This window comes from Photorhabdus sp. RM96S, assembly GCF_042879335.1.
GTDB classification, from domain to species: domain Bacteria; phylum Pseudomonadota; class Gammaproteobacteria; order Enterobacterales; family Enterobacteriaceae; genus Photorhabdus; species Photorhabdus kayaii.
In genome coordinates, this window is record NZ_JBHFKT010000004.1 from 57,672 (window position 1) to 115,342 (window position 57,671).

General features: G+C 41.8%; 50 protein-coding genes and 2 pseudogenes (2 of these 52 cut by a window edge). 16 read left to right on the forward strand and 36 right to left on the reverse strand.

Annotated elements, in window-relative coordinates; translation table 11 throughout:
• A protein-coding gene (locus ACGF49_RS03465; RefSeq protein ID WP_228903254.1) for a 2OG-Fe(II) oxygenase family protein crosses the window boundary here: on the forward strand, nucleotides 1–781 show its 3' portion. 155 nt of this gene lie to the left of the window's left edge; 781 of the gene's 936 nt are visible here — the last part of the coding sequence; its start codon lies off the left edge, out of view; its stop codon occupies nucleotides 779–781.
• A 384-nt stretch (nucleotides 782–1,165) separates the two neighbouring features.
• Here the strand turns inward: ACGF49_RS03465 and ACGF49_RS03470 are convergent, their stop codons facing one another.
• The 3 genes from ACGF49_RS03470 to ACGF49_RS03480 all read right to left on the reverse strand — a co-directional run bounded on the left by ACGF49_RS03470 (nucleotide 1,166) and on the right by ACGF49_RS03480 (nucleotide 3,944).
• A complete protein-coding gene (locus ACGF49_RS03470) occupies nucleotides 1,166–1,654 on the reverse strand; it encodes an MFS transporter (protein WP_334223584.1) in 489 nt (162 codons plus the stop codon).
• Nucleotides 1,655–1,761: 107 nt separating this feature from the next.
• On the reverse strand, nucleotides 1,762–2,406 hold the full coding sequence (locus ACGF49_RS03475; RefSeq protein ID WP_387489668.1) for a hypothetical protein: 645 nt from the start codon (nucleotides 2,404–2,406) through the stop codon (nucleotides 1,762–1,764).
• A 152-nt stretch (nucleotides 2,407–2,558) separates the two neighbouring features.
• On the reverse strand, nucleotides 2,559–3,944 hold the full coding sequence (locus ACGF49_RS03480; RefSeq protein WP_271866708.1) for a DASS family sodium-coupled anion symporter: 1,386 nt from the start codon (nucleotides 3,942–3,944) through the stop codon (nucleotides 2,559–2,561).
• Between the two features lie 1,160 nt (nucleotides 3,945–5,104).
• Here ACGF49_RS03480 and ACGF49_RS03485 point away from each other — a divergent pair.
• The 3 genes from ACGF49_RS03485 to ACGF49_RS03495 all read left to right on the forward strand — a co-directional run bounded on the left by ACGF49_RS03485 (nucleotide 5,105) and on the right by ACGF49_RS03495 (nucleotide 7,741).
• Nucleotides 5,105–5,827, forward strand: a complete 723-nt coding sequence (locus ACGF49_RS03485) for a helix-turn-helix transcriptional regulator (RefSeq protein ID WP_113042256.1) — start codon at nucleotides 5,105–5,107, stop codon at nucleotides 5,825–5,827.
• 160 nt (nucleotides 5,828–5,987) lie between these two features.
• Nucleotides 5,988–6,710, forward strand: a complete 723-nt coding sequence (locus tag ACGF49_RS03490; protein ID WP_262977733.1) for a PAS and helix-turn-helix domain-containing protein — start codon at nucleotides 5,988–5,990, stop codon at nucleotides 6,708–6,710.
• 308 nt (nucleotides 6,711–7,018) lie between these two features.
• A complete protein-coding gene (locus ACGF49_RS03495; protein ID WP_113042260.1) occupies nucleotides 7,019–7,741 on the forward strand; it encodes a PAS and helix-turn-helix domain-containing protein in 723 nt (240 codons plus the stop codon).
• Between the two features lie 320 nt (nucleotides 7,742–8,061).
• Here ACGF49_RS03495 and ACGF49_RS03500 read toward each other — a convergent pair whose 3' ends face one another.
• From ACGF49_RS03500 to ACGF49_RS03510, 3 genes are all read right to left on the reverse strand, one after another.
• Nucleotides 8,062–8,271, reverse strand: a complete 210-nt coding sequence (locus ACGF49_RS03500) for a helix-turn-helix transcriptional regulator (protein WP_125026268.1) — start codon at nucleotides 8,269–8,271, stop codon at nucleotides 8,062–8,064.
• 562 nt (nucleotides 8,272–8,833) lie between these two features.
• Nucleotides 8,834–10,027, reverse strand: coding sequence for an MFS transporter (locus ACGF49_RS03505; protein ID WP_011145281.1), 1,194 nt, complete (start codon nucleotides 10,025–10,027; stop codon nucleotides 8,834–8,836).
• Between the two features lie 22 nt (nucleotides 10,028–10,049).
• A complete protein-coding gene (locus tag ACGF49_RS03510; protein WP_113042261.1) occupies nucleotides 10,050–11,231 on the reverse strand; it encodes a cysteine desulfurase family protein in 1,182 nt (393 codons plus the stop codon).
• Nucleotides 11,232–11,259: 28 nt separating this feature from the next.
• Between ACGF49_RS03510 and ACGF49_RS03515 the strand changes: the two genes are divergently transcribed.
• Complete coding sequence (locus ACGF49_RS03515; protein WP_158536555.1) at nucleotides 11,260–11,400, forward strand: hypothetical protein; 141 nt, start codon at nucleotides 11,260–11,262, stop codon at nucleotides 11,398–11,400.
• 21 nt (nucleotides 11,401–11,421) lie between these two features.
• Here ACGF49_RS03515 and ACGF49_RS03520 read toward each other — a convergent pair whose 3' ends face one another.
• The 5 genes from ACGF49_RS03520 to pyrG all read right to left on the reverse strand — a co-directional run bounded on the left by ACGF49_RS03520 (nucleotide 11,422) and on the right by pyrG (nucleotide 16,618).
• Nucleotides 11,422–12,129 (reverse strand): hypothetical protein, encoded by a 708-nt coding sequence (locus tag ACGF49_RS03520; protein WP_041380620.1) that lies wholly within the window; start codon nucleotides 12,127–12,129, stop codon nucleotides 11,422–11,424.
• 801 nt (nucleotides 12,130–12,930) lie between these two features.
• On the reverse strand, nucleotides 12,931–13,200 hold the full coding sequence (locus tag ACGF49_RS03525) for a type II toxin-antitoxin system YafQ family toxin (protein ID WP_113026615.1): 270 nt from the start codon (nucleotides 13,198–13,200) through the stop codon (nucleotides 12,931–12,933).
• A gap of 2 nt (nucleotides 13,201–13,202) precedes the next feature.
• Nucleotides 13,203–13,460: a type II toxin-antitoxin system RelB/DinJ family antitoxin gene (locus ACGF49_RS03530; RefSeq protein WP_113042263.1), complete on the reverse strand. Its 258-nt coding sequence runs from the start codon at nucleotides 13,458–13,460 to the stop codon at nucleotides 13,203–13,205.
• A 146-nt stretch (nucleotides 13,461–13,606) separates the two neighbouring features.
• Nucleotides 13,607–14,908, reverse strand: coding sequence for a phosphopyruvate hydratase (gene eno, locus ACGF49_RS03535; protein WP_112876847.1), 1,302 nt, complete (start codon nucleotides 14,906–14,908; stop codon nucleotides 13,607–13,609).
• A gap of 72 nt (nucleotides 14,909–14,980) precedes the next feature.
• Entirely contained in the window at nucleotides 14,981–16,618 is a 1,638-nt protein-coding gene (gene pyrG / locus ACGF49_RS03540; RefSeq protein WP_113042264.1) for a glutamine hydrolyzing CTP synthase, read from the reverse strand.
• Between the two features lie 333 nt (nucleotides 16,619–16,951).
• Between pyrG and ACGF49_RS03545 the strand changes: the two genes are divergently transcribed.
• From ACGF49_RS03545 to ACGF49_RS03555, 3 genes are read left to right on the forward strand one after another with little or no spacing between them, the layout of a single operon-like run.
• Entirely contained in the window at nucleotides 16,952–17,299 is a 348-nt protein-coding gene (locus tag ACGF49_RS03545) for a hypothetical protein (protein WP_113042265.1), read from the forward strand.
• Nucleotide 17,300: 1 nt separating this feature from the next.
• The gene (locus ACGF49_RS03550) at nucleotides 17,301–17,903 is read left to right on the forward strand and encodes a restriction endonuclease fold toxin 5 domain-containing protein (RefSeq protein WP_113042266.1); all 603 of its coding nucleotides are present in this window, start codon (nucleotides 17,301–17,303) and stop codon (nucleotides 17,901–17,903) included.
• 13 nt (nucleotides 17,904–17,916) lie between these two features.
• Nucleotides 17,917–18,639 (forward strand): immunity 52 family protein, encoded by a 723-nt coding sequence (locus ACGF49_RS03555; RefSeq protein WP_262977734.1) that lies wholly within the window; start codon nucleotides 17,917–17,919, stop codon nucleotides 18,637–18,639.
• A gap of 28 nt (nucleotides 18,640–18,667) precedes the next feature.
• Here the strand turns inward: ACGF49_RS03555 and ACGF49_RS03560 are convergent, their stop codons facing one another.
• The 5 genes from ACGF49_RS03560 to rlmD are packed head-to-tail and all read right to left on the reverse strand — an operon-like array spanning nucleotide 18,668 to nucleotide 23,331.
• Nucleotides 18,668–18,793, reverse strand: a complete 126-nt coding sequence (locus tag ACGF49_RS03560) for a hypothetical protein (RefSeq protein WP_262405144.1) — start codon at nucleotides 18,791–18,793, stop codon at nucleotides 18,668–18,670.
• 14 nt (nucleotides 18,794–18,807) lie between these two features.
• A complete protein-coding gene (mazG, locus tag ACGF49_RS03565; protein ID WP_228900732.1) occupies nucleotides 18,808–19,557 on the reverse strand; it encodes a nucleoside triphosphate pyrophosphohydrolase in 750 nt (249 codons plus the stop codon).
• On the reverse strand, nucleotides 19,463–19,708 hold the full coding sequence (locus ACGF49_RS03570; RefSeq protein WP_228900718.1) for a hypothetical protein: 246 nt from the start codon (nucleotides 19,706–19,708) through the stop codon (nucleotides 19,463–19,465). Before ACGF49_RS03570 ends, mazG begins: the two co-directional genes overlap by 95 nt.
• Nucleotides 19,709–19,741: 33 nt before the next feature.
• Nucleotides 19,742–21,973: a GTP diphosphokinase gene (gene relA / locus ACGF49_RS03575; RefSeq protein WP_113042269.1), complete on the reverse strand. Its 2,232-nt coding sequence runs from the start codon at nucleotides 21,971–21,973 to the stop codon at nucleotides 19,742–19,744.
• Between the two features lie 41 nt (nucleotides 21,974–22,014).
• Nucleotides 22,015–23,331, reverse strand: coding sequence for a 23S rRNA (uracil(1939)-C(5))-methyltransferase RlmD (rlmD, locus tag ACGF49_RS03580; RefSeq protein WP_387489679.1), 1,317 nt, complete (start codon nucleotides 23,329–23,331; stop codon nucleotides 22,015–22,017).
• A 53-nt stretch (nucleotides 23,332–23,384) separates the two neighbouring features.
• Here rlmD and ACGF49_RS03585 point away from each other — a divergent pair, with 53 nt between their 5' ends.
• Entirely contained in the window at nucleotides 23,385–25,736 is a 2,352-nt protein-coding gene (locus ACGF49_RS03585; RefSeq protein ID WP_113042271.1) for an ATP-binding protein, read from the forward strand.
• Here the strand turns inward: ACGF49_RS03585 and dgt are convergent.
• A complete protein-coding gene (gene dgt, locus ACGF49_RS03590) occupies nucleotides 25,720–27,246 on the reverse strand; it encodes a dGTPase (protein ID WP_113042272.1) in 1,527 nt (508 codons plus the stop codon). The two genes, ACGF49_RS03585 and dgt, sit on opposite strands and share 17 nt — an antisense overlap.
• Nucleotides 27,247–27,372: 126 nt before the next feature.
• On the opposite strand from dgt, the gene mtnN reads away from it, so the two are divergent.
• On the forward strand, nucleotides 27,373–28,074 hold the full coding sequence (mtnN, locus tag ACGF49_RS03595; RefSeq protein WP_228900707.1) for a 5'-methylthioadenosine/S-adenosylhomocysteine nucleosidase: 702 nt from the start codon (nucleotides 27,373–27,375) through the stop codon (nucleotides 28,072–28,074).
• On the opposite strand, the gene ACGF49_RS03600 is transcribed toward mtnN, so the two are convergent.
• On the reverse strand, nucleotides 28,037–28,258 hold the full coding sequence (locus ACGF49_RS03600) for a hypothetical protein (protein ID WP_158536556.1): 222 nt from the start codon (nucleotides 28,256–28,258) through the stop codon (nucleotides 28,037–28,039). The two genes, mtnN and ACGF49_RS03600, sit on opposite strands and share 38 nt — an antisense overlap.
• A 27-nt stretch (nucleotides 28,259–28,285) precedes the next feature.
• Here ACGF49_RS03600 and btuF point away from each other — a divergent pair, with 27 nt between their 5' ends.
• Complete coding sequence (gene btuF, locus ACGF49_RS03605; RefSeq protein WP_387489685.1) at nucleotides 28,286–29,113, forward strand: vitamin B12 ABC transporter substrate-binding protein BtuF; 828 nt, start codon at nucleotides 28,286–28,288, stop codon at nucleotides 29,111–29,113.
• Between the two features lie 86 nt (nucleotides 29,114–29,199).
• On the opposite strand, the gene erpA is transcribed toward btuF, so the two are convergent.
• Nucleotides 29,200–29,544 carry an iron-sulfur cluster insertion protein ErpA gene (erpA, locus tag ACGF49_RS03610; RefSeq protein ID WP_228900730.1) on the reverse strand — a complete coding sequence of 115 codons (345 nt, stop codon included), beginning with the start codon at nucleotides 29,542–29,544 and terminating at the stop codon, nucleotides 29,200–29,202.
• A 341-nt stretch (nucleotides 29,545–29,885) separates the two neighbouring features.
• On the opposite strand from erpA, the gene ACGF49_RS03615 reads away from it, so the two are divergent.
• Both ACGF49_RS03615 and hemL read left to right on the forward strand, forming a co-directional pair.
• Nucleotides 29,886–30,671 carry a DUF1460 domain-containing protein gene (locus ACGF49_RS03615; protein WP_113042275.1) on the forward strand — a complete coding sequence of 262 codons (786 nt, stop codon included), beginning with the start codon at nucleotides 29,886–29,888 and terminating at the stop codon, nucleotides 30,669–30,671.
• A 50-nt stretch (nucleotides 30,672–30,721) separates the two neighbouring features.
• Entirely contained in the window at nucleotides 30,722–32,005 is a 1,284-nt protein-coding gene (hemL, locus tag ACGF49_RS03620) for a glutamate-1-semialdehyde 2,1-aminomutase (RefSeq protein ID WP_271866722.1), read from the forward strand.
• Nucleotides 32,006–32,045: 40 nt separating this feature from the next.
• Here the strand turns inward: hemL and ACGF49_RS03625 are convergent, their stop codons facing one another.
• The 15 genes and pseudogenes from ACGF49_RS03625 to ACGF49_RS03695 all read right to left on the reverse strand — a co-directional run bounded on the left by ACGF49_RS03625 (nucleotide 32,046) and on the right by ACGF49_RS03695 (nucleotide 52,692).
• Entirely contained in the window at nucleotides 32,046–32,306 is a 261-nt protein-coding gene (locus ACGF49_RS03625) for an antitoxin (RefSeq protein WP_113042277.1), read from the reverse strand.
• Nucleotides 32,307–32,447: 141 nt separating this feature from the next.
• Nucleotides 32,448–37,310, reverse strand: coding sequence for a non-ribosomal peptide synthetase (locus tag ACGF49_RS03630; RefSeq protein WP_113042278.1), 4,863 nt, complete (start codon nucleotides 37,308–37,310; stop codon nucleotides 32,448–32,450).
• The gene (locus ACGF49_RS03635) at nucleotides 37,307–42,016 is read right to left on the reverse strand and encodes a non-ribosomal peptide synthetase (protein WP_113042279.1); all 4,710 of its coding nucleotides are present in this window, start codon (nucleotides 42,014–42,016) and stop codon (nucleotides 37,307–37,309) included. Before ACGF49_RS03635 ends, ACGF49_RS03630 begins: the two co-directional genes overlap by 4 nt.
• Nucleotides 42,013–45,519 (reverse strand): amino acid adenylation domain-containing protein, encoded by a 3,507-nt coding sequence (locus ACGF49_RS03640; RefSeq protein ID WP_387489691.1) that lies wholly within the window; start codon nucleotides 45,517–45,519, stop codon nucleotides 42,013–42,015. Before ACGF49_RS03640 ends, ACGF49_RS03635 begins: the two co-directional genes overlap by 4 nt.
• A gap of 285 nt (nucleotides 45,520–45,804) precedes the next feature.
• Nucleotides 45,805–46,122: pseudogene (locus ACGF49_RS03645) on the reverse strand (hypothetical protein); the annotation flags it as partial.
• A gap of 208 nt (nucleotides 46,123–46,330) precedes the next feature.
• Complete coding sequence (locus tag ACGF49_RS03650; RefSeq protein ID WP_240002839.1) at nucleotides 46,331–46,663, reverse strand: helix-turn-helix domain-containing protein; 333 nt, start codon at nucleotides 46,661–46,663, stop codon at nucleotides 46,331–46,333.
• A gap of 361 nt (nucleotides 46,664–47,024) precedes the next feature.
• Nucleotides 47,025–47,246, reverse strand: coding sequence for a DUF6392 family protein (locus ACGF49_RS03655; protein ID WP_262977736.1), 222 nt, complete (start codon nucleotides 47,244–47,246; stop codon nucleotides 47,025–47,027).
• A 105-nt stretch (nucleotides 47,247–47,351) separates the two neighbouring features.
• Complete coding sequence (locus ACGF49_RS03660; protein WP_262977737.1) at nucleotides 47,352–47,810, reverse strand: DUF6392 family protein; 459 nt, start codon at nucleotides 47,808–47,810, stop codon at nucleotides 47,352–47,354.
• Nucleotides 47,811–47,823: 13 nt separating this feature from the next.
• Nucleotides 47,824–48,276 carry a DUF6392 family protein gene (locus ACGF49_RS03665; RefSeq protein WP_262977738.1) on the reverse strand — a complete coding sequence of 151 codons (453 nt, stop codon included), beginning with the start codon at nucleotides 48,274–48,276 and terminating at the stop codon, nucleotides 47,824–47,826.
• A 101-nt stretch (nucleotides 48,277–48,377) separates the two neighbouring features.
• Nucleotides 48,378–48,614: a DUF6392 family protein gene (locus ACGF49_RS03670; protein WP_315901976.1), complete on the reverse strand. Its 237-nt coding sequence runs from the start codon at nucleotides 48,612–48,614 to the stop codon at nucleotides 48,378–48,380.
• A 173-nt stretch (nucleotides 48,615–48,787) separates the two neighbouring features.
• Nucleotides 48,788–49,258: a DUF6392 family protein gene (locus tag ACGF49_RS03675; RefSeq protein WP_065822769.1), complete on the reverse strand. Its 471-nt coding sequence runs from the start codon at nucleotides 49,256–49,258 to the stop codon at nucleotides 48,788–48,790.
• 294 nt (nucleotides 49,259–49,552) lie between these two features.
• A complete protein-coding gene (locus ACGF49_RS03680; protein WP_387489698.1) occupies nucleotides 49,553–49,843 on the reverse strand; it encodes a hypothetical protein in 291 nt (96 codons plus the stop codon).
• A 175-nt stretch (nucleotides 49,844–50,018) separates the two neighbouring features.
• Nucleotides 50,019–50,486, reverse strand: a complete 468-nt coding sequence (locus ACGF49_RS03685) for a DUF6392 family protein (RefSeq protein WP_262977740.1) — start codon at nucleotides 50,484–50,486, stop codon at nucleotides 50,019–50,021.
• Between the two features lie 65 nt (nucleotides 50,487–50,551).
• Complete coding sequence (locus ACGF49_RS03690; protein ID WP_262977741.1) at nucleotides 50,552–51,019, reverse strand: DUF6392 family protein; 468 nt, start codon at nucleotides 51,017–51,019, stop codon at nucleotides 50,552–50,554.
• Complete coding sequence (locus ACGF49_RS03695; RefSeq protein WP_387489701.1) at nucleotides 51,019–52,692, reverse strand: S-type pyocin domain-containing protein; 1,674 nt, start codon at nucleotides 52,690–52,692, stop codon at nucleotides 51,019–51,021. The genes ACGF49_RS03690 and ACGF49_RS03695 overlap by 1 nt, the downstream gene beginning before the upstream one ends.
• Before the next feature lie 238 nt (nucleotides 52,693–52,930).
• On the opposite strand from ACGF49_RS03695, the gene ACGF49_RS03700 reads away from it, so the two are divergent.
• Complete coding sequence (locus tag ACGF49_RS03700; protein ID WP_387489704.1) at nucleotides 52,931–53,098, forward strand: hypothetical protein; 168 nt, start codon at nucleotides 52,931–52,933, stop codon at nucleotides 53,096–53,098.
• Nucleotides 53,099–53,173: 75 nt separating this feature from the next.
• On the opposite strand, the gene mrcB is transcribed toward ACGF49_RS03700, so the two are convergent.
• The gene (mrcB, locus tag ACGF49_RS03705; protein WP_113042289.1) at nucleotides 53,174–55,633 is read right to left on the reverse strand and encodes a bifunctional glycosyl transferase/transpeptidase; all 2,460 of its coding nucleotides are present in this window, start codon (nucleotides 55,631–55,633) and stop codon (nucleotides 53,174–53,176) included.
• 93 nt (nucleotides 55,634–55,726) lie between these two features.
• Nucleotides 55,727–56,194: pseudogene (locus ACGF49_RS03710) on the reverse strand (ATP-dependent helicase C-terminal domain-containing protein); the annotation flags it as partial.
• A gap of 122 nt (nucleotides 56,195–56,316) precedes the next feature.
• Here ACGF49_RS03710 and sfsA point away from each other — a divergent pair.
• Nucleotides 56,317–57,024, forward strand: coding sequence for a DNA/RNA nuclease SfsA (gene sfsA, locus ACGF49_RS03715; RefSeq protein ID WP_113042292.1), 708 nt, complete (start codon nucleotides 56,317–56,319; stop codon nucleotides 57,022–57,024).
• Between the two features lie 195 nt (nucleotides 57,025–57,219).
• Nucleotides 57,220–57,671 carry the 5' portion of an RNA polymerase-binding protein DksA gene (gene dksA / locus ACGF49_RS03720; RefSeq protein WP_011145244.1) on the forward strand. 4 nt of this gene lie beyond the right edge of the window, so the window shows 452 of its 456 coding nt (coding positions 1–452); the start codon lies at nucleotides 57,220–57,222; its stop codon lies beyond the right edge, outside the window.

A 57,671-nucleotide genomic window follows, 5' to 3' on the forward strand; every position in this document is an offset into this window, starting at 1 on the left:
CCTCCGGGATGGTTTTTTCCTTCTGAAAGCACCACCATATATGGATTTTGAATATGGTGATCGATTTGCATACCACTTCTTTGAACCCGCCACAGAAGGTGACCTTCGACCCTATACGGGATTCAAATCATATACTTTTTCCAACGAATACGAAGGTTATTTCAACAGAGAACATGATCAATGGGAACAGTTCCGCCTCGAACGGGAACACTGGAACCTCATGCCATCAGAGGTCGCCACACTGGGTCACCATATGGCACACGTCGGTATATGTGTACTACGTTCCGTGTTAACTTATATTGGCATTCCTCGTCGTGACTGGGAACTCATTACTAATGGTATTTCAGAAGGGCTAAGAAACCAGATGTTATCGTTTAACCACTTCCGATCAGAGAAAGCCACCCGAGGCTCTAAATTTCATCGGGATTCAGGATGGGTGACAGTTTTAAGATCAACTGAACGTGGCCTTCTTGCCTATATAAATGATGAGCTTTTAGCTATTGATCCTGTTCCAGGATACCTAATAATTAACTTTGGTAGTTCGATCGAAGTGCTGACAGAAAATTTAACCCCGAATGTTCGAGCCAATATACATGGCGTTGCTCGCACAGAAAGAAATGGGCAACGCGATAGAATGTCGTATGTCATGTTTTTAGTTAGCGATCTGGCTGGTAATGTCTACAAATATGGTCCCAGCGGCCCCATCAAAGTTCAATCCGTTAAAGAGTTTGTTATCCAGGAAGCGAGTCGAACATACGATGATGATAATGACACTTTGTAGATATTCTTACTGCCTATCTCAATAGGGCTATTTTATTTGCCCTTCTTTGCCATAAAGAGCGAACCTGGGCAGTGCTCAAAATCCTCACGTACTACGTGTACGCTCCGGTTTTTCCGCGCTGTCCGTGTTCACTGTTCATTGATAAGAATGGCCTGCAACAATTACGCCTATTGAGATAGGCTCTTAGCACAATAAATCAAGGTTATAACGCAGATCTGAGCTGACAGATACCTTATTATCAGTATCTGTCATATCGATTCAAAGCTAATTCAGATAAAATTTTTTGAAATAATTTAATAATAATTGCTATTGTCGGAATTAGACTTTCTAAAATTGTGTTTTTTGTTCACTGGGTTCCCACAATAATCAAAGGGTAAAACTGTGTCATGACGTGGATTTACGATTTATTAAAATAACCACAATTATAGTTGAAAAAACACCTATAAATGTTGTGAAAAAAACGATGCTTATGGAAAAAAGATAAGATATAGTGGAACCTATCAAAGGGCCAATAAACATGGAAAAACCAACAGAAATTGACGTTAAGCCAAATATTTTAGCCGAGTTATCATTAGTTGCGAATTTCTGCATAAAAATGGTAACAATAATATTATTCATAGACGATCCTATTCCTATTATTGCCATTGCTAAAAATATAAAAAATAAATTGATTTTATCAGGAAATAAATTGTTAAATTGATTTGTTATTCCTATTAAAAGATACCCTGTTCCCCACAAAAAGAATGAAAATAACATAATATTTAAAGATATGTTAATCCTATACTTTCCAAATACTAAACCAATTAAAACACCTGAAACACCAGAAAGACACATAGCAAAACTATAATAGCTGCCATTTAATCCCTGCTCCATAAAGCTAAGAGCTATTAAGCTATCTGATAGATAGCCAAAACAAGTTATACCCGTTATCTTTCAAGTTGCCTCTTTGTTGGCTGCACTCGTTCACCCCGGTCACATAGTTACCTATGCTCCCGGGGATTCACTCCCTTGCCGTCGCGATGCATCTTGAAATCCATAGGGTATAAAGTGGAAATAACAATAAATGAAAACAATATTTTATTGTCTTTCATTATATTAAAGTAATTAATTAGTGATATCTTGTTTTTTTTGCGATTAACATTGATCAACGGTTCTGAAACAAAAATATATAAGACTGCTGAAATAAAATAAAGGATTGATATTAAAATAAGAATCTGTTTTGTTGAGTAATAAATGAGAACAAAACCTAAAAATAACGGGGCCAACATTTTATATATTTGAAATAAAACCTGCCAATAACTAAAGTTTTTTTCAAATTGATTGGTTGATATGTTTTTTAATATTTTAAAATTAGAAGGTCCTAAAAATAAACGAAGGATGTTTTTAATAAAAGAATAAAGAATATATATATTAATGTCATCAATATTGTATTGAAAAGTGGTAATAACACCGCAAAGTACCGTCGTTTTGGCAATACGAGCAGGCCCTAATAAAGGTATGGTTCTGGCCTTTGCAGAAACATTCAATAATCTGGGGATTTTGTGCTTAGTGCCATTAGCCACTATCGGGTTAGTCGCAGGAAGTTCAAGCACAGCAATGGCCGTGCTATTCGTCGGATTGGTCATCGGTCTTACATTGACAATATTAGATTGCTGGCTGACGCGCTCGGCAAATCCTTCTCTATGAATCTTCGCCCTCTGGCTTTATTTCCCCACCATATATTTGATGGGGATATTGAATAGTTATTGTATCCAGAGGGACATGAGTAAATTTTCAGTTACAGCCAGAATAACCAAGCAAACAGAGAGATGATAGCGATACTGGCAATATTTAGCACCATACCCACTCTGACCATTTCAGTCTGTTTAATATGACCGGAGCTGAAAACAATCGCATTAGGTGGTGTGGCAACCGGCAACATAAAAGCACAGGATGCCCCAAATCCGATAATAAGCGTCAGCGTCATTACCGGCATCCCCAACGCTTCCGCAACGGTTGCGAATATCGGTACTAGCAAAGCAGCGCTGGCTGTATTACTGGTAAATTCAGTCAGGAAGATAATAAACGCAGCTACCGCAACAATAATCACAAACCAGTGGCTTGCGCCAAAAGTCGCGGCCATACCATTCGCCATGATTTCACTAGCACCTGAGTTTTTCAAAATAGCGCTTAAAGTCAGACCACCGCCAAACAGTATCAACACACCCCACTCGGTATTATTCTGAATCTGCGACCAACTCGCCACCCCCGTTATACCAATCAGAACAGCAGCACTGACAGCAATAATGGTATCCAGATCTTTCACTCCCCCTAAGGCAGAACTGATAACCGAGCTAAATATCCAGCAAAATACGGTTAATAGGAAGATCAGCATGGTCATCAGACGCTTGCCAGTCCAATCCAGTTTTTCCAGCTTCATGTCGAATTTATGATTCAAATTCGGGCGTAGCATCAGATACATAACACCCACCATCATTGGCAGCAGAATAACCACCAACGGAACCCCAAACTTCATCCAATTGAAGAAATCGATACCCAGTTGCGCCGCTGCAATCGCGTTTGGCGGGCTTCCCACCAAAGTACCTAAGCCACCGATACTTGCACTATAAGCTACACCCAACAGCACAAATACAAACGTATGGCGTTCAGAACGTGCATCCAGATTAGACAAAATACCCAAGACTAATGGCAGCATCATCGCGGCAGTCGCTGTGTTACTGATCCACATGGAAAGGCCCGCCGTCACACCAAACAACAACATCACCGCTACAGACAAACGTCCACGGGCAATCATCAGCAGACGGTTAGCAATCAGTCTGTCCAATCCTTGGATGTGGAGTGCAGTTGCCAGAGCAAAGCCACCAAAAAACAGGAAGATGATGGGATTAGCAAAAGATTTCAGCGCATCTCCCGTATTCATCAATCCCATACCAACGGCCAGAATTGGAATACATAATGCAGTAATAGTGACGTGAATAGCTTCGGTAAGCCACAGCACGCCAACAAATACCATTAGTGCTAAACCTGCATTAGCTTTTTCACCAAACGGTAACGTATTAAGTAGAATAAATAGTAATGCGATATCAGCAGCCAGAATAATTAAGCCTTTTTTATTCGAAAAATTTGGCCTTATAGCTGTGGTTAAAGATTCAGAAACATCCATGGTGACTCCATTAGCGCCGGTGATATCTGATCCACCATTGCTACAATTGTTAAAAAAATACAAGGCGTGTGAATATAAGAAGTCTTCTCTGGGAAGCAAATGCAGTTCTTTAAATTTTGGGATCTAAAGCGCGATAACTAGCCGATTAAATCATAACAGATGGCATTTTATACAAATTTTTGTTGTTACATCACATTATTACATCTTTATAGGTATAGGAAATTGCTATGTTTTATGAAAGTTTTTTGGGCACAAAAACAGGAGAACTTTCCCTCTTCCAAGCTATTGACAAACCCATTTAAAAAACTAGGGGGATGTTTTCGTATCAACGATGATTAAAAATCTGGCGAATTAATTTACCAGAAAGGTTATAGATTTGACGGGTATTTAAACATTAACAATGCTATTTTTTTCATTTTTCACCGATAGCTTTATGATGGTAGGTTTTAAATTGTTATTAAAAGCTACTATTTAAATTTCTGGTTTTAATCGTACAAAGTTTTAACCGTTTTTTAAAACCCAATGGTCTTTTTCGTTTCCTGAATAATATTTAATTTAACCGTTTTCATTAAACTAACACTTAGTTTTTCCTTCTTATATTTTTAGATTTAAAACTAAAGAGGGTAACAGGTATGCTAATGATTTTAAAACACCCCTCATTCCTTTAATCATTTCTAATGTGATTAAATAAAATTTTTTATTCCTTTTTTCGCAGCTAATCGGGTTAACCCTGTTAAATGTTTTGACTTCTGTTATTAGATTAATGCTGTCTATACCCGTTATCTTTCAAATGGCACTAAAAGCGATCATCCACATTATTTAACCTAAGAGAATAGGACCACGAGCTATAAAATTATTTTACTGCTCGGTTATAAACAAGAGCGAAAATCAATACACACGTCAGATTTTCACACTTAATTAAACCAATTACATGAACAGCGAATTTTTTCACATTCCATATTGTAATTCTTCATTAAAAAAATAATTACTCATTGCGTCGTAAAAGTGATAACCTTACATCGAAGTTTTTACAGTTTTACAGTTTTACAGTTTTACAGTTTTACAGTTTTACAGTTTTACAGTTTTACAGTTTTACAGTTTTACAGTTTTACAGTTTTACAGTTTTACAGTTTTACAGTTTAATCATGATGGGTGAAATTATGAAAGATAAAACTATGAGTTTCTCTGTGAATAAAGATCTGGATGTTCATTCAAAAAGCTTTGATGCCTTCATCTCATATATGGAAAACAGCAACGATTTTTGGGCTATAAAAGACAACGAACATCGATTCGTCTATGCCAATGATACTATGCTTTATTACAGCGGTCTTCCTAAGGGTTTTAGCATAGAAGGGAGGCTTGTTAGTGAGTGTCCAGCTCCGTGGTCTGAGCTTGAAGATATTGTACATGCTAGTGATGGCAATGTAATGACGACTCAAAAGACTATTCCGGTATTAAACACCTTCACTTACGGCGGGAGAGAAAAAATAATCCAACCATTTTTGGTCGATGTTACACCACTAATGAAGGATGGAGAATGTATTGGGGTTGTGGGGCACGGTAGAAAACTTGAAATTTATTCCATGTATCATTTTGAAAACAACAGGCATCCTGAATCATTATCATTTGGCAACCCAACTGAGATTTTTACAGATAGAGAATTCGATATAGTATTTTTTGCTTTGCAATCATTAAGCGCTAAAGATATAGCGAGAAAATTAAGTATTACCTATAGAACGGTACAAAGCAGGCTACATGTCATTTACCAGAAAATAGGGATAAATTCATTAAGCCAGTTAAAAGAATATTGCAGGGGTAAAGGATATAATAACTATGCTCCTACCCGATTTATTAACCCTAATCCCTTTATACCTCTGGCATAACAATGAACCACATCGTTATTATCACTATGCCATTAGGGTTCTGCCAAGCAGAACCTTATGCTCCTGCCAAAACTCACTCAGCAGCGCGAAGGGTGATTTTACGGGATACCTCACATGGAGGTTATCACAGTTTTACAGTTCAATTATAATAGGTGAAATTATGAAAGATAACACTATGAGTTTCTCTGTAAACAAAGATTTGGATGTTCATTCAAAAAGCTTTGACGCCTTCATTTCATACATGGAAAACAGCAACGACTTTTGGATCATAAAAGACAACGAATCTCGATTCGTCTATGCGAATGATATTATGCTTTATTACAGCGGCCTCCCTAAGGGTTTTAACATAGAAGGCAAGCTTGATAGTGAATGTCCAGCACCGTGGGCTGAGTTTGAAGATGTTATACAAGCTAATGATAAAAACGTAATGACGAGTCAAAAAACCATTCCGGTACTAAACACTTTCACTTATGGCGGAAGACAAAAAATAATCCAGCCATTCATGCTCAATGTGACCCCCTTAATAAAGGATGGAAAATGTATTGGAGTTGTCGGTCACGGTAAAAAACTTGAAATTTATTCCATGTATCACTTTGAAAACAACATTCACCCTGACTCATTAACTTTTGGCAAACCAACTGATTTATTTACCGACAGAGAGTTCGATATAGTATTTTTTGCATTGCAATCGCTAAGCGCTAAAGACATAGCTAGAAAATTAGGTATCACCTATAGAACGGTACAAAGTAGGTTACAATTTATTTACCAAAAAATAGGGATAAATTCATTAAGCCAGTTAAAAGAATATTGCAGGGGTAAGGGATATGATAACTACGCTCCTACCCGATTTATTAACCCTAATCCCTATATACCTCTAGTATAACAATGAACCACACCGTTATCGTCATTATGCTATTAGGGTTCTGCTTGGCAGAACCTTAAGCCTTGTTTCTCTCACATTCCATCCAGCATATTGCAATTATTCATTAAGAACATAATTACTAATAAAAATTTTACACAATATAGAATATTAGCATATTGAAGGTGATTATAGAAACTGCTCCTCTGTAAAATCATCCGCACCAAATAGGTGCCAAAAACTCATAAATATAATTATCCATTGTGTCGCAAAAGTGATAACCTTACATGGAAATTATTCCAGTTTTACCGTTTAATCATATAGGTGAAATTATGAAAGATAACACTATGAGTTTCTCTGTAAATAAAGATCTGGATGTTCATTCAAAAAGCTTTGATGCTTTCATATCATATATGGAAAACAGCAACGATTTTTGGATCATAAAAGATAGCGAATCTCGATTCGTTTATGCTAATGATGTTACACATTATTACTGCAACCTACCCAAAGGTTTTAATATGGAAGGTAGGCTTGATATTGAATGTCCAGGACCGTGGGTTGATTTTGTAGATGTTATACAAGCTAATGATAGAAACGTAATGACGAGTCAAAAAACCATTCCGGTACTAAACACTTTCACTTATGGCGGAAGACAAAAAATAATCCAACCACTACTAGTCAATATTACTCCTCTAATGAAGGACGGAAAATGCATTGGCATTGTTGGGCACGGTAAAAAACTTGAAATTTATTCCATGTACCATTTTGAAAACAACAGGCACCCTGACTCATTAACTTTTGGCAAACCAACTGATTTATTTACCGACAGAGAGTTCGATATAGTATTTTTTGCATTACAATCACTAAGCGCTAAAGATATTGCCAGAAAATTAAGTATTACCTATAGAACGGTACAAAGCAGGCTACATATCATTTATCAGAAAATAGGGATAAATTCATTAAGCCAGTTAAAAGAATATTGCAGGGGTAAGGGGTATGATAACTATGCTCCTACCCGATTTATTAACACGAATCCCTATATAACTCTGGCATAACAATGAACCACTCCGTCACTGTTCCATTAGGGTTCTGCCAAGCAGAATCCTACCCACTTCCAAAAAAATTTTTGGTTTACCCGCTTTTGTAATATTACGCCTATCTGGCGATCCGTGAAATCAACAGAAATATAGAGAGGAATGTCAGCACAGTACAAAAGATTAAATAATTTATACAGAAAAATTAATTATGACAAACATCAAGGCAGGGAGTTAATCACTCCATTTTAATCATACCTGAAACTTTCCACAAAACACTAGAAAAGTTTCAGGTACTTAATCTCTTCTCATTGACTTTTTTTCGAGAAGTTTATTTTAATTCATTTTGAATATCTGCTTGGCCATATTTCAAAAGGCTCACAATTTAGAGCGGTAGCAATGAGTTTCTCACCTTTAGGCCACGGACGATGCAAAGCATTTGATAAAGTGGATGATGCAAGCCCCGCATCCCTTGAAACAGCAGCTAACGACGTTCCCCGTTTTTTAAGCCCTGCAATAATATCAGCCGGGTGCCAGTCGTTTTTTACAATCATTCCTTATTCTCCTTTCAGTTTGGTTATTCAAGGTGCTATATTCATACTTTCTTCAAATTTATATTTTTATACCCGTTATCTTTCAAGTTGCCTCTTTGTTGGCTGCACTCGCTCACCCCGGTCACATAGTTATCTATGCTCCCGGGGATTCGCTCCCTTGCCGTCGCGATGTATCTTGAAATCCATAGGGTATATATTGTTACAGCTTTTCCCCTGAGTCCGCACTGGTGCGGAATACTAAAAAATAACTGTACTAAAACGTTAAATCCCGCTAAGTACAGCCAAATATTCTCCGAATAAGAAAATATTATATCTAACGATTAAAAGTCATAAATGAATTTTAATCGTTAATAAATGTTCTTTTATGAATACTCGAATATTTAAAAAGTTTAGTTATTTTGGGAAATGTTGGAAGCTGCATTAAATACATTAATGAATGCCCTAAAAAAGCGCTTCAATTACGAGGAATAACACCCATTAAATACTTTATGTCCATCGAAAAGTTACTTGTGCAACGGCAAATCAGCCAGTCGATAATTATCGACTGGCTGAATGACTGTTAACGTGCTTCATTCTGTGCCGTTAACCTATCCTTAATGCGGCAAAACCATCTCCCTCCCAATAACGCCACCCCAAGTTCAAGAGAAGCTATTGCAGCTAGAGTGAGGATAAACAAGGTCTTGCCCGCACCCACTAATATCCATCCACCTATTGCAGGAAATCCAAATATCCCCACAAAGTAGGCGACAACGAACCAAGTGAGGGCAGCGTGACGATTCTCAAGCGCAGAATCGTTTACTGCCCATGTTTGAATAACGGGATACACCAATCCATAGCCTATTCCCGTTAACATGGCCGCCAAAACCTGGAACATGGGGTTAACTGGTATGCCTAACAGGGCCAGAATGCCCATGATTAAGAATAACATCAGCGCGATGACCAATGGGATACGGGGCATCATCGATAAACGCCGGGCTAACAAAAGCCGCGACACAACCACAGTCGCTGCATGTACAGCAAAGAATGTACTTGCATTTGCTTGAGTCCCTTCAACCAACGAACTTTGGAACGACATCATTCCAGAGAATACGCAGCCTCCCAGACCTACCATCACAATAGGACGGATCGCACTGCTGGCAGCAATCTTGGTTATTTTTCTCACCCAAGGTCTCAGTGATAACTCCCGTTGACCATGCGGTTCCCTGATCCCAAAGGTCGCCAGAAGTAGTGAGGCGAGGATGCCAATGACGCCAACAAAGAGAAACGTTGTTTGTATGGGCACTCCTGCCTGTTCAACCGCGGCGGCGAGGAGGATGGGACTGCCGCAAATTCCAGCCATTTGAAACGCGCTGAAACGGGTAAACCAGTGGCCCCTGTCAGCATCAGTGACACGCTCTGACAACGCCATAGGCCCACTGATATAGAACATTCCCCAACCAAGTCCAATCAAAAATGCTGCGATACGCGGGATGTAACTCAGTTCACCGCTGAAACCCCCTAAAAGAAAATAACCACAAGACATCGCCAGCGCCGCGAGGGCTGCAAGGCGTGATGCTTCCAGTTGCCCGGCAAACCATCCAACCAAAGGAACGCCAATCAAAGTGCCGACCAAGGCCACGCTAAGGGTCGTCCCAGTGTCAATGTCACTCCCCCCTTGTGAGCGAAAATACGCGGAAATAAGAAAGGTGGCACCATATCCCCCCGCAGTGAACAGGGTTCCGAACAGGAGAAAAAGTGCCGACATTGTTCGCATAAGTCAAACTCCATCTTAATTATTACAGGACGCCGAATGGCTTTGGCACCATCGACCTCAGTTTATTCACCGCTTTTTCCAGACGGAGACAAACATAGCGTATCTCGTCTTCATTATTAAATCTTCCTAACCCGAAGCGCACACTGGCTTGAGCCTGTGCATCACTGACGCCTATTGCCTTCAGTACATGTGACGGTGCCCTGTTAGCGGATGTGCATGCAGACCCAGAGGACAACGCAACTTCGGAAAGCTCCAGCAAAAGCGAATCAGCATCCAAACCGTTGAAGGAGACATTTAACAGACCGGGAAGGCATTCGGTAAGATGACCGTTTATCCGAACGTCAACCACATTCTCGATAATATACGAGCGAAGTAAATCCCGTAAATAACGTAACCTCATCGACTCATCAGGCAAGTTTTTAACCGACAGTTCGACGGCCCGCCCGAAGCCTACTATCCCCGGGACGTTAAGAGTTCCAGAGCGTAAGCCTCGCTCATGTCCCCCACCAACGATGAGAGGAGCGAGTGTTATATTCTTATTACGTGAATCGATATAAAGTGCACCGACCCCCTTTGGTCCATATATTTTGTGCGCAGAAAATGAGGCAAGGCTGATATTCATGCGCTGTACATCAAATTTTATTTTGCCGAGCGCTTGCGTGGCATCGGTATGAAGAGGAATGTCATGTTCCTTACAGATCGCGCCTATCTCTTCAATTTTTTGTATTGAACCAATCTCGTTGTTGGCGGCCATAATCGAAACGAGATAGGTATCATCTCTTATTGCACGAGATATTAAATCTGGGGATACGATGCCGTCGCTTTGCGGCGGTAAGTAGGTCACCTCCGTTCCCATTGCTTCGAGCCTACTACAACAATCAAGGACAGCCTTATGCTCAATTGTCGATGTGATGACATGCCCCCTTTTGCCCCGATGTTGAAGGCCCGCGATTGCAAGATTGTTCGACTCGGTGGAACCCGACGTGAATATAATATCGGAATGACTCGTCGCATTTATCGATGTTGATATCAATTTTCTTGCATTATCAACAGCTTCCATAGCTTTCCACCCAAATGCATGGTGATTACTGGCAGCATTTCCATAAGCGCTGGTAAAATAGGGCATCATAGTTTGAAGCACGTCGGGATCTAATGGCGTTGTAGCATTGTTATCCAAATATATCGGCCGGGTTAAGTTGTACATAATTTATTTCCCCCACTAACAAACGAAGATGAAATTATTTTTTTATTATCTTGACTATATCTATACCCTATGGATTTCAAGATGCATCGCGGCGGCAAGGAAACGAATCCCCGGGAGCATAGAGAACTATGTAACCAGAGTGAATGCAGCCAACAAAGAGGCAACCTGAAAGATAACGGGTATATATCTGCTAGGCAGTAATTACATCACCTTGACTCACCTCCCCCTCTTCATTAACAAGATTAAGACGAATGGCGGTTGAAACACCGAGCATATGACTGAGTTGCAGCCCACGCACATAGGCCAAAGCTCTCGACCAAGCGCAATCCTCAAAGAACACCTCCAGAATAGTATCTGAGCCTTTGTGATCACCGGCAGCTTTCTCAAAGTACTCCTTCGTAATTGCTGCACAGGTGAGTTTCTGAGTCGGCTCTTCGTAAGCAGCATCTGATGTCGGTGGTTTGCCGTCAGCGAGGTTTTTGGACACCATCCGCCGTGTGATGATTTCGGGTATTTCTCCAGAGGCTAGGATGTGGACAAGGTGCTGCCTGGCTGAATCTTCGTGAATAACACGTATCTCACTGAGCGGAATCTGATATTTTTCTGCTACGGGCAAGAAGATATTCCTGATCGAGGCGTGGAGATGACTCAGACGAGGGTTCCGTTTTTGAGAATTAGTGAGATTATTTATCAGGAACTGGAGGCGGAATATCCCATGATGATCGAACGCCACGGATATCCTCGGTAATTGACCACATTCATCTTGGCTTCGTTTGGCGAACATCAGAGCAGCCTCAAAGGCTTTCAACTGAGCCTCGACAACTATCTCGCTATCCTTATTGAGATAAACTCGTGAATTCCCTGCCAATATGCTTACGTTAGTTTCTCGCTGATTCATTTTCATCAATATCCTTTTCCAAGATGGATCGTACGTATAAGGATGACCGCAAAAATCCATTAATTTTTAGATCGGGGAAGTTCTATAAAGAGTGGTCAATATAACGAATGGAAAATAAGGCGATCTTTATAATTTCACGTACGTTAAATATCTTTTTCTCTTGCGACCCCGGTTATGAAATAAATATGTCTGATATCAAGCAAAAGTATAATTGCCATAAAAAAGCTGAGTTCTGAGTTCTGAGTTCTGAGTTCTGAGTTCTGACTAAAGGTTAGCGTGTCTTTTCTATTAAAAAATAGATCTTCGTCTTGTTTAAATGTTTTTTTCTTTTTAACCTTGCAGTCGAGGCTCTGAGCCCGACCATCGGACATCATTTAGCTCTCAGCTTACCGGGTAATTCTGTCACACCAATACAAGGCTCTAATTGCCAAGTATGGATATGTCCGAACTGTTGTTGAGACAGCTAACTAAAATCCGTTATATCAAGGTAAATCTTCTCAGCAACATTAAAGGGGGGATTCTCGCTATTAAGCCATCGGCGAAAAGTTTCATATGTGAAAACATGGCTGCACCGACCGACTGCCTCAGGAAAACTCAAAAATTGACGTTGTAGAAGTTATCAGGCTATTACCCTTATGAAGGAGGGTTTTAGCCTTTCATTTGGAAGAATAAAATTATTTCAGGTTTGTCATGCTCAAACATCAACCTATTACACACAGCTCAACTTAATTCTTTCTCTTCGAATCACAGCTAGCTCTCCGCTCAACAAACATATTTAAAAATCCATCAGTTATCCTCTTACTATCCGAATAAATCAGCATGGCTACCAACTCGATACAAGATCAATTCAGTGTCCGTACGTCGATAAATCAGTAGTAAATCCGGTGCTTCATGACATTCCAAATAACCAATATAGTTACCGCTCAGACGGTGTTCTTTGTACTTCGGTGGTAATGGCTGGCCGGTTTGCAAAAGCGCAAGAGTTTTCATAATGATTTCTTGCGCTTTTTTATTGTTAACGTACTTTTTGGCATCCCTTTTAAATCGGCTCTGATAAACGAAAATCAGCACTGTTACCAACCTAAATCACTTTTTAATTCATCAAGCGTGTTGGAACGGTGAACACCTATCCCGTTCTCTAGATCATGAATTGCCTGTAACGTCTCGCTATTCGGTTGCAGCAACCCATCCGGTAGCCGACCTTCTGCGGCTAATCGATTAATAACCATACGTATAACGGTAGATAAATCGAGCCCAAGTGCTTTGGCATTTGCCATTGCCGCCGCTTTGCAGGCTGGTGACACCCTGGCTCTGACAACAGTATCAGTCATAGTAAATGCTCCCCTGTGTGTTTGATTAGAACACCGTAGCCTTTTTGTAGCCACACGTCAAAAGATTATAAATATGACTTGGTAGCCAATTATCTGAGGAGGGTTTTACCCCTCCTGTTTAATTCTAATACTTAATTAATTACCTATTAAGCCTGACCTTTTACTTCTTTCAGGCCATAGAAAGGAGCGCGGTTACCCAAAGCTTCTTCAATACGGATCAACTGATTGTATTTAGCAACGCGATCAGAGCGACTCATAGAACCGGTTTTGATTTGACCTGCCGCGGTACCTACTGCCAGATCAGCAATAGTCGCATCTTCAGTTTCACCAGAACGATGAGAAATTACCGCCGTGTAACCTGCGTCTTTTGCCATTTTAATCGCTGCCAGTGTTTCAGTGAGAGAACCAATCTGGTTGAATTTAATCAAAATGGAGTTAGCAATGCCTTTCTCAATACCTTCTTTCAGGATCTTAGTATTGGTAACAAACAGGTCATCACCAACCAACTGGATTTTTTCGCCCAGCACTTTTGTCTGGTAAGCGAAGCCTTCCCAGTCAGATTCATTCAAGCCATCTTCAATAGAAACAATCGGATATTTTCTGGTCAAATCTTCGAGGTAATGAGTGAACTCTTGAGAAGTGAAAGTTTTACCTTCACCTTTCAGTTCGTAATTACCGGTTTCTGGGTTGTAGAATTCAGAAGCAGCACAATCCATAGCCAAAGTGACATCTTTGCCCAGAACATAACCCGCTTGTTCTACCGCTTCTTTAATAGCAGCCAGTGCAGCCGCGTTAGATTCCAGGTTAGGCGCATAGCCCCCTTCGTCACCAACCGCAGTACTCATGCCTTTTGCTTTCAGAACTTTAGCCAAGTTATGGAAAACTTCAGAACCGATACGAACCGCCTCTTTCAGCGTTTTTGCTCCAATCGGTTGAATCATAAATTCCTGGATATCAACGTTGTTATCCGCGTGCTCACCACCATTGATGATGTTCATCATCGGCAACGGCATAGAAAATTTACCCGGAGTGCCATTCAATTCAGCAATGTGCTCGTACAACGGCATGCCTTTCGCTGCTGCTGCGGCTTTAGCGTTAGCCAGAGAAACCGCCAGAATCGCATTAGCACCAAATTGAGATTTATTTTCAGTACCATCCAGGTCGATCATGATCCTGTCGATGTTAGCCTGATCTTTAGCATCCTGACCGATAACTGCCTGTGCAATCGAGCCATTTACTGCATCAACAGCTTTCAGTACACCTTTACCCATAAAACGGGATTTGTCACCGTCACGCAGTTCCAACGCTTCACGGGAACCGGTAGATGCACCAGAGGGTGCAGCCGCTAAACCCACAAACCCCCCTTCCAGATGCACTTCTGCTTCTACGGTTGGGTTACCACGGGAGTCAATGATTTCACGACCGATCACTTTAACGATTTTGGACATTAGGTTTTCCTCAGTACAAGTTACATTTCAGGTAAGTGACGGAACACGTCATACCGCCACTCACTGCACATCTTATTTGAGCTGGCCTTTCTGATATTTACCGGCGGCTTTAATAAAACCAGCAAATAACGGATGACCATCACGAGGAGTGGAAGTAAATTCTGGGTGGAACTGACAAGCCACGAACCAAGGATGCTCTGGAATCTCAATAATTTCTACGAGCTTATTGTCCACTGAACGACCCGCTACCCGCAGACCCGCATCTTCAATACGTTTCAACAATAAGTTATTCACTTCATAACGATGCCGATGACGTTCAACAATCGTATCTGCCCCATACAAGGTGCGCACTAAACTCTCTTTTGTCAGGTGGCATGGCTGACCACCCACACGCATCGTTCCACCAAGATCACTCTCTTCGCTACGCACTTCTAAATTACCGTCTTCATCTCGCCATTCAGTGATCAGACCAATAACCGGAAACCGGCAATCAGGTTCAAATTCTGTTGAGCTGGCTTTTTCCAAACCCGCAACATGACGAGAAAACTCAATCAATGCTACCTGCATGCCGAGACAGATCCCCAGATAAGGAATTTTGTTCTCACGCGCATAACGGGCTGTCATGATTTTGCCTTCCACACCACGACCACCAAAACCACCAGGCACCAGAATCGCATCCAACCCCTTCAATAATTCAACGCCACGGGTTTCAACATCTTGGGAATCAATTAGCTTGATATTCACCGTTAGACGATTTTTCAATCCACCGTGCTTCAATGCCTCAATCACGGATTTGTACGCATCGGGCAGTTCAACGTATTTACCCACCATCCCAATAGTGACTTCACCGGAAGGGTTAGCTTCTTCGTAAATGACTTGTTCCCATTCTGACAAATTTGCTTCCGGGCAATCGAGGCTGAATCGTTTACAAATATAATCATCTAAGCCTTGAGATTTCAATAGCCCTGGGATTTTATAAATGGAATCAACGTCTTTTAGGGAGATAACCGCTTTCTCCGGCACATTACAGAAAAGAGCAATTTTTGCCCGCTCATTAGCCGGAATGACGCGATCTGAACGACAAATCAGAATATCCGGTTGAATACCGATAGAAAGCAGCTCTTTTACCGAGTGCTGAGTCGGCTTAGTTTTGACTTCGCCAGCCGCTGCCAGATAAGGCACCAGTGTCAGATGTAGATATAAAGTGTGTTCACGACCAACTTCTACTGCCATTTGACGAATGGCTTCGAGGAATGGCAAGGATTCGATATCACCGACAGTACCACCAACTTCCACCAGTACCACGTCATGACCTTCACCACCACTGATGATGCGATCCTTAATTTCATTGGTGATGTGAGGAATGACTTGAACCGTCGCGCCAAGATAGTCGCCACGGCGCTCTTTACGCAAAACTTCGGAATAAACCCGACCCGTGGTGAAGTTATTGCGACGAGTCATTTTAGTGCGGATGAAACGCTCATAGTGACCTAAATCGAGATCAGTTTCAGCACCGTCTTCGGTAACGAAAACCTCCCCGTGTTGGATTGGGCTCATCGTACCTGGATCGACATTGATGTACGGGTCCAGTTTCATAATCGTGACATTGAGTCCACGGGCTTCGAGTATAGCCGCCAAAGAGGCTGCGGCAATGCCTTTACCCAGAGAGGATACGACCCCGCCGGTCACAAAAATATAATTAGTTTTCATGCTGAACCTGAAAGTTTAGGTTTAAAAGATGATGGATATAACCAAGACGGGAAAGCAGTATACCCGAACCTTAAATGCGCTACAAATAATCTGCGCATAAATAAGGTTATTTTCCCCTTCACCGCATTCTCAATGTAGACATGAAGTACATACACAAACTTCATTTTTCATGAAGCCAATCGTTATTGGCTCTTTTCAACGTCGAATGATTTTATTGCCTTAATTGATTAAAAAACAGTATGATTGCTTCCATTGAGATCATTTCGTCTGAATTTAACACAGATAGAAGACCCAATATAGATAATAGTAGCTTATGAGTTAAGGGGTGATGCCATGATTATACTGACTCAGGAACAATTCGATAAAATTATTGATATAGAGGACAATACTTATATTGAAAAAATCAGGCAATGCATTTTGTCAGAACATGCCGATTTGGTTGTGCATGAGGATGAGAAAAATTTGCATAAGCGACTTAAAGAAGCCTATCGGTATTTAATCGAAGACCTGGGCTTTAAAGATAAAAAGCTGATTAAATCATACCTTTATTTAACAGCATTTAATCGTGACTTCCACGGTGTACCAGAAATCAAAAATGCCCTTGAAGCAGGGGAAAACCCGGAACAACAATACAAAGATATCTTGAGAATAATAGATAACTTGTTGAAAAGGAGCAATTAACATGCCTTTACCTCTGGTAGTTCCGGTCGCCCTGACTGCGGCTGAATATGCAGCATCAGCCCTTACGGGCATATTAGTTGGCGTTGGTGTTGGCCTCGGTGTTGAGGAGATGACAAAAGAGGATGAAAAAGAGGAATCGCTAGCCCAAACAGATGAAATCAGTACAGCAAGGGAAGAATGCAAGGTGTGTCCAGCCACTGAGAAAGTAAGTTCTAGCTGGGAGAGTACCAGTTCATATTCGCAGGTTACCCTAGATTATCAACTCCAGATAGCTAAAACCGTTTACAAACCGGACGCCAAACTTATACAAGTTTGGGAATGCTTAGGCGTGAGTTTTGATGGTTGGCGCCCGGAATGGTGCCTGTTTCTGGAATCCAAAGCTAAGTATGATCAGTTTTTTAGGAATGGAGAACCGATGGGATGGTGGACAGGAAGTGAGCCTATGAAAGATCAAGGAAGGCGACAACAAGCCGTGTGTACTTCATTGAACGGCATTCCAAGTTCTCACTGGCATTTTATGGAGCCAGTTAGCGCTGCTTACTATTTACAGGAATTTTCTAGTTATCCCAATATTAAAGTATTTCATACTCCCTTATTTAGATAATCTGAGGTAATACATGGCTATTTTATCGCTAAAAATAAAACTATATTTTGACTGGAAAGAACCCTTGACTCCCCAAGTAGTACTTGCTGATTTATATAAAATAACACAACGGATTGACCTATTCTTCGGGCGTCATAAAACTTGGTATTTAACAGGTCATACTCGTAAAGAAGCATTGGAACACCTTGTTTTTGAAGAACAACACCCGACGGAGAAAGCGGCTCAAGAGTTTGAAAAAAGTTATAAAAAAAATTTCCCTTTTATAGGAAAACAAATCTGGGATGGTGAAGTTGATGATCTTGCCTGTTCCCTATTTTATGAGAACTATCGTATTGATAGACTAGGGCAAACTGAAATAACAATAAGACTCAATATTGACGAAAAAGAGTTTCAGTTTTCACGGTTGATTGATTTTATTACCTTTTTAGTTCTCAGCCATAATGCTCCCTACATTATGGTGGAAACTAACGGCTATACCTTGAAACGAAATCAGGTATTTCCCGACAGGTTAAGTGCAGGCTGGATGATTTATTTACCCTTCGTTATAGACCGCTCATTGTTACCAATGGCAGATGAAATCTTGCCTATTGCCAATGATAAAGAGCAATTGGGCACATTAATCATCACCAAAAAAGGCATTTTTGACGGTGAAAATCAGGACGATATTGATAAAGCCAATGATGTTGAAATTCAGTTGTTAAATCTGGGATTACTGCCATTAATGACTGAAGTTTAACGGCGACGAGATAATTTTCTATTCTTCATCATTCTTTTGATATCTCTTCGTGAATCAGCGCCACTTTCCATTTCCGCTTTTTTCGTGCTGATAACAGCCCCCTTGGGCTGTTTGCCATCCCTTTACTCAAAAAAATAAAAATTCCAGCTTTCATGCTACTCTTTCCGATTACTGTTTCTTAACCTGTTGCCATATTTGTTCCATTTCTTCCAATGTTGCCGCTTCCAAGGTATGGCCTTGGTTCAGGATCTGCTTTTCTACTTCTCTAAATCGGTTCTCAAACTTATTGCATGCTTTTTGCAATGCAATTTCCGGTTTGTATCCGAGATGGCGCGATAAATTCACAACGGCAAACAACAAATCGCCAATTTCCTCTTCCAGATGTTGTTGATCAACCACCGCCTGATAAGCTTCATCCATTACTTCGTCGATCTCTTCATAAACTTTGTCCAGCACCGGCCCCAAGGTATTCCAATCAAAACCGACCGCAGCACAACGTTTCTGTATTTTATACGCTTTCATCAATGCAGGCAGACCTGCCGGAATGTCATCAAGGATCGAATGCAAATCTTTTTGTGCTCTTTCCTGCGCCTTATGTTTTTCCCAACCACTGATAGCCACATCACCGCTGATATCCTGCTGCTGACCAAAAATATGTGGATGGCGACGTTCCAGCTTATCGCTAATTGCATTGCTGATATCATCAAAATCAAACAACTGTTGCTCTTTGCCCATTTCAGCATAGAACACTACCTGGAATAACAGATCGCCCAATTCTTCTTTTAGATCAGAAAAATCACCCCGTTCAATGGCGTCAATGACTTCATAAGTCTCTTCTAATGTATAAGGCGCGATAGTTTTGAATGTCTGTTGCTTGTCCCAAGGACATCCCTGTTGAGGATGGCGCAATTGCGCCATAATCCCCAGTAACCGTTCTATACCCGTCATCTTTCAAGTTGCCTCTTGGTTGGCTGCACTCGCTCACCCCAGTCACATAGTTCGCTATGCTCCCGGGGATTCTCTCCCTTGCCGTCGCGATGCAGCTTGAAATCCATAGGGTATATAGCAAATGATTTCATTTTTTATCCAAATTTTCCTGCTGTCAGTTGCCATGAAGACGTTTAGCTTCAATAATATCCGGTAACTGATTGATTTTCGCCAAAATCCGCCCCAGTACTTGCAGGTTATAAATCTCAATACTCATGTCAATAGTAGCAATCTGCTGTTTTATATCACTACGGCTACTCACCCCAAGTACGTTCACCTTCTCATTAGCCAAAATCGTGGTGATATCACGCAACAATCCACTGCGATCATTCGCAACAACACGCACAACCAGTGAGTAACCGCTGGAATAGCTCTCTCCCCAAACCGCATCCACTACCCTTTCCGGCGCATTTGCCTGCAACTCGGCCAGTTGTTCACAATCAACCCAGTGGATAGAGATCCCTCGGCCACGAGTGATAAAGCCGACAATCTCATCGCCGGGAATGGGCTGGCAGCAACGGGCAATGTGATGCATCAAATTACCCACACCTTCTACCACAATCCGCCCATCATCTTTAGCAGAACTACGCTGTGGATGTGATTTACTCTCTAAATTGCGAAGCGCTTCCCGATCTGCATCCTCTGCGGTGGTTTTCTTAAGTTTGCTTTGTAAGAAATTGACCAACTGGTTAATACGGATATCACCAACCCCAATGCCCGCCAGTACTTCATCAAGTGTATGGACGTTATAACGCGCAATGAGCAACTTTTCCGCTTCTTTTAGGCTGAGATCCAGATGTGCCAGTTCATTATCCAGCATCTGACGACCCGCGATAATGTTTTTATCCCGATCCTGTTTGCGGAACCAGTTATGGATTTTCGCCCGACCACGGCTTGTGGTGACATATCCCAAGTTTGGATTTAACCAATCACGACTTGGGTTCGGGTGTTTCTGCGTGATGATTTCAATCTGATCGCCCATTTCCAACTGATAGCTGAACGGCACAATGCGACCACTAATTTTCGCGCCAATACAACGATGCCCCACATCGCTGTGAATATGGTAGGCAAAATCCAGTGGCGTAGAACCGGCCGGGAGATCAATAACATCCCCTTTCGGTGTAAATACATATACCCGATCATCAAACACCTGGCTGCGAACTTCATCTAGCACCTCATCAGAATCAGCCATCTCTTCCTGCCATGCGATCAGTTTACGCAGCCATGCAATACGCCCTTCATATCCAGCACGATTGCCCGCTATTGCCCCTTCTTTATATTTCCAGTGGGCAGCAATTCCTAATTCTGCATCTTCATGCATCTGGCGGGTACGGATCTGAATTTCCAATGTCTTACCGCCCGGCCCAAGGACTACGGTATGAATGGATTGATAGCCATTAGGCTTCGGATTAGCAACATAATCATCGAATTCATCCGGCAAATGACGATAGTGAGTATGTACTATCCCCAGAGCCGCGTAACAATCCTGTAAACGTTCAACCACAATCCGCACAGCCCGAACATCAAACAGCTCATCAAATGCCAGTGATTTTTTCTGCATTTTGCGCCAGATGCTGTAGATATGTTTAGGGCGCCCGTATATCTCAGTCGTGACGCCCTCTTTGAGCATATGTTTACGTAATGTATTGACAAAGTGATCAATATACTGCTCACGATCAATGCGCCGCTCATGCAGTAATTTCGCAATTTTTTTATATTCATCAGGATGGAGATAACGGAAGCAGTAATCCTCAAGTTCCCATTTAAGTTGACCAATGCCCAGACGGTTAGCAAGCGGCGCATAAATATTGGAACACTCTTTCGCAGCCAGTACGCGCTCATCTTCAGTCGCCTCTTTAACTTCCCGCAAATGGGCAATCCGCTCTGCCAATTTGATAATGACACAACGAAAATCTTCCACCATTGCCAGTAGCATCCGGCGCACATTATCAACCTGTACAGAGCAGATTGAATCGTGATGAGTGGCTTTTAACTGGCGAATGGCATCCATTTCCATCACGCCTTTCACCAGATTGGTAATCGTGCTGCCAAACGCTTCGGTGACAGTTTCAGCACCGAGTAATTTTGCATCCATTAACGGGAACAGTAACGCCGCACGCATACTGTCGTTATCCATACTTAACGTGGAGAGAATCTCAACCATTTCTACGCCACGCCATAATAGAAGTTCTGAATCAGGATGATTTTGCGCTTTTTCGTGACAATAACGCCAGGTTTCGGCTAATTTCTCACCAATTTGAAGATTCGCTATATTTAAACTCGCGATCCACCGGTTTACTGCAAACTCTCCCGCAGGGGTTAAATGAGCACTTCTTACCGCAACCATAATCTCTCCCGACGACTTCATAACTTTCATCTAGCCATGATCTAACGGCTAAATAGCACCATTGACTCCAAATGGCTTGTATGTGGAAACATGTCCAGCATCCGCACACTGATAATATGATAGCCAGCCTCAAGCAGAATCTTACTGTCCCGTGCCAATGTTGTTGGATTACAAGAGACGTAGACCACTTTTTCAGGGGCCAGCTTGACAATGTGTGACATGACTATTGTCGCACCAGCACGCGCCGGATCTAATAGGACTTTATTAAACCCCAACTTTGCCCAAGGTTGATGACGTATGTCAGCTTCCAAATTTTCATGGCAGAAAGATAGGTTATCCAAATTATTTAATCTGGCATTATATTGCCCATTAGCTACCAGTGTGGCAACCCCTTCGACGCCAACCACCGACTGCACTATTTGACCAATAGGTAAAGTGAAATTCCCCATTCCACAGAACAGATCAAGCACGTTGTCGTTCGGTTGTAAATCGAGCCACTCTATCGCCTGAGCAACCATTTGTTGATTCACCTGATCGTTAACCTGAATAAAATCGCTTGGACTGAAAACCAGTTTCAATCCACCTACCTGATACCAGGGTTCCGGCGGTTCATTCAGCGACTCAAGTGAAGTTTCATCCGCCGCCAGATAGACCGCGACATTATGTTGCACGGAAAATGTGCATAGTTTCTCTTTATCTTCCCATTTCAAGGGATCAAGATGGCGCAATATTATCAATGGACCATTATCTGCCAGCACCAATTCCACATGCCCCAACCGTTTAACCGCTTTCAAATTATTCAGACACTGAGATAATGGCCGCAATAACTGTTCCAATTCAGGCCGCAAAACAGGGCATTCTTTTATAGCAACTAATTCATTGGATTGATTTTGACGAAATCCCATCACCAGTTGGCGCTGTTTTATTTGATAATGTAAACCAAGCCTTGCCCGGCGCCGATAACCATATTCAGGGCCAAGAATCACCGGCTTAGCAGAAACCGTTACACCCGTTTCCCGCCTGATCAGGTGTTCGAGAACGTTGGCTTTACTTTCACGTTGTAAATCGGGTGCAACATGTTGTTGCTGACAACCGCCACATACTCCAAAATGAGGACAACGGGGATTCACACGATATGGACTGTCAGATAAACGCTTAACCAACTTTGCTTTTGCAAACTGTCGCTTCTCTTCCGTTAGTTGTACCTGTGCCTGTTCACCGGGCAATAACCCGGCGATAAAAATAGTTTTACCCTGATGGCGAGCTACGCCCTGCCCCTGGGCATCGAGATTATCAGCAGTAACTGTGATGATATGCCGATTTACTGTTCGGCGATTGGGGGAATAAAATTGCACCATGATTCTTACGGACTATGAATTATTAAGTTCTTATTTTCCCATAATGGACGATTATGACCAAATATAGCTTACGCATCCGCATGATGAGCCTGATCCTAGTTCCAATTTTACTGGTTGGCATGTTTTTCAGTATCTCATTTCTCTGTTATCACTATCGTGAACTGGAAAACCAAATTGTTCGATCTGGGATCAGTATTATTGAACCCCTGTCCATCGCCAGTGAAATTGGCATCAACCTGCATAACCGTGAACGTGTCAATTCATTGATCACCCGGCTTCACCGCAGAAATTCTGAGATAGTTCGGGCGATTGCCATTTTTAACGATGATAATCAGCTATTTGATAGCTCAAACTATAAATACAATTCAGCTCAACTACAGATCTCGCCAGATATGCCTCTTCCAACCACCTTGACAAAAATGGAGGTTAAAAACAGTATTATTTTACGTATGCCCATTATTTCAGAACACCATTTATCCCAGAATCAGCAGCATTCTGACTCCCCATCTTTACATCCGATTGGTTATATCGCCATTGATCTTGATTTACGGTCAGCTCACTTACAGCAATATAAAGAAATCGTTATTTTTATATTACTATTACTCATTTGCCTTGGTTGGGCATCGCTGTTCGCCTACCATTTGGTGCATAAGATCACAAAACCTATCAGCGATATCGTCAGTACTGTCGATAGAATTCGCCAGGGGCAGTTAAACAGCCGTGTCAGTGGGAAATATTTTGGTGAATTAGATACGCTGAAAAACGGCATTAACGCAATGGCAAAATCGCTTTCCCGCTATAAAGAAGATATGCAAAATGATATTGATCAGGCCACGTCGGATCTGCGGGAAACAATGGAGCAATTCGAAATTCAGAACGTTGAACTGGCAATAGCGAAAAAACGCGCACAGGAAGCAGCCAGAATAAAAACGGAATTTCTGGCAAATATGTCTCATGAATTACGCACACCACTTAATGGCGTCATTGGCTTTACCCGCCAAACACTGAAAACACCTTTAACAATACAGCAAACTGAATATCTGTATATTATCGAGCGCTCCGCTAATCATCTACTGAATATTATCAATGACATATTGGATTTTTCGCGGCTTGAAGCGGATAAATTGGTATTAGAAAACGTTCCATTTCTTTTACAGGATATGATTGATGAGGTCATGGTGTTACTGACACTCAGCGCCAAGAGTAAGAATATTCAGCTCACTCACCACATTGATCCCCAAATTCCCAGACTGGTCATAGGCGACCCTATGCGCCTCCAGCAAATACTCACCAATATTATCGGTAACGCGATTAAATTCACTGACCAAGGTTCTGTGGAGATAAAGATCAATCTGCTACAACAGCAACACCATAAAATCAATTTAGAGATTATTGTCAGTGATACAGGCATCGGTATCAGCCCTGAGCAGCAACCTCATCTATTTCAGGCTTTTCACCAAGCAGATGCCAGTATTTCTCGCCGTTATGGCGGTACCGGCCTCGGTCTGGTCATTACAAGGAAACTGATCCGAGAAATGGGCGGAAATATTAGTTTTACCAGCGAGCCAGAAAAAGGTTCTGTTTTCCATTTTGATTTATGGCTAGGGAAAGATGATTTCATTCTGACCGACTCAGAGGTACCACAAAAAGCACTTATCCACCTCCCTCGTTTACCCATGACAGTCATGGCCGTTGACGATAATCCAGCTAACCTCAAACTAATAGGTTCATTACTAGAAGAAATCGTGGAAAAAACCGTGCTATGTAACAGTGGAGAAGAAGCTTTGCAGTCAGCAACCTCTCACCATTTTGATCTTATTTTGATGGATATTCATATGCCAGGTATGGATGGCATCTGTACTTCCAACCGCATCCACCAGCTACCGCAACACCGCAGTACACCGATCATTGCGGTTACAGCTTATACCTGCCGACCAAAGAGCGATACAGATCAATCTCCATTTGAGGATTTCCTGACCAAACCTCTCGATGAAGATCGTCTGAGAGCAGTGTTAGATCGCTACGTTAAGACGACAGAATCACAACATATTAACTGGTCATTAGCGTTACAACAGGCCACCGGAAAAGAACAGTTGGCTGTAGATATGCTACAAATGTTGGTAGATTTACTGCCAACAATTAAAACAATCACAGAAAAAGTTTTGTCAGGGGAAACGGAGGAAGATTATCAGCAGCAGATCCATAAACTACACGGTAGCTGCTGTTATAGTGGCGTGCCACAACTTAAAGCTCTCTGCCAATTAATTGAACAACAATTACAACAAGGCGTTCAATTAACCGATATAGAACCTGAATTGTTGGAACTGACAGATGAAATTGATCATGTCCTTAGCGCCGCAAAAAAAATATTGAGTCGCGGCGAGAATCTTAACTACACACAATAAACTTACGATACTCTTCATAAGCATAATTATCTGTCATGCCACTGATGTAATCCTGAATAAGACGAGCGCGATAATAGAATTCGAGCAGGTCTTTTTCAGCTTGGTCAGTGGCAACAATTTTCTCTACTGCTTCACCATAAGCGAGACGATGCTTGGTGGAAAGTTTGTGTAGCAGCCGAGTTTCCATAAAATAATCTTTGTGGAAATTGTTCTGGTTCAGTTCCACAAAATCCTGACGGGGCATTTTCAATAACGGGCAATAAAAATCTAATAACCCATTAATGACTCGGTATCCCTGCAACTCTAATTTTTCAATCTCTGGATGATTAAATACTCTCTTACAAGCAATGTTTTTCAACGTCCTAAGCAACCGATGCTCCTCGCTCTTATCTTCAAGTAGTGCTTGATTAAATGAGCCCTCAAAAACAGCCGGCAGATGATCAATAAAACGACGAGCAGTATAAGGAACAAGTTTGCCGGTAATATAAACCCGCAAATACATAAAAAATTGATCCTGCTGGCTTCGACGTAATTCGTTACCGTGAGTTCCCTTGTACGCCTTTCTGACCGTTAAGTCGAATAGATCCCCGGCCCGATGACCGCCATTTTCTTGCCACTCCTGTTCCAAATATCCCATCAGTGTATCGACGCTGAAAATCTTTTTTTCAACAGCATCATCCAAATCAGCAATGCAATAAGAGATATCATCTGCTGCTTCCATAATATAAGTCAGTGGGAAGCGACAGAACTCACCCATTTTAAGCTCACGACGTAATTCGCGAACAAAATGCTCCTCCGACCAATAAAAACCTGGCTTTTTCATCAAATAATTAAATTGATTTGGTGTTTCTTCAAGACGAAAAGCAGGGCAAGTATATTTTAGAATACAACCAACCTGAGCATAAGTCAGATTGAGTTTTAATAAGCTATGCACCATACGGATAGCCTGAGCATTCCCTTCAAACTGACATAAATCTTTACGCAACTGGCGACGAAAGAGATCTTTTTTCACATCACCACATAAACGCAATTCGAAGATTTCGCATCGATCTTCTCGCTTAATATTTTCCAGGGAAAAATTAAGATCGAGCTTTTTGGCAAACCAATCTTTAATTGCCGCTTCACCAAAATGACCAAATGGTGGATTACCAATATCATGCATTAAACAAGCCATTTCAATCAAACTTTCAAATGATAATAGCCGTTTATCCAACCCGTAATCGGCCAGCAAATTACGCGTTTTCAATTCATTAATAATCGTTTTCGAAATATAGCGCCCAACCTGTTGCACTTCCAATGAATGCGTCAAGCGACTGCGGACAGCGGCATTATTTTCCAGCGGAAAAACCTGTGTTTTTTGCTGTAAACGACGAATAGCCGCTGAATTCATAATTCGCCCACGATCACTTTCAAACTGGCGAATAACCTGCTCTTCATCATTAGAATCAACATGATACTGACGGTATTTACGCTGATAGTTAAGCTTCTGACTAAAGTCTATCCCGGACATTTATCCTCCGACTTGTGAGATAGCACTGTTTTACATCACAGATTATCTGATTGTTCCGTATTAGATGTTAAACTCAAACACGGAATGATTTTATATGATTAATTAATCAACAGCGAGTATGACATCATGAAAGTAGGCGTGATAGGTGCTATGGAGCAAGAAGTGACTTTATTGCGCGATCAAATTGAAGATCGCCAAACATTGTCACGAGGTGGCTGCGAAATCTATACCGGTAAACTCAACGGCGTGGAGATTGCACTGTTAAAATCCGGTATTGGTAAAGTTTCTGCTGCAATTGGTACAACTTTACTGCTTGAACATTGTCAGCCTGATGTAATTATTAACACCGGATCAGCGGGTGGCCTTGATCCGAAACTGCAAATCGGTGATATCGTGGTATCCCGCGAAGTTCGCTATCATGATGCTGATGTTACCGCTTTTGGTTATGAGCCCGGCCAGATGGCGCAATGCCCCCCAGCTTTCGTGGCGGATGACCAGCTAATTGATCTGGCAGAAAAATGTATTCATTCACTGAATCTGAACGCAGTACGTGGGCTAATTTGCAGCGGTGATGCATTTATTAACGGTGCAGAACCACTAGCGCGTATCCGGGAAACTTTCCCACAAGTGACGGCGGTAGAAATGGAAGCCGCAGCAATAGGGCATGTCTGCCATCAATACAACACCCCATTTGTAGTGGTACGTGCTATCTCTGATGTGGCGGATAAAGAATCTCATATCAGCTTTGATGAATTTCTTGCCGTGGCGGCTCGCCAATCTACATTAATGGTCAACGCAATGCTGACAACTCTGAATAAAGACAAATAATATACCCGTTATCTTTCAAGTTGCCTCTTTGTTGGCTGCACTCACTCACCCCGGTCACATAGTTACCTATGCTCCCGGGGATTCGCTCCCTTGCCGTCGCGATGCATCTTGAAATCCATAGGGTATATATTACTGAAAGAATCACGCCCTGATAAATATTTTCGGGCGTGTTTGCGGGCGACATATTTAATGTTTTAAAGAGCACCCTTCAATGAAATGGATAAAAAGCACGGGTTCAATTAGATTATCGCTTTTACTGTTTCTCAGTAGTTTCAGCTATTCTCTGTATGCAGCTCCCTTACGGGTAATCAGTTTATCTCCATCAACGACAGAATTAGCCTATGCCGCCGGGCTAGGTGACAATCTGATTGCCGCCAGCGCCTACTCTGATTATCCCCCTCAAGCCCGTAAACTTGAGCAAGTAGCTAACTGGCAAGGCATCAATCTGGAACGCATTATTACCCTTAAACCTGAGCTGATTCTGGCATGGCGTGGCGGTAATCCCCAACGTCCACTGGAACAACTTGCTACTTTTGGCATTAAAATCTTTTATTCCGATCCCACCACCACCGAACAGATAGCGCAGGATTTAGAACGACTCGCTGAATATAGTCCTCACCCAGAACAAGCAAAAAAATCCGCGACTGAACTTCGTCAACGATTTGCCAATTTGCAACAAAAATATGCCACTACAACCCCCAAACCGGCCTTTTTACAATTCGGCACTTATCCTCTGTTCACTGCTTCAGGACATACACTGCAAAGTGAAGTGCTTTCTATCTGTGGCGGCAGAAATATTTTTGCCAACAGCCCTGTTCCCTGGCCTCAAGTCAGTCGTGAACAAGTACTCATCAGGAAACCTGAAATAATTGTTATCAGTGGTGGACAAGAACAGGTCAAATTAATTGAAAATTTCTGGCATCCACAATTGCGTGCCAAAGTCATTACATTACATGAAGATTGGTTTCACCGCGCGGGACCGCGCATCATTCTGGCAGCCGAACAGCTATGCCAGCAATTGAATGACAAGGATTCTTGATAAAGCAAAATCGTTTAATAGGATTGCAAGAGGATTCCCGAAGATGGGTCATAATATTCAGACCCATTACGGGAAATCGCCTGGAATCAGATACTGAAAGAAGAACCACAACCACAAGTTGTCTTAGCATTAGGGTTCGTGACGATAAAACGTGAACCTTCCAAACCTTCGGTATAATCAACACAACCGCCAACCAAATATTGTAGGCTCATCGGATCAACAACCAACTCCACACCTTGTTTCTCAATGGTCATATCACCTTCATTTATTTGATCATCAAAGGTAAAACCATACTGAAAGCCACTGCATCCACCACCGGTGATATAAACCCGTAAACGCAAGTTTGGGTTTTCTTCATCCGAAACCAAAATTTTCACTTTGTTAGCTGCGGCATCCGTAAACTGCAAAGGTAATGCGATATTATCGCTCATCATTTTTACTCCAGACTGGAACTCGGCAAAAATATTCAGAAGACAACAAAAATTTGCCGATCATTAATAACTCGGATTATCCAATACCTGATTGGTTCATTCAAGTATTGTCATTTTGACAACACACGAACCGCCAAAAAATTATCACACATTTGTTTACCATCACTGCTACCTTAGCGACAAACGCTGGCTTTTTACGATAGCTTCAAAGATCAGTAAACCGTCACGTGTAGTTAAACCCTCCGTCAATCAATTAACAATTAAGAAAGAAAAAATATTGATTTATCATCATAATTAGTTACTTTATTGAATATTTTTCAAAGTAGCCATATGGAGTTCCTATGCGAAAAATGTTGCCACTGATGCTTGCTGTCACCTTGACAGGTTGTGCCGCTCATAGCAAACAAGCCGATATTGACAGCTATAGCTCGAAAAAAATTAATGAAATTATAGAAAACCAAGTAAAACCGGGAAACAAAGATAATCCCGGAGAAATAATAAAAAACGTCTCTTATCAATTACTGGGCACACCTTATGCCGCAAATAAACTTATTGGCTCCCCTACTGAACCTGAAAAATTAGTTATAGACTTCAACGGGCTAGACTGTTTTACTTTCCTTGATTATGTAGAATCGCTAAGAAAATCCAACGACCAAAGTGATTTTGTAAAAAATCTCATCCAGACAAGATATATCGACGGAAAGATTAGCTTTTTACAAAGAAAACACTTCTTTACAGATTGGTCAATCAGAGAAAAATTAAATGCCAAAGATGTAACGGATGAAATAAGTTCTTCTTACATAAAAATCACAAAAAGCCTGAATAAAAAGGCTGATGGTAGCGAATATATCCCCGGACTGGGTGTTACCAAAAGAGATATCAAATATATTCCAGGCGATAAAGTCAACGATGCCGTTATTAAAAACCTAAAAACGGGTGATTATATAGGAATATATACCCATCTTGCCGGATTGGATGTCACACATACAGGGATTTTTATTATGACAGATCATGGCCCAATGCTGAGGAATGCATCCTCACTTGCTGCGAATAAAAAAGTTGTCGATTCACCATTTCTTGATTACGTGAAGAATAAACCCGGAATTATCGTTCTAAGAGCATTATAATCCGAGGGGCAAGCGACAACCCCACTTAAAAATAGATTCAGGAGCCTTTCATGAGCCAATCCGACATCCTCTATTCTCAGGCAAAGCAACTTATTCCCGGTGGCGTCAACTCTCCGGTACGTGCATTTAATGGTGTTGGCGGTACTCCGTTGTTTATCAAACATGCTGATGGCGCTTATCTCTATGATGTTGATGGTAAAGCCTATATCGATTATGTCGGTTCCTGGGGGCCAATGGTACTGGGACATAACCACAGCACTATCCGTAATGCTGTCATCAAAGCCGCAGAACAAGGATTGAGTTTTGGCGCACCAACTGCCGCCGAAGTAGAAATGGCACAGTTGGTGACTGAACTGGTGCCATCAATGGATATGGTGCGCATGGTTAACTCAGGCACAGAGGCGACCATGAGTGCTATCCGTCTGGCCCGTGGCTATACCCATCGCGATAAGATCATCAAATTCGAAGGTTGCTATCACGGCCATGCTGATTGCTTGCTGGTGAAAGCCGGTTCTGGCGCATTGACCATCGGCCAACCAAATTCGCCAGGCGTTCCGGTTGATTTCGTCAAACATACGCTGACCTGTACCTATAACGATTTGAGTTCAGTTCGAGAAGCGTTTGAACAATATCCCGAAGAGATCGCCTGTATTATCGTCGAACCGGTTGCGGGCAATATGAACTGCGTACCGCCACAACCAGAATTTCTACCCGGTTTGCGCGCGCTGTGTGATGAGTTCGGTGCTCTGTTGATTATTGATGAAGTGATGACAGGTTTCCGCGTCGCCCTCTCCGGCGCACAATCTCATTACGGTGTCGAACCCGATATAACTTGCCTTGGCAAAATCATTGGCGGCGGTATGCCCGTTGGCGCTTTCGGTGGACGCTATGAAGTGATGGAGAAATTAGCGCCAATTGGCCCCGTTTATCAGGCGGGAACTTTATCCGGCAACCCGATTGCAATGGCTGCCGGCCTTGCTTGTCTGAAAGAAGTTTCTCAACCCGGTGTACATCAACGCTTGACCGAGCTAACAGATAATCTGGCTGCCGGCCTGACGGAAGCAGCAAAAGCGGCCAGTATTCCTCTGGTGGTTAACCATGTCGGCGGTATGTTCGGCATTTTCTTTACCGATGCAGAAACCGTCACTTGCTATCAGGATGTGATGAATTGCGATATTGAGCGTTTTAAACATTTCTTCCACCTGATGCTTGATGAAGGAATTTATTTAGCACCTTCTGCATTTGAAGCGGGTTTTATGTCTATTGCTCATACTGATGAAGATATTCAGCGTACTGTTAATGCAGCCGCTCGCTGCTTTGCCAAGCTAAAATAATTTCTTTTTTTCAAATAATAGCGCCGTATTTTTACGGCGCTTATTCTTTCCATCCTTCGAATGGATCACAGGATTGTTCTTGCTGACACCACTCTTCTTTATTCAGAAAATCATCAGCAACAGTTGTTCCCTTCAATGCCGCAAAAAATCCGGTCCAATCGTGTGGCTTACAGGACAGTATTACATCTCCTGTTTCAGGATCTTTTCGAATAAAAACTTTATTAGAGTCAAACCAATAAGCTGCTGGCAAGCATACCGCTTGACTCTTCCCATCCATAAATAATTTAGCTTTATGGCTCATACAACCTCCTGATATTGATTGGAATACCCCAGAGCTTATCACAAATATTAATACATAAATCAAAAGAGATTTGATAATCATGAAACAGATGTCACGATTGGCTTCATCCCTGAGGCCAATCTCTTCATATCTTAGAAAAAGTCACCCATAAAACTGACTAATACTCTCTTTTTCTTGGCCGGATACGATGACATTTAACAACCGTTCATAATATGTAGCCATCCTATCAATGACTGATTCTGTATACAGTTCAGGATTGTAATTGAGTTCACAACTGATATTTTGTGGCATGTATAAGAAATTCATCCCAAGTGATTCAAAAGGAATTATTTCGGTCTCTATCACTTCCACATCAAGATTTGGCAGTGATAATTTTTCATCTTTAGACATGTCGATAAAATCATAGAAACTTTGTGCATCCAAATAGTTAAACAGAACGTTAAATATATTATCTCTCGCCTTTTCTCCCACCGCGTCAATTACGACAGACATGTGGATATTAGAATTCTCTATGGCGCGATGAATAGACTGACTAACCTGCTTAATGATTCCTTGTAGGCTCATTTCCTTACTGATATTTGATTTTACTATCAAGTCACCCAAGAATAATCCTATTGTTTGATGGCTTTCTATGCGAGTTCGGTCAGCTTTTGGTGAGGTAACAATATGTTGTGATTCACCAGAGTGCATAAAAAGACAAGTGTGGAACAAAGCCATAAATAACATATAAGGTGTGATCTTCTGGGTTTCACAATATTGCAAAACAGCTTTATCCAGCGAATCTGGTATTTTGATATGACGGGCGTGAGACCGATATTTTGAAGCCAGATGTTTTCTGAAAGAAACAGGAAAATCGCGTTCTGGATTAACATCATAAAATTGTTGTTGCCAGAATTTAATTTGTTTTTTAGCTGCCTCAGTCGCATGGATTTCTTGCAAGTCATAAACATAACCAGAATATTGCATGGCAACGGGTAGCAATGTGTTTTCTTGCCCCTGTGAATAAGCCGTATATAACTGTTTAAATTCATTCATAATGATATTGACAGACCACCCATCGGAGATAATATGGTGTACGTCAATAAATAATACCGTGATTGTTTCCGAAACAGGCAGTAGGAATGTCTTGATTAGCGGGCCATTATAAACATCAAAAGGTGTTCTTAATTTCTCTTCCCAGAGCTTATTAATTTCAATAATGATTTGTTCTCTCTCGATTCCTCTTGGTAACGCTTCAATAACTTGAAGATTAATTTTAATACTGTTATCAGGCTGCATGAAAATTTGCCCATTTTCTTTATAAAACTTAAAACGCAAACTTTCATGTCGCGCTAAAATGGTATTTAAACTTTTTTCCAACGCACTGTGATTCAATTCTCCTTCCATCAGCAAAGTAATGGGTACGTGGAAACTGTCCTCCAACAATGCTTCTTGAATAAAATACCAATACATTTTCTGACAATAAGAAATAGGCATTTTTCCATCAAATGTATTGTGATCAGATATATTGTGTGTTGTCTTCGGTGCGGATATTTCATGCTTATGACTGTGACGAATTACACTGGCAATCTGAGCAATGGTTGGATTTGCAAATAACTCATGCATACTGAAATTATTGGTCAAAGTATTTCTTATGGAAGCGGTTATTTTAACTGCCAAGAGTGAGTGACCACCGAGTGAGAAGAAATTATCATAAATACCAATTAGATTGATTTTTAGATGTTCTTGCCATAACTGACAAAGTTTTTCCTCGATTTCATCTCTCGGTGCAATATAAGCCTGACGACGTAAGTCATTTTCATCTGGAATGGGTAACGCTTTTTTATCCACTTTATTATTCAAATTCAGTGGAATACGTTCCAATGGGATATAGAGACTGGGCACCATATAGTCAGGTAGTTGTTTTTTCAAGGCGGATTCCAGTAGCTCTGCAAGTTCTCCACTAATAGCAGGAAGTAGCAGGTAATCAGCTAAATGCGTTTGGCTGTAATCTGCATTAAAAGCGGCTGCTTTCTCCGCCAGCCAATTCGTACTCGGGCAAACATAAGCAATGAGTTTCCTATCCTCACTGTCATAACCATCAGCGATCACGGCAGCATTACTTAAAATCTCCTGCCCCGCCAACACCGATTCGATTTCCCCCAATTCAATACGATGGCTGCGAATTTTAACCTGCGAATCCAGGCGGCCAATGAATTCCAACTCACCTTCTGGCGTCCAGCGTACTAAATCACCAGTACAGTAAAGTCGGTCTGCCGGGTCGGTACTGAAGGGATCTCGGATAAATTGTTTTTCCGTGATATCCGGTGCATTCCGGTAACCGCGTGCCAGTTGAATGCCACCGATATGCAGTTCCCCGACAGCCCCAAGAGGCACCAGATTACCGTCGGAATTCAGGATACGCATCACAGTATTAGGCAACGGTTTTCCAATCGTCACTCGCTTATCTGCTGTTAATAAGGCGGAGGTCACAATCGAAGTACATTCTGTTGGGCCATAAACGTTAAACAGCTTTCTGCCCTGCGACCACTGCGCGGCAATATGCGGCGCCACAGCCTCCCCTGCCAGCAACAAGGTTGAAATTGTGCGCCATTTGTTAAAATCCAAGTGAGGTAACAGCGCCGGCGGGAGTACAGCGTGGGTAATGTGGTGTTTTTCAACCATCTCATCCAGCCATTCAGGCGAACGGCGGTGTGTTTCTGAAATCAAATACAATGTGGCGCCATAGGCCAAGGTCATTGCCATTTCCAACACTGCGGCGTCGAAGCTCCAGGAAGCAAACTGCAACCCGCGAATATCAGCATCCGCACCAAATAACGCGGCTTGTGCTTGCGCCAGATTCACCCAACCCTTGTGCTCCAGCATCGCTCCTTTTGGTCGGCCAGTAGAACCAGAGGTATAAATGACATAGGCCAGATGATTTTCTGTCAGGGGCACTGAACGATGAACGATATTGCCAGTGGGCAGGTTCTGCACATGTGACTGTACCGTTTCAGCATCCAGACAGATAACGCGTTGCTGGCTGATAGGCAATTTATCAACCAGCGGTGTTTCGGTCAGGATAAATTCAGCGCCGCTATGCTCCAACATGTATTGCAGGCGGGCTTGCGGATAACTGGCATCCAAAGGCACATAAGCTCCACCCGCTTTGAGGATGCTCAGCAGTGCAATCACCGTTTGCAATGACCGGGGAAGGCAAATTGCAACCAGAATATCTGGCTGGATACCCTGCTCAATCAAGTAATGCGCCAACTGATTGGCCTGAGCATTAACAGCCTGATAACTTAAAGACTCTTCACCAAAAACCAACGCGGTTTTTTCAGGATTCAGTGCCACCTGTTCTTCAAACAACTCATGAAAGCAGCGCCCTTGTGGGTAATGGTTCTGTGGCCCATTTAATTCATGCAGTAAGGTATGCTGTTCAGCTTCTGTCAATAATGGGAGTTCATGAATGGAGGGTTCTTTATTTACTGAATCATCTGTCATCACCTCAACAATGCCAGAAAGCAAGGTTTCGTAATTGGCGATAAATCTTTCAATGGTACTGCTATAAAACAGACTCGTATTTGAAATCCATATTATAGATAATTCGCCCGTCTGTTCTTCCTCAAAAACATGGATTTCCAAATCAAACCGAGTCGTTCTAAGTAAATTATCCTCGGATTCAATAATATTATCCTGTTCCAGTATTGTGTCACGTTGGTTATTCTGTACTGCAAACATGATTTGGAAGATGGGGTTATGGTTTGGGTTCCGTTCCGGACTGAGCTTTTCTACCAACATCTCAAACGGCAAATCTTGATGTTCGTAAGCATCCAGAATGGTACGGCTGTTTTGTTTTAATAATTCACTGAACGTCGGCTGACCGGATAAATCTGTTCTGATAACCAATGAATTAACAAAAAAACCGATCAGCGGTTCAATATCAGGATGTTGTCTGCCGGCAATTACTGTTCCAACCAGAATATCTTTCTCATTACTATAGCGGCTCAGCAATACAGTAAAAGCCGTTTCCAGAAACATGAATAAGGTAACGTTATGCTTAGCACACAGTCCTCTAATTGCTTGGGTTAACCGCGAGGAAATATGTTGTGTATGAAAACACCCTTCGATATTTTGTTTCTCTGGCCGTGGATTATCCAGCGGCACACGGTGGACTGGTGAAATTCCGGCTAACTGCTTCTGCCAATATATCAGCTGTTTTTTCAGCATATCACCTTGCAGCCAGCCCTGTTGCCACTGGGCATAATCGGCATATTGAATTTTCAGCGGCGGTAGCAGATTTGTCTCACCCTGACAATAAGCTTTGTATAACGTGAAAAATTCATGGAGAAATATTGCCATCGACCAGCCATCGAAGGCGATATGATGTATCGTATAAATAATAAGGTAATCATTTTCTGCCAATTTTATTAACCTAATGCGCAGCATCAAATCTGTATTAAGGTTAAAAATCAGATTCTCTTCTTCCTTACTGAGTTGTTTTACCTGATCGTTTTTTTCAGTTTCAGGTAACGCAGATAAATCATGATGTGTAATAGGTAAATCGAAATCCGTGGCAATAAATTGCCGCGGCTCGTTATTGATGATTTTAAAATGGGTACGCAAGACTTCATGGCGTTCAAGTAATGCCTTAACGGCTGCCTCAAACGCCTTTATGTTAATGGATTCCCGCAGCCTGAAATCCCCCATACAGTTATACTTGGGGCTGCCTCCATCCAGCTGATCAATAAACCATAAACGCTGTTGAGCAAATGAAAGCGGATAATGTTCTGCTTTGCCATCACGCCGAATATCTTGCAAAAAGTGATGCGTTTTAGTTTGCTCTTCTGAATCGAGCTGGTTCAGAAAATCAATCAACTCCTGTTTATGCCATTTCCATTCACTGAGCAAAGCGGGTGAAATACTGCTGCGGCTGGTCTCGTATTGTAAACGGTTATCAGTAACGAACAGCGTAATTCCCTGATCTAAAGCCTCATTGACAATTCGCGCTGCATTTTTCATATATCACCTTTCAACAGTTCTTGTGCTGTTTCTTTCCCAGCCTGAAAATGTTTTCTTTTTTCTTTGATAAGATGAATAGTGACAACCTGTGATAGCTGCTCAAGTGTCGGGTGTTCAAAAACACTTCTCAACGGAACTTCTATTTCTAATTCGTTACGTATTGAACTAATAAGGCGCGTTGCCTGAAGTGAATGTCCACCCAAGGTGAAGAAATTGTCATAGATGCCTACTTGGCTGACATTCAATAACCGCTTCCATAACTGGCCGATCTTAATTTCTATTTCATTTCTTGGCGCCACATAGTTTTGTCGGCGTAAATCGTCTTCATTTGGGATCGGTAACGCTTTTTTATCCACTTTATTATTTAACGTGAGTGGCATTCGTTCCAAAGGAATATAGAGACCTGGAACCATATATTCTGGCAATTGTTGTTTCAGTGCGGATTCGAGTAATTCTGAAAGTTCCCCACTAATGGCCGAAATTTGCGGATAATTAGCTAAATGGGTTTGATTATAGTCAACACGTGCTTGTACAGGTGGTAACTCTCCACGACTAAAAATCACATCCAGTAAATCAGGTTGCTGTTGTGACCATGTAATGCCGCATTGATAACCACATTGTTCAGCATATTGCAGTAAGGATTCGAATTCCTGAACCTGTTGTAATGCCTGTGGGGAGAAACTACCGACATTTGCTGGTGGCGTTATCATCTGATTGGCTGACCAGTGACGCAGACCTTCTGCCAAAGTGAGGTCATCTTTAATTCTGGCGTTGGGGATACCTGAAATACCCAATATATCCTCCGTGCCCATCTGCAACAAATTACGCAGACTTTCAAAAGAATCGAAATTATGCCAATTTGAAAGCAATTCATTACAAGATTTGGTATTTTCACCTCTTTTGTGCAATATGACATCATAACGATAACGCAACATTTCATTGTCGCCGATGCCACGTTTAACCAGAATATCAACCCGGCCAATTTCAGGGTAACGCTCCGGTAATTGGGCAAAATAAGTTGGACTGAGTAAAAACTCGGGTTCTTGTTGTAAACGCCGCTGAATACGGTTCGCCAGCGCCCCTACCTGAATACGTTGCCCGTTAAGATGACTTTGCTCTATCGCTGTAGCATGGGCGGTTAATAGATCTAAGTTGCGGATATCTCCCAACAAAATTTTCCCACCCGCTTCAACCGCCGGTATTAACTGTTCAAGTACTCTTTCCAGATATTGAACATTAGGGAAATATTGGACAACAGAGTTAATCACGACAGTATCAAATTCATCAGCACTCAATGTTCCTAAGTTGAGTGCATCTCCTCTTCTGAGCTGCACATGTGACCAGCCACGTTGTTGCAGAATATGTTGATGCCGATTTAAAACCTCAGCCGAAATATCGGTCGCCACCACTGATTCGCACCATTCAGCATAGCGATACAACAATAATCCGGTACCACAACCAATTTCCAGTAAGCGATGAGGATGCAGGGCTTTAATCCTGTGCATGATTCCTGCTAACCATTCCTCCATTTGCTCAAGGGCAATCGGCTGTTCAGTATAGCTGTTCATCCAGCCGCCGAAATCACTGTCTAATGCGACTACATCACCTTTCTGAGCGCTCCCTTTTTGAGTATTAGCCGTTGTGGGTTGACGGTACTGCTCATCAAAAATTTCTGTCCAGTTCTCAACGCTGCTTGCGTTAAATTCAACAGCTTTTTCACCTAACCACCCTGTACTTGGGCAGACATACGCAATGAGTTTTTTATCTTCATCTTGACCATAAGCGATCACAACAGCACTACTTAAAGCATCATGCCCGGACAAAACTGTCTCGATTTCACCCAACTCTATGCGGTGACTACGGATCTTAACCTGAGAGTCAACACGGCCGATAAATTCCAACTGACCATCCGGTGTCCAGCGTACTAAATCGCCGGTTCGATAAAGCCTGTTTTCCCTGCCATCCGTTGAGTGTGAGCTGAATGGATCACGGATAAACTGCCTTGCTGTGATTTCCGGTGAGTTTCGGTAACCGCGTGCTAACTGAACACCGCCAATATACAGTTCCCCGATAACGCCCATCGGAGCCAAATTACCTTCCGGATCAAGAATACGCATCACAACGTTAGGCAAAGGTTTTCCAATCGTAATCTTCTCGTCAGTTAATAAAGCTGTGGTGACAATGGATGTACATTCTGTCGGGCCATATACGTTAAACAGGTTTCTATTCTGTGACCAACGAACAGCAATCTGTGGTGGCACGGCTTCACCCGCCAAAAGCAAAGTTGAGACAGAACGCCATTTGTTAAAATTCAGATGAGGAAGTAGCGCCGGGGGTAGTACAGCATGAGTTATCTGATGTTTTTCAACCACTTCATCCAACAATTCAGGGGAACGCCGTTGGGTTTCGGAAATCAAATACAGTGTTGCGCCATAGGCCAATGTCATAGACATCTCTAAGATCATGGCGTCAAAACTCCAGGAGGCAAACTGCAACCCCCGGCAATGTGAGTCAATGCCAAATAAATCGGCTTGCGAGAATGCCAGATTAACCCACCCTCTATGTTCCAGCATCACCCCTTTCGGTTTACCAGTAGAGCCGGAAGTATAAATCACATAAGCCAGATGATTTTCCGTGAGCGGAAGTGGACGCTCAGTAATATTATCTGTAGGCATATGTTGTAGCTGAGACTGTACTATCTCTGTATCCAGACAAATCACTTTCTGCTGGCTAATTGGCAGTTTTTCAACGAGGTGAGTTTCGGTCAGGATGAATTCGACTTCACTGTGATCCAACATATATTGGAGGCGGGCTTTCGGATAACTGGGGTCTAACGGTACATAAGCGCCACCCGCTTTAAGAATACCCAATAATGCCACAACAGCTTGCAATGACCTTGGTATGCAAAGTGCAACCAACGTGTCCGGTATGATCCCTTGTTCAAGCAGATAATGTGCCAATTGGTTAGCTTGCTCATTTAATGACTGATAGCTCAGGGTGTCATCGCCAAGAATCAGGGCATTTTTTTCAGAGTGTTGTGATACCCGCTCTTCGAAGAGTTCATGGAAACATTTCCCGGTCGGATAAGGAATTTGTGGCCCGCTCCATTCATGCAGTAAGGTATTCCGTTCAGCATCTGCCAATAATGGAAGGTCATGAACGGACGGCTCACTGATACCAGCATGATGCTTCATCACATCAACAATATTGGTCAGCAAAATTTCGTAATTGGTGATTAATCTATTAATGGTCGCATTTCTGAACAGGCTGGTGTCAGAGATCCATCCAATAGATAACTCACCTTCGTCTTCTTCATAAATATGGACTTCCAAATCAAATCGGGTGGTCAGAAGGGAACGTTCTTTAGATGTAACAATGCTATCCTGCTCCAGAGTTGTATCCCGTTGATTATTCTGTACTGCAAACATGATCTGGAAAATAGGATTATAATTTAAATTCCGTTCTGGACTGATTTTCTCCACCAGCATCTCAAAAGGCAGGTCTTGATGTGCATAAGCATCCAGGATCGTACGACTATTTTGTTTTAATAGTTCACTGAATGTAGGCTGACCGGATAAATCCGTTCTTATCACCAGTGAATTGACGAAAAATCCAATCAAAGGCTCAGTGTCACGGTGTCTTCGCCCTGCAAGCGGCATGCCAACCAGAATATCCTTTTCACTACTGTAACGACTCAACAACACAGCAAAAGCCGTTTCCAGAAACATAAATAACGTCACTTCATGTTTAGCGCACAGTGCTCGTATTTCTTGAGTCAAAGCTTTTGAAATACGTTGTGGATGAACATTCCCTTCAAAATTTTGTTTTTCTGGCCGTGGATTATCCAGTGGAAAACGGTGAAGTGGTGAAATACCTGATAATTGGTTTTGCCAGTAATCCAGCTGTTTTTCCAGAATATCCCCTTGCAGCCAGTCCCGTTGCCATTGGGAATAGTCAGTATATTGAACTTGTAATGGCGGCAGAGGATTACCCTCGCCCTGGCAATAAGCACGATATAATGTCAGCAGCTCACTGATAAAGATTGCCAGCGACCAGCCATCACAGGCGATATGATGAATCGTATAGAGAATGAAATAATCATCATCTGTTAATTTCAGCAACCGAATACGCAGCATCAGGTCAGTGCTGAGATTAACAGCTTGTTTCCACTCCTGCTCACCGAGTTGTTTAAGCTGTTGTTCCTGCTCAAATTCTGAAAGTGTGGACAGATCATGTACTGTAATAGGCAAATCATAAGAAGTCGCAATAACCTGCCGTGGCTCATTATCAATAATTTTGAAATAAGTACGCAGCGATTCATGGCGTTCAAGCAATGTTGCTATAGCCGCCTCAAAAGCGTTGAGATTAAGCGACTCTCTCAACCTGAAATCACCTGTGCAGTTATACTGCGGACTACCTTCGGTAAGTTGATCGATTAACCACAAACGCTGTTGAGCAAATGAAAGTGGGTAATGTTCCGCACGATCATAACGCGGAATACCTTGCAGTCGGTGAGTGTCCGAATCCTCTTCTGAATCGATTTGCTTCAGGAAATCAATCAATTCTTGTTTATGTTGTTTCCATTCACTGAGCAGTTCCGGAGGAATGCTATCTCGGCTGGTTTTATATTTCAGTTTGTTATCAATAACAAACAGAGTAATCCCTTGATTTAAAGCTTCATTGATAATTTGTGCCGCATTTTTCATATATCACCTTCCAATAGTTCTTGTGTTGTCTCTTGCCCAGCCTGGAAATGCTTTCTTTTTTCCTTAACCTGATGAATCGTGGCGATTCGTGCTAATCGCTCAAGTGTTGGATACTCAAAGACACTGCTCAACGGTATTTCAATGTTTAGATCATTGCGTATTAAGCTGATAAGGCGGGTTGCCTGAAGAGAGTGACCACCCAACATGAAAAAGTTGTCATAAATGCTGACTTGGCTAACACCCAACACTTCTTGCCATAACTGGCTAATTTTTCTCTCCACTTCATTTCTTGGCGCAACATAACTTTGTTGTCGGAAATCATTTTCATTTGGAACAGGCAACGCTTTTTTGTCCACTTTGTTATTTAACGTGAGTGGCATTCGCTCTAGCGGAATATAAAGGCTTGGAACCATGTATTCTGGTAATTGTTTTTTCAGTGCTGATTCAAGTAGCTCCGAAAGTTCAATTTTAATATCGGAAGACTGAGATGCGTTGTCGGCATTAAATTTCAGCCCTTTTTTATCCAGCCAATCTTTGGTTGGACAAACATAGGCAATCAATCTTTTATCGTTCCCATAAGTAATAACCGCAGCACTGCTTAAGGCGTCATGTCCGGCCAATGCAGTTTCGATTTCTCCCAACTCAATCCTAAATCCTCTAATCTTGACTTGAGAGTCAATCCGACCAATAAATTCCACACTACCATCAGGCAACCAACGGGCTAAATCTCCCGTTCGGTATAAACGTAAGGATTGGGAATTGTCCGTTAAATCAGTAATAAATTTCGTTACGTTTGTTTCAGGGGCATTCAAGTACCCACGCGCCAGTTGGATGCCACCAATATATAATTCCCCGGCAACACCAATAGGTACTAGATTGCCTGATGGATCAAGAATACGAATAACGGTATTGGGCAATGGTTTCCCAATCGTAATTTTGTCATCAGTTAATAAGCCCGAAGTCACAATGGCAGTACACTCTGTCGGGCCATATACATTGAACAGTTTTCTGCCCTGTGACCAACGAACAGCGCTCTGTGGTGGTACAGCTTCCCCCGCTAAAAGCAAGGTTGAAACGGAACGCCATTTATTAAAGTCCAGATAAGGCAGCAAAGCAGGAGGTAATACAGCATGGGTAATCTGATGTTTATCAACTAACTCATCCAAATATTCAGGGGTATGCTGTTGGGTTTCTGAAATTAAATAAAGTGCTGCTCCATACGCCAATGTCATAGATATTTCTAAGATCATGGCATCAAAACTCCAGGAGGCGAACTGCAATCCCCGGCTATATGAATCAACACCAAATAAACCCGCCTGTGAAAGTGCCAGATTTACCCACCCCTTATGTTCCAACATAACCCCTTTCGGTTTACCCGTAGAACCAGAGGTATAAATGACGTAAGCCAGATTATTTTCCGTTATTGGGAATGGGCGTTCAGCGATATTGTCCGTAGGCATGTGCTGCAATTGTGATTGCATTGTCTCCGTATCCAAACAGACGACTTTCTGCTGGCTGATTGGGAGTTTTTCTATCAAATCTGTTTCGGTCAGAATGAACTCAGCTTCGCTGTGTTCCAACATATATTGAAGACGAGGTTTCGGATAGCTGGGATCTAACGGCAAATAAGCTCCCCCTGCTTTAATAATCCCCAGTAGCGCTACTACAGCGCGTATTGAACGAGGAATACAGAGTGCGACCAATGCTTCTGGTTTGATATTTTGCTCTGTCAAGTAATAAGCGAGTTGGTTAGCTTGTTTATTTAATTCCTGATAGCTTAATGAATTGCCGTCAAAAATAACTGCTGTTTTTTCAGGATATAGAGCAGCTTGTTCCTCAAACAGTTCATGAAAACAGCCGCCATGTTGGCTATGATCCGGCAGGCCATTCCATTCATGTAACAAAGTGTGTATTTCAGCCTCTGCTAATAGTGGAATGTCATGGACAGAAGGTTCCCTGTGTATCAGATCGGAGCCAATACATGGCTTCATGACACTAACAATATTAGCAAGCAAGGTTTCATAATTAGCGAGCAATCTTTCAATAGTCATATTTCTGAATAAGTTGCTGTCATAAACCCATAAAAGGGATAATCCTCCCTCTTCTTCTTCATAAATATGAATTTCCAAATCAAATCGGACTTTCAAAAGCAGACGTTCTTCAAACTCAATATTATTATCCTGCGCCAGTATCGTATCACGCTGAGTATTCTCCAGAGTAAAAGCGATTTGAAATATAGGGTTATAATTTAAGTTTCGTCCCGGACTCATTTTTTCCACCAGCATTTGAAATGGCAGATCTTGATGTGCATACGCATCCAGGATAGTACGACTGTTCTGCTTTAATAACTCACTGAAAGTGGGCTGACCGGATAAATCCGTTCTGATCACCAGAGAGTTAACAAAAAAACCAATCAAAGGCTCAATATCATGGTGTCTTCTCCCTGCAAGTGGTGTTCCGACCAGAATGTCTTTTTCATTACTGTAACGACTCAACAATACGGCAAAGGCTGTCTCCAGAAACATGAATAATGTGACTTCATGTTGGTGACATAATGCTCTTATTTCTTGTGTTAAATCCTTTGAAATACGTTGATCATTAAGATGCCCCTCAAAACTCTGTTTCTCTGGTCGTGGGTTATCCAGTGGAAGACGGTGAAGTGGAGAAATACCTGATAACTGGGTTTGCCAATAATCCAATTGTTTTTTGAGAATATCACCTTGCAGCCAATTTCGTTGCCATTGAGCATAATCGGTATATTGGATTTTAAGTGGCGGTAATGGGGCTATTTCTCCTTTATTATACGCGCGATATAGGGTAATAAGTTCATTGATAAAGATTTCTATTGACCAACTATCACAGGCAATATGGTGAATGGTATAGATAATCACATAATCATTTTCGGCCAGCTTTATCAGGCGAATACGCAACATCAAATCAGTACTAAGGTTAAAAACCAAGTTATCTTCTTCTTTACTGAATCTTTTGATTTGAGATTCTTGCTCAGTTTCAGAGAATGCAGTCAGATCATGTAGTGTAATGGGTAAATCATAGGAATGTGTTATGACTTGCCGTGGCTCATTATCAATAATTTCAATATGGGTACGTAACGCCTCATGACGCTCAAGCAACGTTTTTACCGCAGCCTTAAAAGCATTGAAATTCAGTTGTTCCCGTAATCTCAAATATCCGGGACAATTATATTGGGGACTACCTTCGGTAAGTTGATCGATAAACCACAGGCGTTGTTGAGCAAATGAGAGTGGATAATGTTCTGCATGACCATCACGTTGGATATTCTGTAATTGATATGTTTGAATTTCTTCTTCTGCATCTATCTGGCTCAAGAAGTCGATCAACTCTTGTTTATAATTCTTCCATTCACTGAATAATTTCGCTGGAATACTATCACGGCTAGTTTCGTATTGTAATCGGTTATCAGCAACAAACAGAGTAATTCCTTGATTTAAAGCCTCATTTACAATTTGCGCTGCATTTTTCATATATCTCCTTGAAAATATAATATCAAATTATTTACACACGTGATTATTTATTATGTCCATAATTATATACCCTATGGATTTCAAGTTGCATCGCGACGGCAAGGGAACGAATCCCTGGGAGCATAGATAACTATGTGACCGGGGTGAGTGAGTGCAGCCAACAAAGAGGCAGCTTGAAAGATGACGGGTATAAAATAACAAATTTTTAATCATGTTAACATATGGGCATCGAAAATCATTAATAACGTTGTTTGATCTTGTTATCAAAATAGCGAAAAAAATAAATCATTTTTCATAATTATAACCACACCCTATTTTATTATTATCTGTTATTCCTATAGGAAATGAATTCAAAAATATTTTCACTTTTTCGCGCAACTGCCACATATACTGGCAGAATGATTTCGTGTCACCGTTTCATACAGAGATTGCACAGGCGTTCAAATTTATTCAGCTAAGGATAATAAACATATAAAATAATAGGTTAATAGGATGACGGGCCAGACAATCATTGACCAGTCGGATTTTATGAATACTGTAATTATCCAAAATTAACGTTAGAGTTTCAGTGTGACAATATTCACCCAAGATATTGATAAATACTTAAATATTCATTACCATTATTTACACAACCTCTTTATTCATTATATATACCCTACGGATTTCAAGATGCATCGCAACGGCAAGGGAGCGAATCCCCGGGAGCATAGCGAACTATGTGACCGGGGTGAGTGAGTGCAGCCAACAAAGAGGCAACTTGAAAGATGACGGGTATATGTAAATTCACTATAAATTACGTTGATAACTTCCATTACCATTCTGGTGTATCCTCTTCAATATGTTTTTTTCTAAGACCAGATGCTCGTTGTCGTTTTTTTCCTTGAAGTTTAGCGAGTTGGATAGGAGATATGCTTTGTTTAGGAAGAAAAAGATTTAATTGTTCGGTTAAGTTTAATGCTGCCATAACGGCAACAAAAATCTCTAATTGGACTTTACCTTTTTCAGCATTCAGTACAGTTTTTCTTGTGACGCCTAAAAGCTTAGCAATTTCAGCTTGAGTCAGATCATTGTTTAGTCGAGCTTGTTTCAAGCGCTCTCCCAATTCTTCTGCAATTGCTAAAGCTGTTTTTTCATGTGATATCATAAAGACCCCAAAATGACACATTAAAACCATTATTATCTATAATGGTCAATTATAAGCACATTATATATCAATCGTAACTTTGTATACTAATGTCCTATTAAAAAGACATTATAGACTTTAATAGTGATAAAATCCTATATACCCTATGGATTTCAAGATGCATCGCGACGGCAAGGGAACGAATCCCCGGGAGCATAGATAACTATGTGACCGGGGTGAGTGAGTGCAGCCAACAAAGAGGCAACTTGAAAGATGACGGGTATATATGGAACATTATGAGATGAGTTGATATAGGTAGAAACTGAATGCACACGTCATTGGATTAACCCGAGGGAATGGCAATTGATTTAGATAAACATAACTAGGCCGTTACTTCATCGATCAATGTCAGAGTAACAGGTGTTAATTTCTTACTGGTCCGGTTAAAAGCCAGAAATATCCCCTCTTTCTGCATATCTAGCGACACATAATAGTCACCAGAATCTCCTCTAGGCTTACTCTTATAAGGAGTTAAACCTTCATTAAAAATTTCCTGATAAGATTTACCCAGGCTATTTATTAACGCTTCAATATTGATCGCCATTATTTATATAACCTCTTAACTCATATCTAACCTCTAGTATATAAACATGGATAATGGTTTATTAACTGCTATCAAATGAAAGTAGAAAAATATTCCAGAAAGCGTTTATACAATATGCTCAAAGATTAATGCATGTACCCGTAAATCAGCCAAATAGAGAAAACGAATTTCTGTATTAGGATATTGCTCACTCAACTTATGTGTATAAGAATCATATCCACCAACAATGCCAATAACAGGGATTTTTTCTGGGCCACCAGCAGAATCTGGTTCCCCCATAAGGGCTCTAACAATTGCTCTATCCATTGAATGTAAAAATGGGTAAGGCAATTCTCCATTATATTCTCCACTACCTTCATAAGCGTTAACAAGTGTAATTTGTACAGATTCTAATATACTTGAATCAGCGTGAAACACTAATGTAAGGCCAACGTCAGGTCCACAATTGAACGTATCAGCATTCTCAAACAGAAACTCAAACTTTCCGGCTGGAATAAGTTTTTTTTCAACTAATTGCTCCACCGTTTGTCCTAAACTTTTAATCATCGTCATAATATCTGCCATTATTCCCCCTTTTTCAGATAGTGTTGAAAGTAAGTGCTCTCACTCGATAATAAGCATCATAAATAAAAATGACTTCCACGTTTGGATAAGATTTTATACTATTTATATAAGCATCGTATCCACCAATAACACCTATAACCGGTGCTTCTATCATATCTTTTGACTCCGTAGGTTCTCCATATTCAGCTCTTATCATTGCCTTATCCATTAAAGGTAAAAATGGATAAGGCAAACTACCATTATATTCATCATGATCACCATGTATATCAATTAGAGTTATCTGGACTGAATTCAATTGCCTAGATTTAGAATCAAAAACTAATGTGATTCCTTTTTCAGGCTCGCAATTGAACGACTCATCCCCTTCAAAGTGAAACTTAAATACTCCTTTAGATATCTCACCATCCTCAACTAACGTTTCCGCGGTTTTTCCAAGATATTTAATTAATTTCGTAATATTAGTCACTATTACTACCCTTATTCTTCATTCAATTAGTGTAGTTCTTCCAATATCTTATATCACTTCTGCTTATTCCGCCTTTGAGATATCTCTACCATGTCACACTTTCAGAACGAAGGATAACGGGGCCGTTCTTCATCGATCAATGTCAGCGTGACATGTGTTAATTTCTTGCTGGTCCGGTTAAAAGCCAGAAATATCCCCTCTTTCTGCATATCTAACGACACATAATCGTCACCAGAATCTCCTCTAGGCTTACTCTTATAAGGAATTAGTCCTTCATCATAAATATCTTGGTAGGCTCTACCTAAGCTATTAATTAACACTTCAATGTTTGTCGCCATCATTTATCCCAAAAATCCAGTGTACAATAGCACAAAATGTCGATATTGAACATGGGTAGTGGTTTATTGGCCTCTACCCAATCGAAGCAAGGAACTGGAAAAAGAATTCCAGATTGAGTTTCCAAAAGAGAACTAATTCTTCCTTTACTAACTCCGTTTTTAAGATGTCTCTATCACGTCACATTTTCAGCACCAAGGAAAGTTATTGTCTCAACTTGCCCAAATAAATCATGAGAGAATTGTATATAAATCATTTCTTCTGATTCAGGTACATTGTAGCGATAGAGGTCTTTCCAACCATATTGACAGTTAAACACCTGACATGGCGGAAAGGACTTAATTGCCGCCCCAAAATACTCCTCAACCCATTCACGCGTCATTGGATTAACCAAAGGGGATGGCAATTGATTTGGATAAACATAACCGGGCCGTTCTTCATCGATCAATGTCAGAGTAACATGTGTTAATTTCTTACTGTTCCGGTCAAAAGCCAAAAATACTCCCTCCTTCTGCATATCTAACGACACATAATCGTCACCAGAATCTCCCCTAGGTTTACTCTTATAAGGAATTAGACCTTCATCAAAAATTTCCTGATAGGTTTTACCCAAACTATTAATTAATGCATTAACATTGATCGCCATTATTTATATAACCTCTGTTTCTGATTTATATCGTGGATCTTCTGGTGAGCACTCTCCAGCTCCTGCTCACTAAACCCTTCTTCCTCTAGGTAGGGTTTTAAGGTATTAAAATTATTGTCTACAGCTTGTTTTAAATTTTCTGCATCCTTCGCTATTTGCTCCGGTGTATTCCGCCCACCAAAGGTTTCACTGTAAATAAGATTCCAAAATAGTGCCGCATTTTATACCACCAATAATTCCATGTATAACAATGTGTTGAAGAAGGTTATGTGTAGCAGAATTATGAAACGTTATTTACTTCTGATGTACTTTCGAGGGAATGATAATAGCTGCAACATCTTTTACTTGTTTGTTTAGTTCTTTTGGTCTCAACATGGGATTTAACCTTTTTGCAGCTGCTTTTATAGCAGCAGCCGAAGGCATATGATCAGCATGCGTTCCATTCCTTAGTCTCCCCGTAAAGTTTCTATATAAATCCACCTCTAACAATTTCACCGGTGGTTTACTCAAATACACATACACCGGCGGCATATTAGGAACGGGGAGGATCAGAATATAATCACGAAAATCCTTCTCTTCCGGCATCAGCAGCGACTCAATATCGCTGCATACTTTATCTGAAACAAATAATAAGAAATTACTCCTCGCTAAAAATTTAAGTGATTATTCCATTTTGGTTAAACCAATTCATCTTCAATTTAACTTCTCAAACTACTGATTGATGAATTGGCTCTTAAGCAAAACCTCCTCTTTATATTAACTACCAACGTACTTCTGAGGTGGGTAAGAATGTCACTGATATAACTTGCTCCAATAAATCATAATCAAACTTCATACCGGTCGGAATACGAAAATCCAGCAATGTATATAACTCAGTCCAGCCAATGTCTTTTTTGAGCCTTTTTCTCGGTGGAAGAAATTTTTCTGGTTTGCCAAATTGTTCATGAACCCACTGTCGGCACATCAATGGAATTAATGGTGAAGGCAGCTCATTAGTAAACTGGTATAAAGAATTCTTCTCGTCAAACAAAGTTAATGTAATTTCTTTTAATCGCTTTCCTTCCCGATGGAAAGACAGAAAGACGCCTGCTTTAACCATATCCAAGCACACTACACTATCACCGGCAAAACCACTTGGTTTCGTTTTATAAGGGATTAACCCTTCACCAAAAATTTCCTGATAAGGTTTACCCAAACTGTTTATTAATGCCTCTACATTGACTGTCATTATTTTTATAGCCTCTTCTCTGATATATCTTCCACTTAGGTTTTCAAATTTTTTACAGGAAAAAATCATATTTTCCTCTCAAAAACCAATCCTCGAACACGCAAATCCTTTAAATATAGGACACGAATATTTGTATCAGGGTATATAGATTGAAGTTTGCGAATATAACAATCATGTCCGCCGACAACACCAATAACAGGAACTTTTGTTTCCTCTGAGGTAACATCAGGTTCGCCTAGCAAAGCTCTAACAGCAACTTTATCCATTGATAGAGTAAACGGAGGAGGCATTTCCCCATGATACATTTCACTATTTCCAGAATGTCTAGAAGTACTAATCAGTGTAAATTCAACTGACCTTAATTTTCTCGATTTATCATCGAATACCAAGATAAGACCAGCCTCAGGTTCATAATTAAACGTATCAGCTCCTTCAAAAAGATATTCAAATTTTCTATCAGAAATAAGTTTTTTTTCAACTAATTGCCCCGCTGTTTGACCCAAATTTTTAATCATCGTCGTAATATCTACCATTATTCATACCACCCTTTTTCTTTATTCAGTCGGTGTAGTTGTCCTAGCGCTTTATCCAACTGCTCATCAGTATAGCCTTCTTCCCGTAGGCCAGGAGCTTGGGCATTAAAATTACTATCTACGGCAGCTTTTAGATCCATTGAATCTTTTACCGTTTTATCTGGAGTATTCCTACCACCATAGGTTTCACTATATTTTTGGTGTACTCGCTTAGGAATCGCAATCGAGATACCCTCTTTTAAAGCATTTTTAATATCTTGCTCTTGAATTTCTTCTCCGTATGTTTTTATTAAAAACTCTCTCAATGCCGCCTGAGAAGGAATATGATCAATATCCAACCCATCATTACGGCTACGTCCAGCCAGATCCTGATATTCTCCCACTTCCAACGGTTTCACCGGCGGTTTACTCAAATACACATACACCGGCGGCATATTAGGAACGGGGAGGATCAGAATATAATCACGAAAATCCTTCTCTTCCGGCATCGGTAACGATTCAATATCGCTGCCCACTTTATCCGGGATCGGCAACACGGTTATTTGCGACGGAATAAACGGCTGTTCTTCATTCCCGGTATGGGCTGGAACCTTGAATTCCTGTTCGTTCGGCGTCCATAAAATTATCGGCCGGTATTCTCCCGGTTCCCAAAACTCGTAATTACCGGTGGTCCGATTCAGCGTCATCATGCGAACCGGCACTTTATCCAGACCACCTTCCGGGCTGACGTGATATCCCTGAACCGTCATCCTGCCGCTTTTTTCATCTCTGATCCAGCGAAAACGTACACGAGTTGGTGCTTTACCGTACTGTTCCGCTATCTGTCTCAGGCGATACGGATCTAAGTAATCCTCCTCACCTTCATTCAGCTTAGGTGAATAAAACAGCCCCATTAACCCAACTGTCACCGGATTCGGTGCCGCCAGCCAACGTCCAGCACTGATAGCGCCGCCGCCAATGTAACGCATCACCAGCGTTTCCCCTTCCGCTACCGCGCTACGAGCAGTGGCGGCCACGGCGGTAGCGGCTACTTCGGCTTTATCTTCACCACTACGGAACCACCGTTTATACCACGGTAATTTTTTATCCTGCGGTTTATCCGGTTCAGGCGGCTGTTTCTTACCTTGCAGAGGCGGTTCTGGTTTTTGCGGCGTCACCGGAGTGGGAGATGACGGAACCTGATATATCGCCATTCTGCCGAAGTTATCCGCCGGTTCGGCTTCGGTTCCGGCATCGGTACAACCTTTACCCCGTAAGCAGGATTTCGCAAACACCGGTATCGGAGGCTCTTTAGTCACAGGAGGTGCGGGCTGAACGTTTCTCGCTTCCTCCACCGGCGACGAGAAATTCTGGGCCGCCATATTAACAGGGGCTGTAGCCCGATTATTGGGCTGCTCCTGCTTCTCATAGCTGTCCATCTCCGAATTGATAAAACTAGCCCGACAGGGGCAAGTACTGACACTATCCAATGTGCCAGCCAACTTACGTCCCATATCAAACACATCTGATACACCACCGACAATCGTATAACTACCGGGATGTTTGCCACAGGTGACCTTATCTCCTTCACGAGCGGTTGCCCGTCCATTAAATGTCATGGTGTGGTCACCGGTAATAATCTGTCCGCCACAGGTTGTCTTATCACCAACGAGCAAGAAATATCCTATTGCCATCTATTCATCTCTCCATTGATTTATAGTATGGAGAGTGGATCTAATTGAAATTATCGTCATATCATTATCACCATGAGTTAATACACATGATTAATAATTCACCATATTTCACTTAAAAAACATATAGAAATATTCTGAAAATTGCTTATTTTATTGTCTCTAACAGGTGTAAAACATCATTTTTTTGCAACAACTTATATGCAATTAAATAACAATTATGGGTATCACCGCCATTGCGATGATCATATATACCCTATGGATTTCAAGATGCATCGCGGCGGCAAGGGAGCGAATCCCCGGGAGCATAGATAACGATGTGACCGGGGTGAGTGAGTGCAGCCAACAAAGAGGCAACTTGAAAGATGACGGGTATAAAGTCGAAAAGATAATGGCGCGGTATGTTTAGGAAACCGGTAAACTCAGAAAATCAAAACGCTGACCAGAAGATCAGCGCTTTGTCATTCATCTCATCAAATAGTTATTATTGACCAAACATCTCTCGCAACCAGCCCGGTGCTTGTTCTTGCTGTTGAACAGGTGCTGATACCGCTGTTTGTTGGCACAAACTCTGTGGGTCATAAGTCCAAACCGGTAATGTTCTCCAGCCACTGCCACTACAGCTAAAACTACCATCCTGATTAACCACCATATCGACAATGCCTTCCGGTGGAATGTTATTCAACATCAACGGCGTCTGATTTTCCAGATAACGGCGATACACATTCAACGCCCCTGTAGCACCTGTCAGATTGGTCGGTTCATTGTTATCTCGGCCAACCCATGCTATCACTACCTCTTTACCATCGATTCCGGCAAACCAGCTATCACGCAGATCATTGGTGGTACCCGTTTTACCCGCCAGATTATAACGACCAAACTTAGCGTTCAGAGAACGAGAAGTTCCATTCGCTACAACCTGCTGCATACCATACAGCGTCAGATAAGCCGCCTGAGCCGGTACAGCCCGTTCAGCCTGTGGGTAACTTTGATATATCACGGTGCCATCTTCCGTGATGACAGAACGTAACGCGGAAAGCGTCGCGCGGTTGCCGCCACTCGCCATCGTCTGATATTCCTGCGCCACTTCTAACGGTGTCAAGCTGAGAGAACCCAGTAACATGGCCGGAACCTGCTGAATTACTTCCTCCGGTACGCCAAGCCGGATTAATGTGTTGCTAACATGATCAAGACCAACCGCCAATCCAAGATTCACCGTAGGAATATTCAATGAACTTGCCAGCCCATCTATCAACATGACACGCCCACGGAAACGACGGTCATAATTTCTCGGTTCCCAAACCTTGCTGTTCGGCTGTTTTACCGCAAGGGGTTCATCCGCCAGCCAGGTATTCAACCGATATTGATCCGGTTCACTCAATGCCGCCAAATAAGTAGAGGGTTTTGCCAGTGAACCAATTGAACGACGCGCCATCATTGCTCGGTTAAATCCAGCATATTGAGGTTGAGAACCACCAACCATCGCCCTGATTTCACCACTGATGCGATCGACAATCACCATTGCCCCTTCAAGGTCAGCAATTTTGCGGGTTTTTCTCAGGCTGGCAATCCCCTCTTCTACTGCGTTTTCAGCCGCATCCTGAGATACCGGGTCCAAAGTAGTGAAGATTTTCACGCCGGACAGATCATTTACTCGATCGCCAAGTCTATCCTGCAATTCCTTACGAACTAGCTGCATAAACGCCGGTTGTGGGGTGATAACACCACCTTTCGGTTTTACCCCCAGTGGACGAGCGCTCAATAACTTATAAAGATCTTCATCAATAATTTGCTGGTTTTGTAACAGTTTGAGCACCACATTACGACGCTGGAGAACGAGTTTAGGATTACGCCACGGATTATAGAGTGAAGCTCCTTTCACCATACCTACCAGCAACGCCTGTTGATCTAAACTCAATTCATCTACGGGACGACCAAAATAATAGAGGCTCGCCAGCGGGAATCCTCGGATCTCCCCATCACCACTTCGGCCTAAATAAACTTCGTTCAGATACAGTTCGAGAATCCGATCTTTGCTGTAACGATAATCCATCAGCACAGCCATATAAGCTTCATTGGCTTTGCGCACCAAAGTGCGCTCATTGGTCAGGAACAAGTTTCTAACCAATTGCTGCGTCAGGGTACTTCCCCCCTGAACGGTACGCCCGGCAGTCAAGTTAGCCAGTGCTGCACGCCCAATGGAAAGAATACGAATACCATCATGTTGATAAAAATGACGATCTTCGGTCGCCAGCAAGGTGTTAACCAGTAAATCGGGGAAACCAGAACGTGGCACAAATAACCGCTGCTCCCCATTAGGAGACTGCAACATGGTAATCAGCTTCGGATCAAGGCGGAAGAACCCAAATTGACGCTGATTTTCCAGATTTTCGATCCCTGCCAGACGGTTATCGCTGAACGTTAGCAAAGCGTGGATCTGCCCCTCTTTACTGTCAGGAAAATTAAACGGGCGGCGTAACATTTCAATGGTTTCACCTCTAACAGAAAACTCCCCAGGACGGGTAATTTTCGTCACCTGGCGATACTGCATCCCTTCCAGCAGATATACCATCTCTTTCTTACTGTAGTTCATGCCCGGTTCAAGATTAACCATGCGACCATAGACTGCCGCAGGTAACTCCCAAACTTTTCCATCAATGCGATCGCGGATTTTAGCATCCAGATAGACACCATAAGCCGCCAGTAATACGGCAAAAATAATAAATATTTTGAATAACAACCAGAACCAACGCCACTTTTTCTTAGGTGGACGGGAATACATTCCTTTCTTTGTCATGGGTTGATCCTCTTCATCATCGTAGTCCTCATCTTCATAGCCATTATTATCATCATCCAACAGATACCGTCTTTTTAATGGCCGTTTACGGCGGGATACCAACTTTTTGCCTTTACGTCCGATTGGTTGACGATCTTCACCAGACATTCCAAAATTCTCCAAAACCGCTCAGATGCTATTAATGGGTTTTCATATTTTTTAATGAATTTATTCACTTACAAAAACAAAGGTTAAATTCTATTATGAATATTTTTTTGTCCGCCGAGTAGGTACCGTATTTGCCGGATCATCCGGCCATAAATGTTTTGGGTAACGCCCTTTCATCTCTTTTTGTACTTCACGATAGGAGCCTTGCCAAAAAGCAGCCAAATCCTGCGTGATCTGCAATGGCCTTTGGGCTGGTGATAAGAGTTCAAGCACCAGCGTTACCCGCCCTTTTGCCAGAGATGGGCTTTGCTGTTCACCATACATTTCCTGCATCCGAACAGATAATACAGGTGGTTTATCACTGAAATAACGGATTGCTATCCGGCTGCCAGTAGGGACAGTGTAATAAATAGGCAGTTCATTATCCAGACACTGTTGTTGTTGCCAATCCAGCAAATTTTCCAGTGCTGGCAATAAATCAATCTATTTCAGCCCCTTCAAATCACGCACACCAGTAAGGAACGGCATTAACCAATCATCAAGAGAAGCCATTAATGGCTCGACGACCTCATATACAGGCAATAAAGACACAAACACTCCATACAAAGAAAGTTAACTTTCAACTGTCGGCATTGTAGCATTGCCCGCTTCAATCTTATGCCATCCGTCATTCAGGAGTTTTTATGGAATTCTATCCGCCCTTACAATCCGCCACACTAGTTCGTCGCTATAAACGTTTCCTGGCTGATGTCATCACACCGGAAGGCGAAACACTGACTATCCACTGCGCCAATACGGGCGCAATGACCGGCTGTGCGATACCGGGAGAGACGGTTTGGTACTCCACCTCTGATAATCCCAAACGTAAATACCCCAACAGTTGGGAATTGACAGAAACACAGGATGGTCACTGGATTTGTGTTAATACGCTCAGAGCAAATGATCTCGTCGCTGAAGCCATTGCACAAAATGCTATTCCAGAATTTTCTGAATATAAAAAAATCAGTCGGGAAGTGAAATATGGCGAAGAGAACAGCCGGATAGATCTGCTATTACAGGCAGAACAGCAAGTTAATTGCTACATTGAAGTGAAATCAGTGACCCTTCTCCAGGAAAATTGTGGCTATTTCCCTGATGCTGTCACGACTCGCGGGCAAAAACACCTACGGGAATTGCAACACATAGCAGAACAAGGGCAAAGGGCTGTTTTATTTTTTGCGGTCTTGCATTCCGGCATCAGGCAGGTCGCGGCGGCTGCACATATTGATCATAATTATTCATCTCTTTTGGAACAAGCGCAAAATTCTGGGGTCGAAGTTATCTGTTACCAGGCCAACATGACAGGAAAAGGGATGGTTTTAGGCGATAAGTTAACTTTTGTACTAAAATGATTAACTTACCGATTCACCTAATATTTGCAGCCAAGTTGTACAAGGTGTAAAGGCATGCAATACATTTGCTTCCACACCATTGTGAAACTAATGGCAGGAACAATTGCCAACCCTTGCTCCATCTGCTATTTATAACGGCCTATTTTTTTCCCCGCTAGGGGTTCGTTTGATAGTGCGTGTGTTAGGAGAAGTATTATGCAAGAAGGGCAAAAACGTAAAACCTCGTCCTTAAGCATTCTCGCCATCGCTGGGGTAGAACCTTACCAAGAGAAGCCAGGTGAAGAATACATGAACGATGCCCAGTTGGCGCATTTCAAGCTAATTCTTGAAGCATGGCGCAATCAACTCAGGGATGAAGTAGATCGTACTGTATCTCATATGCAGGATGAGGCAGCGAACTTCCCTGATCCAGTTGACCGTGCGGCGCAGGAAGAAGAATTCAGTCTTGAATTACGTAACCGCGATCGTGAGCGTAAATTGATTAAGAAGATCGAGAAAACCCTGAAAAAAGTCGAAGATGACGATTTCGGTTTTTGTGAATCCTGCGGCATTGAGATAGGCATCCGTCGTTTGGAAGCCCGTCCAACCGCAGATTTGTGTATTGATTGTAAGACGCTGGCCGAAATCCGTGAAAAACAGATGGCTGG

What these genes read in the sequence shown, in the direction of transcription:
- ACGF49_RS03515 (WP_158536555.1), top strand. Translation starts at nt 11,260, where the DNA reads ATGAAATTATTTTTTTATTATCTTGACTATATCTATACCCTATGGATT.
- rlmD (WP_387489679.1), bottom strand. Translation starts at nt 23,331, where the DNA reads ATGGTGCAATTTTATTCCCCCAATCGCCGAACAGTAAATCGGCATATC.
- ACGF49_RS03630 (WP_113042278.1), bottom strand. Translation starts at nt 37,310, where the DNA reads ATGAAAAATGCAGCGCGAATTGTCAATGAGGCTTTAGATCAGGGAATT.
- ACGF49_RS03510 (WP_113042261.1), bottom strand. Translation starts at nt 11,231, where the DNA reads ATGTACAACTTAACCCGGCCGATATATTTGGATAACAATGCTACAACG.
- ACGF49_RS03670 (WP_315901976.1), bottom strand. Translation starts at nt 48,614, where the DNA reads ATGGCGACAAACATTGAAGTGTTAATTAATAGCTTAGGTAGAGCCTAC.
- ACGF49_RS03640 (WP_387489691.1), bottom strand. Translation starts at nt 45,519, where the DNA reads ATGAAAAATGCAGCGCAAATTGTAAATGAGGCTTTAAATCAAGGAATT.
- ACGF49_RS03695 (WP_387489701.1), bottom strand. Translation starts at nt 52,692, where the DNA reads ATGGCAATAGGATATTTCTTGCTCGTTGGTGATAAGACAACCTGTGGC.
- ACGF49_RS03555 (WP_262977734.1), top strand. Translation starts at nt 17,917, where the DNA reads ATGGCTATTTTATCGCTAAAAATAAAACTATATTTTGACTGGAAAGAA.
- ACGF49_RS03700 (WP_387489704.1), top strand. Translation starts at nt 52,931, where the DNA reads ATGATCATATATACCCTATGGATTTCAAGATGCATCGCGGCGGCAAGG.
- ACGF49_RS03660 (WP_262977737.1), bottom strand. Translation starts at nt 47,810, where the DNA reads ATGGCAGATATTATGACGATGATTAAAAGTTTAGGACAAACGGTGGAG.
- ACGF49_RS03545 (WP_113042265.1), top strand. Translation starts at nt 16,952, where the DNA reads ATGATTATACTGACTCAGGAACAATTCGATAAAATTATTGATATAGAG.
- hemL (WP_271866722.1), top strand. Translation starts at nt 30,722, where the DNA reads ATGAGCCAATCCGACATCCTCTATTCTCAGGCAAAGCAACTTATTCCC.
- ACGF49_RS03560 (WP_262405144.1), bottom strand. Translation starts at nt 18,793, where the DNA reads ATGAAAGCTGGAATTTTTATTTTTTTGAGTAAAGGGATGGCAAACAGC.
- ACGF49_RS03505 (WP_011145281.1), bottom strand. Translation starts at nt 10,027, where the DNA reads ATGCGAACAATGTCGGCACTTTTTCTCCTGTTCGGAACCCTGTTCACT.
- mazG (WP_228900732.1), bottom strand. Translation starts at nt 19,557, where the DNA reads ATGGCGCAATTGCGCCATCCTCAACAGGGATGTCCTTGGGACAAGCAA.
- sfsA (WP_113042292.1), top strand. Translation starts at nt 56,317, where the DNA reads ATGGAATTCTATCCGCCCTTACAATCCGCCACACTAGTTCGTCGCTAT.
- ACGF49_RS03480 (WP_271866708.1), bottom strand. Translation starts at nt 3,944, where the DNA reads ATGGATGTTTCTGAATCTTTAACCACAGCTATAAGGCCAAATTTTTCG.
- ACGF49_RS03585 (WP_113042271.1), top strand. Translation starts at nt 23,385, where the DNA reads ATGACCAAATATAGCTTACGCATCCGCATGATGAGCCTGATCCTAGTT.
- ACGF49_RS03490 (WP_262977733.1), top strand. Translation starts at nt 5,988, where the DNA reads ATGAAAGATAACACTATGAGTTTCTCTGTAAACAAAGATTTGGATGTT.
- ACGF49_RS03470 (WP_334223584.1), bottom strand. Translation starts at nt 1,654, where the DNA reads ATGGAGCAGGGATTAAATGGCAGCTATTATAGTTTTGCTATGTGTCTT.
- ACGF49_RS03530 (WP_113042263.1), bottom strand. Translation starts at nt 13,460, where the DNA reads ATGACTGATACTGTTGTCAGAGCCAGGGTGTCACCAGCCTGCAAAGCG.
- mtnN (WP_228900707.1), top strand. Translation starts at nt 27,373, where the DNA reads ATGAAAGTAGGCGTGATAGGTGCTATGGAGCAAGAAGTGACTTTATTG.
- ACGF49_RS03625 (WP_113042277.1), bottom strand. Translation starts at nt 32,306, where the DNA reads ATGAGCCATAAAGCTAAATTATTTATGGATGGGAAGAGTCAAGCGGTA.
- eno (WP_112876847.1), bottom strand. Translation starts at nt 14,908, where the DNA reads ATGTCCAAAATCGTTAAAGTGATCGGTCGTGAAATCATTGACTCCCGT.
- ACGF49_RS03550 (WP_113042266.1), top strand. Translation starts at nt 17,301, where the DNA reads ATGCCTTTACCTCTGGTAGTTCCGGTCGCCCTGACTGCGGCTGAATAT.
- btuF (WP_387489685.1), top strand. Translation starts at nt 28,286, where the DNA reads ATGAAATGGATAAAAAGCACGGGTTCAATTAGATTATCGCTTTTACTG.
- ACGF49_RS03495 (WP_113042260.1), top strand. Translation starts at nt 7,019, where the DNA reads ATGAAAGATAACACTATGAGTTTCTCTGTAAATAAAGATCTGGATGTT.
- ACGF49_RS03675 (WP_065822769.1), bottom strand. Translation starts at nt 49,258, where the DNA reads ATGGCGATCAATGTTAATGCATTAATTAATAGTTTGGGTAAAACCTAT.
- pyrG (WP_113042264.1), bottom strand. Translation starts at nt 16,618, where the DNA reads ATGAAAACTAATTATATTTTTGTGACCGGCGGGGTCGTATCCTCTCTG.
- ACGF49_RS03520 (WP_041380620.1), bottom strand. Translation starts at nt 12,129, where the DNA reads ATGAATCAGCGAGAAACTAACGTAAGCATATTGGCAGGGAATTCACGA.
- mrcB (WP_113042289.1), bottom strand. Translation starts at nt 55,633, where the DNA reads ATGTCTGGTGAAGATCGTCAACCAATCGGACGTAAAGGCAAAAAGTTG.
- ACGF49_RS03655 (WP_262977736.1), bottom strand. Translation starts at nt 47,246, where the DNA reads ATGGCGATCAATATTGAAGCGTTAATAAATAGCCTGGGTAAATCTTAT.
- ACGF49_RS03600 (WP_158536556.1), bottom strand. Translation starts at nt 28,258, where the DNA reads ATGTCGCCCGCAAACACGCCCGAAAATATTTATCAGGGCGTGATTCTT.
- ACGF49_RS03685 (WP_262977740.1), bottom strand. Translation starts at nt 50,486, where the DNA reads ATGACAGTCAATGTAGAGGCATTAATAAACAGTTTGGGTAAACCTTAT.
- ACGF49_RS03635 (WP_113042279.1), bottom strand. Translation starts at nt 42,016, where the DNA reads ATGAAAAATGCGGCACAAATTATCAATGAAGCTTTAAATCAAGGGATT.
- relA (WP_113042269.1), bottom strand. Translation starts at nt 21,973, where the DNA reads ATGGTTGCGGTAAGAAGTGCTCATTTAACCCCTGCGGGAGAGTTTGCA.
- ACGF49_RS03615 (WP_113042275.1), top strand. Translation starts at nt 29,886, where the DNA reads ATGCGAAAAATGTTGCCACTGATGCTTGCTGTCACCTTGACAGGTTGT.
- ACGF49_RS03690 (WP_262977741.1), bottom strand. Translation starts at nt 51,019, where the DNA reads ATGGTAGATATTACGACGATGATTAAAAATTTGGGTCAAACAGCGGGG.
- ACGF49_RS03680 (WP_387489698.1), bottom strand. Translation starts at nt 49,843, where the DNA reads ATGCCGGAAGAGAAGGATTTTCGTGATTATATTCTGATCCTCCCCGTT.
- dgt (WP_113042272.1), bottom strand. Translation starts at nt 27,246, where the DNA reads ATGTCCGGGATAGACTTTAGTCAGAAGCTTAACTATCAGCGTAAATAC.
- ACGF49_RS03485 (WP_113042256.1), top strand. Translation starts at nt 5,105, where the DNA reads ATGAAAGATAAAACTATGAGTTTCTCTGTGAATAAAGATCTGGATGTT.
- erpA (WP_228900730.1), bottom strand. Translation starts at nt 29,544, where the DNA reads ATGAGCGATAATATCGCATTACCTTTGCAGTTTACGGATGCCGCAGCT.
- ACGF49_RS03650 (WP_240002839.1), bottom strand. Translation starts at nt 46,663, where the DNA reads ATGATATCACATGAAAAAACAGCTTTAGCAATTGCAGAAGAATTGGGA.
- ACGF49_RS03475 (WP_387489668.1), bottom strand. Translation starts at nt 2,406, where the DNA reads ATGACCAATCCGACGAATAGCACGGCCATTGCTGTGCTTGAACTTCCT.